The sequence below is a fragment of the Pseudomonas sp. WPR_5_2 genome, assembly GCF_003634475.1.
Taxonomy (GTDB): Bacteria; Pseudomonadota; Gammaproteobacteria; order Pseudomonadales; family Pseudomonadaceae; genus Aquipseudomonas; species Aquipseudomonas izuensis.
The window spans coordinates 1,602,346-1,659,548 of sequence record NZ_RBLA01000001.1; the positions used below are offsets into that span (position 1 = coordinate 1,602,346).

The window sequence follows — 57,203 nt, forward strand, 5'->3', positions numbered from 1 at the left end:
CACACCCTGGAAACACTGCACTGAATCGGCCAGCCCGCTTCCCATGAACGGCGAAGCGGGCGCTTTGCGAATACGCCCGAGAACAACTCTGTATGACCTCTGCAAATCCATCAGCCAAGCAAGCCCTTGACGCCACCCCATCCGAGCAGCTGGAGCGTTTTCTCGGATCGTTTACCGAAACGGCGGTGGTATTACGTTACCTCGATTTGCTGGCCGAACGCACCCAGGCCCTGGAACAGCGCATCGGACTCAACGAGCTGCATCAGTTGCGTCGGGAAAACAAGCATCTACGCGAACAAGTGAAGAAAAGGACCACCGCGAGCATGGACTTGCTGACGCTTTACTTGCCCATCATCTATCACAACTTCTGGAACACTGTGCGACCTGACGAGCTGGCCATGCTTGCCGGCAGCACCCAAGTTCCGATGATTCCATCGCCTTACCATGAACCGGACGGGGCATTGGTCACTTCCATGAAGCAGAGGTTCTTGCAACTGACTGAGGAAGCCCGGGCCAGCGTCATAGCGTTCTGTCACCAAATGCCCTACCAACTGACAGTTCGCCGTTCCATGCAGTCGTTTCTGGAGACCTCTGTGTGAACGAAGATCAATCACTACCCGCACCTCCCCTGCTGCAAGGCAATGTCCGCTCAACCCTGTTGGCCCTGCTGGAATCTGACGATCAGGTGCAACAGGCGGTCCGCCAACTCTTCGCCCTGCCACCATCGCCTGACACTCGGGAGCCTGCGGCTGTCATTGAGCATCAGTCATTCGGCCCGGAGCGCGAACTGCTCGACTGGATCAATACGGACCCAGCCCTCAAGAACGCCTGGCTGAGCGTTGACGAACCTGTCGAGCGCCAGTTGGTACGACTGATCGCCACAGCCTCGCAGTGGGATCGGCTGCTGCTGCTTTGGGATCGACTGGCCGCACGCTGCAAGAACGAACAACGTGGCGCGTCATCGTCAGAGCAGAAAATCCTGAGCCGTAGCCTGGAGCTGCACAACCTGGTCTGGCAGGAGCATCAGGCCAGTCTGCAAACCGTGCAAACCGGCACATCCTTCGACCCTCTGTCCCACGAACGCGGCACGCTGCTCGGCGACGCAGTGAGCGAGCAATGGCTGCCCGGACTGCGTAATGCCGCCGGACAGTTACAGCGCAAGCCACTGGTCTGCACCTGAGCAGCTCAGCCAATACCGCTATTTTGAAGACTAAGGACACCTGGAATGGGCACCCTCGAAAAGATCATCCCCGACTCTCTGTACAAACGATACATCACAACGCTCACCCAAATCATTGCTGAAACTTTGGCCAAACATCCGTTCTGGTGGGTCCAGGACAGTGCCTCCAGCCACAAGAGCATGATCTATGAGTGCAGGAGCGGGCGGCTGTGGGATGCCGCGCCAGATACCAAGGCCACGCTGGACGTTGCTACTGGCCAAGGCAAGGCAGCCAATTCGAAAGTCGGCGGATTATCGGATTGGCGCCTGCCTGCCAGACAGGAAATCACGTCATTTGCCAAGATTGCTGCAAACCCTTTACACAAGGGCGCCAACCACCGTTTGCTGGAAAAAGCCGACTGGCTTACCCGGGACGGCATTATCGACCTTGATAATTGCAGCCCTGGTTCATCCCGTGAGGGTTGTCTGTTGGTTTGCAATGACACTCTGGCAGGAAAAAGTAAAGTCGAGGTCATCAGCATCGCGCTTCAGCGAGGCTGGCAAATTCGCGACTGCACAGACCAGGAAAAACCGTTGGACCTCAGTATGCTGCACGAAAGACCTGATCTTCAGGCGGCGTATCAAGATATTGATTTCATCTCCACTGGCTTGCCCAAGCTGGAAGCAACCCAGTTCACCGACCCCAACAAGGGATTGTGGGAGTTCTGGGGCATGGATGAATCGCTCCTGGCTGAGCAAGGTGTACGTGCTCGAAATCCTGCGCAGGATGTGCAGGATTGCAATGTAGCCATCGATTTTGGAACCAGCAGTACCGTGGTGGCCTACGACGACAACGACCAACACAAGCTATTGCGGGTCGGTGTGGGCAGCTACTGGGAGCAGGAGCGCCCCGAGCACTATGAAAACCCTACCCTGCTTGAATTCATTAATTTCCCCGGTTTGCTCGAAGCCTGGCAGAGCGAGACCTTTCGCCCTGGCGTCTCCTGGGACCATGTGCGCTGTTCCCACGCCGCCTTGCAGACGTTCCGAGACAACAAGGGCAATCCACGCGTCGTGGCCAGCACCCTGGCCAAAATCAAGCATTGGGCCTTGCGCGAGAGCACGACGCCGCGCGTGCGGTTGAGCGATCGTCAGGAGCCTGAGGGTGTCGAGCACGAACTGGCACCGCTGACCCTGCGCAATCCGGTGCGTGGCCAGGCAATGAGCGTAACCCCGCAAGATCCGTTTGATCCGATCGAGCTATATGCCTGGTTTCTTGGCCTGAACATCAATTGGCGCGGTCGTGGCCTGTTCCTGCGGTACTACATGACCTTCCCCGTCGGTTACCCACGCGAGGTCAAGGATAAGATCCTCGCCTCGTTCCGGCGCGGCCTGCTGCGTAGTCTTCCCGCCTCTTTGGTCGGGGAGTCGATCTTCAACAAATTTACCGTTGAAGAGCGCGCTTCAGAACCTGCCGCTTATGCCGCCGGCGTCATGTCCTGCCTGGGCATCACGCCTACCCGCGAGGGCGTTGCCTACGCCGTGTTCGATTTTGGCGGTGGTACAACCGATTTCGATTTTGGCTACTACCGTCTGCCAACCCCCGAGGAAGAAGACGAAGGCAAGGAAGAAGTTTTCGAACACTTCGGCGCAGCCGGGGACAAATTCCTCGGCGGCGAAAACCTGCTGGAGAATCTGGCGTACCTGGTGTTCCGCCACAACCTCGATGCCTGCCGTAAACATCGCATCGCCTTCACCCGTCCGCTGGATGCCGACGACTTTGCCGGCAGTGAAATGTTTCTCGAACAGACCCAGGCAGCGTCAACCAATACGATCATGCTGATGGCACGGCTGCGTCCATTGTGGGAAAACGGAGAACTGGAAAGCGCTTCGGGCATCGAATCCCTGAACCTGCTGAACCGCGACGGACAGAATGATGTGCCCTGCGAACTCGTCATTCCGCTCAATGAGCTCAACGCCTATCTGGAACAGCGCATCGAACAGGGTGTGTGCAATTTCCTGGCTGCTTTTGAAAAAGCCTTCGCCAAACAGAAACCCGGTCACGTTCAGGTATTACTGGCCGGTAACGCCAGTCGATCACACTGGGTCCTGGACACCTTCAAGGCACTTGAAGCAGGCCGTCATGCCGAGACGTATGCCAGCGAATCACAGACACGCGTCTGCGGCTATGCCAATCAGTTGTTCCGCGACCAAAGCCTGTCGCTGACCGTCCATGAGCCTTTACCCGCCTGCGAGCAAACGCCGTTCACTCCGACCGCCAAGACCGGTGTCGCACTGGGCCTATTGCGCCTGTGCCCGGGCAGTGTGGTCAAAGTGATCAACCGTTCGCAAGAGCAATCCGGCGACGAAGCGCCCTTTGCACACTATGTGGGTCGTATACGCCAGGGGCACTTTCAGGTCGTCGTTGCCCAAGGCAGTGACTATGAAAAGTGGCACGAACTCGGCGCCCCGAGCGAGGGCGTGTTCAACCTCTATCACTCCCAGTCGCCACAGGCGCATACCGGTGCGTTGAAACAGGGCGAACCTGGCTTGTTCAAGAAACGCCTGGACTTGTTTGGCCATCTTCAAGGTCAACGGGTGTTTGCTCGCATCGTCGGTCCTTCCGTGATCGAAATCTGCACAGCCGCATCGCATCAGGCCATCGAAGACGAGGCGTTCGAAAACAGCTCTTTCCTGGATCTGGATAAGTGAATCCCCCTATGACAACACGTCAAACCAAGGCTAAACCACAGCCGAAAACCGGGAAGTTACGGGCGAGTCAATCGTCTGCGGCAAAGGCTGCTGAACTGCAGGCCCGGACCGCATTGGAAGAGGCACGGCACAGCCAGCTCTGCCAGTTGCTCGAATATACCCTGCACAATCACTGCGATGATTACCTCAGGCAGCTGGCGACAACGGCAGTGCAAGTGAAAACGGTTGCCGAAATCGCAACGATGCAAGCGCAACTGCTTCAAAAGAAAGACACTCAGAAAAAAACTCGCGAGGCGAAAAAAACAGCCGAAAGCATCTTGAGTCGTCCCCCGCAATGGAACCGATTTCTCAAGCAGGTTTATGGCATTGAATGAGATCCGACGTGCCGCTGGCACTGCCCAATCAAGGCGAATACAAGAGAACGTCCATGCAAGACATCGTTAGCCGTCTTGAACAGCAGCTGTCCGACGACATCAGGCGCATTCATCTACCGGACAGCAACTCCGCCGCCCGCCATGCTGCCCGGCGGCTCAACGCCGTGGCCGAGCATGCCCCGGCTTTTCTCGCCGTTCTGGCCGAGCCCTGGCTCGATGGTCCCGTGAGTGAACGCACACAGCAATTGCTGTCCGACTGCGCGCGCATTCATCTCTATGCCCGCGTCCTGGATGATGCACTCGATGAAGACCTGGCCGTGTGCCGACAGAACCTGCTTCGAGCCCAGCCGATATTCTGGCAAGCGGTGCAACGCATCGGGGCGAACGTTTCAGCCACCGTCGCCAGCGAAGCCGAACAGTTGATTCACCAGACCGTGTCGGCGGTGCAAAACGATGACCTGTGGCGTGATCCGCGATACTGGGGCCCGAAGAATCACCACCTGTTGCTGGTGCCGTTACTGCTGTCGGAAAACAGTGCGACGTACCAAGCCTGCCGCGCCGGGCTGTCGAACCTGATAGCCCTGGTGCAAGCCGGCGATGAGTGGAAACAAGGTGTACTGGCTAACGCTCCATTGCGCGACCATTTGCTCGATTTCGTGAAGCAATGCCTGGACCCCGAACAGTTGGCCATCCTTAGCCGCCTGGGCTGGCAAGGTGCGGCCGAACGCATCGTCTGGAATGCTGATCAATTGATCGGCGTGCTCTCCGACCCCTCCTGTGTATCAATGCCATGACTCTCAATACAACGCCTCGAAACATCGGCTTCACCCGCTCGCTGGCTGTGCAGCAGCACCTGCTGTCCTTCAGCGCGAGCATGATGAGCAGTACCTCTGTGCAAGACGGCGTCCTTACCGCCAGGTTCGTCGGTGAGTTTTCCGCCGGCAAGACGCGTCTGCTGCGAGAGCTGTTCGGCGATCAGATTCCGCCGGCACTGTTCCCGATCAGCTCCCTTGAACGCCAAACCCGTTTGCCACTGGAGATCACCTACGGCGACTCGCCAGCGCTGACCTTGATCCAGCGTGAGCATGATTACTCAGAGGCCACCCCCCTCGAAGCCTTTGCCCATTTTCCCGAACGCAACGAGCTCATTCACCTGGACCCGAGCCAACACCGGTTGCGCCTGACGATCAATGAGTCGCGACTGATCCTGCCCAATGGCGATGGTTACAGCGACGACAAGAGCCCCAAGCGCCTGTTCCTGATCGATACGCCCGGCTGGAACTCCGGTGATGACCAGATCGCGGAACAGAGCGCGGCATCGCTGATGACCGGTCACCACAATCTGGCGATAGTCTATGTGAGTCAGGCAGCCAGGCTCGATGGCGCGACCAATGCCGATCACCTGAAGGATTTCATGTCGGCCCTGGCCGAAGCCGATGACGACGCCAGGTTTTTAGGCCGGGCCAAGCTGCTGATGGTGATTACCGCCTGTCCGGACAAGGATGCGGCTCACCTCGAAAAACGTGCGCAGGATCTGGCCTACCGGTTATGGGGGGAGCTTGATCGTGCAGCGGACGAGTTGGAACTGGATATTCTCTGCGTCGACTTCCAGGAGCTGCCCACCGGCGATCTGCAAAACTTTCGTGATCGATTCTGGCACTGCCTGCTCGCACCGCTCGGGCACTCGACACCCTCCATCAATGCAAACCCATGGGCCGCGGCCCTCAAGCGCTGGCCCGCCGGTTGGGATATAAACCCACAGTTACTCGAATCCGCTCGACTTCTGGAGCGCGGCAAGAATCTGCTCGACAAGGCACGCGTCGGTGAAGAGTTCGTGGCGGGCATGAATATGTACCGGCTAATGGGGTTCAAGTCCGCAGAGCTTCGCGAAAAGGTTCTCAAGACCTGGCTTCGACAGTTGGCAACCGACACTGCAACGCTCAAAGACTGGACCGTGCCCTCCCTTCCGGAGGGACATCCATTGGAACAATGGTGGCTGCATTATTGGCAGGTAGAGCTGGAACAGTTGATCAGCCCGGTGCGTAACTTCTTCGCAAACGCACAGCGTACGATCAATCGACTCACACCCGATATCGAGGACTTGCAGCAATATCTGGATCAGCAACTCGCTGCACAGCATGACGTGGCTACATCGGCCCTTACCGGCAGCTTCGCCTGCCTGATTCAAAGCCTGCCGGCGCTGTGCACGGAACATGGCGTCGAAAACCGCATTGCCACTCTGCTGTCCTTGTCGTTGCTGCAATGCCGCTATGAAGACTATTACTTCCATCACCGGGCAGAATTTGCCGCCACGAATTGAGGCCTTCGAGAGTAGAACTGCGATCCTGACGGCCAATCTGATTGCCCCGGACATCAATGCCGAACATCTGGACCTGCTGCAGCAAGCTCTGCTCGAGGACCTGAAGCTGCACTGTCGGTAGCGGTCGGCGAACAAAAATCGCGTGCATGAACTCACGCTCACTCCGCGGGGTTGGGTCCAGCGCGGGCAGATCACCTATCTGGTCGCCTGCGCCGAGACCTTCGATGACGTGCGACTGTACCCGTTGTTGATGCTCTGCCTGGAGAGCTAATGCACACTGCCCAAGCCCTGGGCCTCGAGGATCATGCGGTCGAGCATAGCGAGCATGTCGTCGACATCAATTTCATGGAAACGGCCATTCGCCTCCTGTTCGAGAATCATGGCGGCGAACTCCTCGCTGTACTCGACCTCCTCAGCTTCAACCTGCGCAGGTGGCGGACTATCCGCATGATTGTCAGTTTCATCGTTACACATCGCGTACCTCTCACTTGGATAGGACTTCAGCCGAACGGTCGCAACAGCTTGGCCTTGAAAATTTCCAGTCCCGTAGCAGGCCGGACATCCAGGTCGACGTGCTGGCATGAAGGACAAGCCGAAAACCAATCTTTGCCCTCACGCAGCGCATCGCTGGGCGGCACCGTTGTGGTACGCCAGTGGCATTGGGGGCAGGTGAAGGTGAAAGGATGGGGTGGCCAGGGCATTGGGATGACACCAGTTGGTGGTAGGGAAAAAGGGAGTGGTCGGCGCTGCCGGACTTTGTCAGGCCGAATCAGCGGCGCGTTTGGCCAGTTCCTGTTTCATTTCCATGTATTCACGGAAAAACTCATAGCCCTTCTTGGCGACGACGATGACGCCAACAATGGCGAACAGATTTTTCATGGCACGACCTCTTGAGGTTAACGGGTTTTTCAGCGATTCGGATCTGTGTAGCCATCGCTCGGTTTGCTGATGAGGCGAGCATGAGGAGTCAACGCGACGGGGAATGTCGTGATCGAGCAGGCAGCCTTCAAACCGCTCAAACCTGTCACGCCTGTTTCCTTACGCCGCTGGAGTCCATGCTTGCAACAACACCAGCTTTCTTTGCAACTGCTCGACATGCGCCTTTTCGGCTCTGAGGGCCGAACGCAGCTCACGGTTTTCCATTTCCCATATCCTTGCCTGATGGGTTGCAGTCTTGCACTCGTGAATCATCTGTCCGATGTCATGCAGCTTCAGGTACTGGACCAGCAGCACCAACGCGATGACACCCATCGCTAGCAAAGCGCCTGTCGAAATAACATCCGACATTGTCATGTCCACATCCTTTCGTGAGTTCGATTGATCTCGAAGACAATCAAATAATATGTAGACTTACACGACAGGTCCATAATGTTGACTTATACAGGTAAAGTTTTCGTACCAATAGAAACTGATGATCGAACGCTCTGTATCGGCATTTTCAGTCTTGAACACACCCACTGCCTTGATTTCAATGGGCGCCGGTGGCGGGCAATGACAAACGCTGGTCCGTGGGCAGAGCTGGTTTGAAAAACACAACGAAAGACATGACAAAAAAGATTACATATACACACAAAAGACATCACCCGAATAGGTGTCGGCAGTCACCCGAAAGCATGACTGCCCTCCCTAGAATCGCCCTAAGCAGTCCCGGGCACCTGGGGCGCGCCATCATTGACAGCCTTGCACAGCATGTTGACGAGGGCCATTTCAGCCGGCGTTTTGCAACGGATAGCCGTCAAGGCAGGACTTGCGACGATACAGGCCAGCGATTTGGCACGACTGACTGCGACGTTCAGCCGGTTCTTTGAGTAGAGAAACCCGATGTCGCGGGGCAGATAGTCTTCGTTTGACGTCGCCATCGAGACGATCACAATCTCCGCCTCCTGACCCTGAAACTTGTCCACCGTACCGACCCGGGCACCCTCCGGGAGCAGACGCTTTATCAACTGAACCTGGAGGTTGTACGGCGCAACAACAAGAATGTTGTCCTTGCCGATCACCTGTTGCTCACCCTTTTTGTTCTGAAATGACTGCCCCAGGAAGTACTGATAGAGATCACGCACCACAGTCGCCTCCTCCTCGGAACGCTGGCTGTTGCCGTCATGAATGACCGGGCAAAACATCAGGCCGCTGTCGGGGATTTCAGGGTGCTGACCATCGAGCATCAGGACTTGTCGCTCATTGCCAGCAGCTGCCGACAGTTGTCCCTCATAGACAGCTTCAGACACGAATGAACAAACGGCCGGATGCATACGCCAACTCTGGGCAAGGAAGACTCCACGATCAGCCGGGATGGTCGCGGCACCATCAAGCAGATAGTCGAGAATCGAGTCACCGGAGCGACCCGGATGAGCACCCTTGATCGGTTGCGAAAGCTGCATTTGATCGCCCATCAGGACGATGTTGCGTGCCGACATACCCATCGCGATCAGGTTCGCCACACTCACCTGCCCTGCCTCGTCGATAAACAGGTAATCCAGCTCGTCGGTAAAGGTTTCATCGGCAAACAGCCAGGCCGTTCCGGCGATCAGCGAAACCTGATCATTCCAGGCGGCGAGGAATTGCTTTTTGTTTTCGATGGACCGGATGCAGCGCCCGTCAAACTCCGACTCGGTGTCCTTGGAGCACTTTTTCAGCCCGTTGAACTGCAAACCCGCCTCATCTGCCCGGGTTTCAATGGCCGACAACAGATTGTTGATCGCGTGATGGGAGTTGGAGGTTATGCCAATGCGCTTTCCGGTGCGTAGCAAATCGACGATCACATGCGATCCGGTATAGGTTTTCCCGGCCCCCGGCGGTCCCTGAATGAACAACGTACTGTCAGTAAGATTGCGAACGGTTTGCTTGATGGCATCGAGCGGCGGCAACTGCGCGGCCAGCAGGTCATCTCCTGGATTGACGCCAACCACGGAGGGCGCTCGACGATGCAGAAAATCGTCCAGCGCCTTGAACCCGCCGCCTCCCGTCATGACGCTATCGGCATAACGAAACAGAGCATCGCGCATTACCGATGAGTCAATCGGGCCACCCGGTCCCATATCAAAAACAGCGCCTGAAGCTGGCTCTTGTGTGGCCTTGAAGGTCGCCAGCCGGTTCTCGACATCAAGCTGGTGCAGATTGATACGACCCAGCGTTTCGATCACGACGCCTTCGGAGCCGGTACGAAGCTTGGTCTCTTGTTCGGGAAAGTGATACTGGTAGAGGAAGGATCGTTTCTCGGGTACAGGTGGCTGATGGGTACGCTCGAGACCCGCCAGACTTTCGATGTCATCCATGAGCTCGTCACGTGACATATCCTGGCGCTGAAACATGTCCCACCAGACCGGCTTATCGGCACGCCGATGAAAATCCAGCAACTGGAAAACCATCTCTTTGGCGCGGGTATTCTCATCCCACTGCGCCTCATCTTCCGGGAGTTGCCCCAGTAACGCCTGGCGATAGCGCTGCAGGCGGTGCTCGATTTCGTTAACGCCAACGGCAACGGGCGCTTCAGCCGTATCCGCATCGGCAATACTCTTGCGTCCTGCCGTCGTCGGACGAATGTGCAGCAACCAGTTGCGCAGCAGGAACGTCGAGCGCACATCGTCTTCGTTATAACGCTCGATCTTCTCCAGATATTCTGAATCCCGGGTTTGTTTCCAGCGCTCATAAAACACGATGCTGGCGCCCGCACTGGTGACTTCACCATCGCGCTTGGGCATGTAGAAATGTTCGATGTACTTGATCGAGTAACTGGGCTCGGAGACCCGAATAGCCTCCCGCACCACCTTGTACAGATCGATCAACTTGCCGTTGCGCAACAGCCAGTCGACTTGCGCCTCGCGTGTGCCATGCTGGGTCATCAGGCGCTTGATGGCGGTCTCTTCATAACTGGCGTAGTGGTAGATATGCGCGCCCGGGAAACGCTGCAGATGAGCCATCAGAAAATCAATGAAACGTTCGAACGCCAGTTTTTCCTCTGCTCGCGAATGCGCCCAGAAAGCTTCGAAACGCCGCTCTCCGGCTTCGTCGATATACAGACCGAACAGATACTCAAGGCCGCCCTCCTCCAGCGGATCCCCTTCCATATCGAAGAATAGATCGCCCTCGACCGGCTCAGGCATACGGGCAAACCCGCGATTGAAGGCTGTCGCGGGCAGTAGCTCATACAGCGGTTTTTCGCTTGAACGCCCTTGAAACTGCAAACGTGCCTGATGTCGCAACTTATCCAGGGCATCATGGGAAAGCTTGGGCACCCGTAGCTCAGCTTCGCTCTGCGCCAGTTGCGTCAATGTGGTCACACCAACTGATCGCAGCTTGTTGATCTGGGTCTTGCTGATGTTGGCGACAAAGGTCAGATGATCATCGTCAATGCGTTGCTGTTTGCAGCGCTCGCGCCAGGAGCAGAAGCCGCAATGGGCGCAGGGTTCCGGGTAGGTTGACGCGGCCGGAGTGTTATCTACGAAGGCTTCGAAACGTTGCACGACCTGCTCGAAGTAATCCGCGTAATCAGCGACGCGAAATGAATGCTCAGTCATTGCCGAATCACCCAACACCACGTGCATGTGCTGCGCAGCCATGCCCTGGATAGGGATCAGCATTCGCGAGTAAAGCGCCATCTGCACAATGAACTTGGCTTTCGGACTTTTCGCCAGCTTGGTGTCGATAACCTCATAGCTGTAGTCGCCCAATGTGGAAGGAACGGCAACCTTGCGCAAAAAATCAGCGTGACCGATGTAGTTACCTTCCTGCAGCGCGCCTTGAAAAATCAGGTCGACACCCGCCTGCATGGCTTTGATCGTTTGTTCAACTTTTTCCGCGAAGCTTTTTTCCCCACCTTCGGCGATATCGACCACATCACCATGCACTTGGCGCAAATGGTTGAGGTACGCGGCCTCATGCTCAAGGCCTTTTTGCTGAATCAGCCGGTTTTCATCACTCTCGACCACTTTCTCCATAGGAGAGACGAGGTGCTGAAGGTCCAGCGAGGTCAGGTGCTGGCACTCGAGAAAGTTGCAGATATCGGAGGCGGAGTAGAGACGAGTGCCACTTTTCAGCTGCATGGTGATGTCCTTTTCAGAATGATGTGCGGTCGATCAGAGCTCGAGCTCTGTGGCAAAAAAACGGTCAAACAGCTCAGTGGGTTGAAAGGTGTCGTCCAGCAAGCCGAAGTGTTTACCGACGCCTCGGCCGACATTCATCAGCGTATTGGCGGAGTGCTTCTTACCGGCGAATCCACAGTCGATCAAATACGCAACTCGCTCATCGGCACTCATCCCCATGCGATAGAGTTGGCCGGTGAGATAAACGTCGACCAGGCATACGCTTTCCCGCTCATCCCCGACAGTGAACGTGTCGAGAACCTCGACACAGCGCACCGCGCACAAACCACGCTCACCACCAGCAACGATCTGCTCCAGTGCCGTCATTGGCCGCTGGAACAGATCGAACTCACCGCTGGCGAAGGGGAAGCAATAACCTGCGGCAGACTCGGTTGTTAATGGCTTTTTGTTGGGGCGGGCCGGTTTCGCCACCAGCCAGCGAACAAACTCGTTCTTGTTGTCAGCAGCCCCACTGTTTTTGAACGCGAGGTAGTCCTGCAGAACCTGGGTAAAAGGATGCCCGGTCGGTACCCAGCCACGACCACTGATCGACTCGCGCTCATCGTCTGCATCGTCTTGCACATCGTCGCTCAAGGAGCTACTTGCAGAACGCGGCGTCGATTTGAACGCCTCTGGCACACCAAAACACCGCAAGTCATAACCCAGCATGAACAAGCTGGCCTCAAACGCATGGCAACGCGCAGGCAATGTCCCTTGGTCTGCAAACCAGCCTGGACGCTCTTCCAGCACCGCTCGAATGATCCAGCCCAGGCGCACCTGCCACTTGGCCCAGTCCTCGTAGGCGTTCGCTCCAAACTGAGGGGCGGAAATACAATCTTTAAAATCTCCGGGATTTCGCAACTGACTGCCACGCGCAGCTCCCGACGGGAAGGCCAGCAACGGTTTTCCCTTCTGGGTGCACTGTTGGCGGAACAAGGAGTACAACATGGCGATCGCAGCGCCTACGCGGCTGTCATAGATGGGTGACCCCGACGTATCGAACAAGGCGTGAATTTTGGTCAGACCGGCATCGAAACGCTCAACGCTGCTGGCATCGAGATCGTTCAGGTCGTTGTTGCCGTCGAGCGACATGCGCCCGGCCATCCGCTGAAGATAGCTCGTCAGCTCGCCTTTTGCGGCCAGCCGGTGCAAGAACGCAATGGCACCACGTACGCCACCCCAACGAAGAATCTGCAAACAGGCTTGTAGCGTGTGTTGGTCATTACCCGCGTTGACCGCACTGGTCAGCCACTCGCGCAATTGTCCGAGGGAGCGCCGGGTTTCGACCCATGTTTGTGAATCCACCGTTCCGTGGTCGCTGTCTTGCCAGTTTGCCTTCCAGTGATAGTGCTGAATGACTTGCTCGAAACCCTGCACTTCGGCCGTTAAACCGCCGGGCACGAACTTACTGGATTTGAAGTTCAGCTTGAAGGTGAGCTGCGGCAAATGCTCCACCAGCCACGCGACAAAAGACTCGACTTCAGGTTGTGCCAGGAACTGGTCGCGCTTCATGCAGGTCGCCTTGTGGGTAGTGTCGAATGGCCACACCCTAAGTAAAAGAACAGGCTACGTCCACGGTGATTACCCATACAGGTAAACAAATGGAGCAGGTTTTGTCGGCTGAGGTCGTCGCGTTGGCATCACACCAGCATTTTGCCTCCTGATATGTAATGTTCTTAGACAGACCTAATACGTTTACGCACCGCCCAATACCTCAAGAATCGGCGGCCCAGGGACTATCAAGCGCTCAATGTGTCGCGTGTACAAAGTCTGCTCAACTGGCTTTGGCAGTCGACATTATGTCGCTGGATTGAAATCGAAGGCGCAGCCAAGCAGCGGGCGCCGCTTGGCTTTTTGATGGGTCTAGGCTTGAGTTGCCATGGTCGGAAGCGCGAGAACTCGCCCCAAGTAGCTGTCCAGCTTGCTGCTCACTTCAATACTGCGACTCTTGAAAAACGAAATTGCGTTATCAAGTTTCTCTGCAAGCTTGTCTCGATGCATGCCCTTCTTTGCCACGGCGTACACCACGTTCAAGATAGGTAATATTTGAAAGATTGTTTCTGTCAGGTTATCGGTCCAATCCCATTTCAACAGATCTGCTGCGATGATTTCACGGTCATAATCTCGCAACGTTTCACGATGGAACTGTTGGGCGCCAAATAGCACGCCCAATCCATTAAAAATAACCTGCGCCTCGCGGGTGACACCGACCATCCAACTCTTTAACTCCACCGCCATCTCTTTGGAGTTTGAAGCTGCAAACTCGGCCACCTTGGTGTGTACTTTAGAGTAATTGCTGAAAAATCCGGCTTCCTGATCATATAGTCTCAGAACTTTTTCTTTCCAATGATCAGCCCGAATATTGCAGCGCCTGAGAAACTGCGCTCGTATCTTGCCAATCAGGTTGGCCTTCACACTGGCCATGATGGCCTGTAGCAAAGCAGCATCCCCGAACGCCGTGGTCTCTCGACCATTCCTGAGCTTTTGCCCCAGGTTACTGACATCAACGATCGCGCCACATTTTGGCACCTTGCTCTGCAAATAATTACGAACGTCTCGTCTCTCGCTATCGGAAGCGATATCCGATTTTGTAAGGGCGAACACTACGTTAAACCCTTGCTCGATCAGCGGGTTGATGACTGCCTTGAACTCGTAATCCTCGACACGCGCGCCCTTGGCGCTGATGCAGTAGATGACTGTATGGAACCAATCGGTGATCTGTCCTTGATCCTCACGCTCATGTGCTTCCTTAATGATCAGTTCGCGCCAGGCTTCGGCTTTGTCAGCTTCGATGCCCCAACTGTCATGCACCACCATCTTGAAATCATTCAGAACAATCGGTGGGTATGGGTAAATTCCACAACCTTTTGCGTCAGCCGCCTTAGGCGTGACAGGTCGACCCGCACCCGCTTCGGCGATTTTTTTACCCCAAAGGTAATTCAGCAACGAAGACTTCCCGCACCCTGACTTACCCAAGATAAGAACGTTAATCTGAGACACGGCGTCAGCCCCCTTTCATCTTCGCTTTGATCAGCTCGGAAATCAGATTGCTGTCAAAGTATTCTGCAATGTCCTTGACTACGCCATTCAGATCATCCTCCACTACGCGCTCACACACTTCAGTCACGGCGTAACCTACTGCACCAGTAATGGCCGATGCGATCGAAGCATTAATGGCAGCACCTACGACACTTCCGCCCCCGGGAAGAAACTTGATGAGATTGCCTGCCAGACTGCGACCCAATTGCGCGATCAGCTGTGAAAAAATGCCACCGGCCGTAAGGGATTTAATGCTTGGCATGTTCCAGATAGAAGCCAGCCGCGCGATCATGGTGATTTGGTTGCCGACCAGGAGCGGAGCATCGGAGAAAGGGATCGGACTTGCCGCAATAGTCGCGGCACTCGCCACGTGCTGAGCAATGACCGTGTAGGACTGTTTGCGTTTGAGCTCAATTCCGCTCCTTGTAGAGCTGATAAAACCTTCCTTGAGCGATTCGTCCAGATGGTTGTGTGCCCATGTAATCAAAGGCTCCACGGTCAACCCCACCGAGGCATCGGTTGAGAACTCAAAGACTGTAACCTTGGGGCATTTGTCTTTGACCACGGCGATAAGAGTCTGGCTATCGTCCTCGGAAACTTGATCGACCTGCGTCATGATTACCGCAACTGGAATCTTGCTGGCGACAATCTCATTAATCGTTTTGATATCGATATCAAAAACGCGGTGGTTAGCGACACTGATGCAGTACCAGGCCAAGTGGACCTGATCATCCAGTTGTGGTGCTCTCGTTTTGACGAAGTCAACGACCTGTTCCTTGTATCGCTTCTGCGCCTCTTCGCCAGACTCATAACCTTCACTATCGAATATGCGAATCAGCTCATTTTCGTATTTTTCGATTCCTTTGGTTACAGGACTTCCAGCACCTACGCCCGCAAGCGCTTCACCAAACGTCGCATTCACCAAAGAGCTCTTACCTGCACCCGTCCCGCCTAAAACGAGAATGTTGGGCTTCTTGATTTTGTTGCGAGCATTTTTGAATTCGTTAGCGAACTTCTCGCTGAAATCTACATCATCCTTAAAACCGCTCATGCAAACACTCCTATGAAATAGCTTTGCCTACTGTATCGCCCAAAAAAATAGAAAGTTGAGCTCCGCATAAAAACAATCTTGATGACGCCGGGGAGGTTGAAAATGCCGTCCAATTTTTCTTGGAAAACACCCTGCAGTGGATCTTCTGAAAGAGGTCCGGGCTTTATGGGCATGGCCGTTCTCCAAAATTCAGATACGCACTTAATGGCTTGGCCCATTCAGCTCCCGGGGTATGCCCGCTCGATCAGTTCATCGAACTCCCCGCCATGACCACAGTAATCCCGAGGTATCCGTTCAATATCCTCAGCCACCTGCTCGATCACCCCACGTAACTCCAATCGCTTGTACCACCGCGAGGGGATCGCCGCTGCGCCATGCTGGATACCCAGCAGATGGCCAGCGATCAGCCCGGTGCTGTTACTGTCCCCATTGTGATTCACCGCATTGATGATGCCCTCTTCCAGGGTGTCGGCCGAAAGCGCACACCAAAGACCAATGGCCAAGGCTTCCTCCGCCAACCACCCGCCACCGAACTCGGCGATTCGCTGGGGTGTAGGGCGATAGCCTTCATAGAAGAAAAACAACACGCGTTCGAGCAGGCTGCGCGTTTGCTCCATACCCGCTTTTTGACCATGCCGGGCCAGGCTTGAAGTCACCGCATTTTCCAGACTGGGCCGGTGATCAATCAGGCGCTGGAGGATGTCAGCCAACAGACCCGCCGCAAGATAGCCGGTGGGATGTCCGTGAGTCAGGCGGGCGGATTGAGCCGCGTACTCGAAGGCGTTGGCGAAAAATGCACATGGCGCCACTCGCATTAACGCTCCGCTGCCCTTGCTGTTGTTTTCGGCATTTGCTCCCAGGTGCGAGCTGGCCTTGAGTGCGCTCAGGCTGGTGGCGCCAGGAGCACGGCGCGACCACAGCTCCGGCTCGGTGATCAACCAGCCATCGACGCTCACCGACATTGCCGATGGGTAGCCCTGGGTCATCAGCCAGCGCAGCAGTGAATGGTGAATGACACTGGGTACATGGCAAACCACACCAGAGCTGCCCCGCACAAAGGCACGCAACAGGCCTTCGGCGGTGAATAGCATCATCTGCGTATCGCCGGTAATGGCACCGGTAACGCCACGGACCGGGGTGAAATCGACAACCCCCTGAGGGCCGTATTTGGCCTCGATAGCAGGCCACTCGAGGAATTCCACCGAAGCGCCCAAAGCGTCGCCCACAGCGCCGCCAAGCAAGCATCCTTTGATTCCTTCCAGTCGGTTCATGTCCTTTCCCCTCACGCAACCGGCACCATCGCCAGCACAATTTCCAGCTTTCTCTGCAACTGTTCCACGTGCGCTTTTTCCGCCCGCAAGGCCGAGCGCAACTCTCGGTTTTCCATTTCCCGGATGCGCGCCCAACGGGCCGCCTTCCGATTGCCAAGCAGCAGGTGCCAGATTTCGCGCAACCGCAGGTACTGCATCAACAGCACCATAAAGATCAGCCCGATCGTCAGCAACGCACCTGTCGAGACCACGTCCGACATACTCATGTCCACTTCCTTCCGTGAGTTCAATTCATCTCTAAGACAGGCACACGATATGTCGCGTTAAATTACAGGTATAGAATGTAGACTTATACAGGTAAAGTATCCGCACACATGGAGGGGCTATGAAACGCAAACAATCTATCGAGCAGGTTCGCTGGGACCTGGCGCTTCGCTATCGTCTGATCGAGACCATTGCCTGGTGGGAAGGCCGGCTGACCACGGTGCACCTGATCCAGAGTTTCGGGATCAGTCGCCAGCAGGCGTCCAAGGACATCAACACCTACATCACTGAACATGCGCCCCGAAACTTGGCATATGACAAACAACTCAAGGGCTACGTGCCGAGCAAGCACTTCAAGCCGTTGTTCATCGACGACAGTGCCAGCGCCTATCTGCACCTGCTCTATCAGAACAACGAGCGGGCTCCGCACATCGAAGGCCTGGCCCTGGCCTATGCCCACACCAAGGTGCTGGAAGTTCCGGACCGAACGATTCGCCCAGAAATCCTGCGGCCCTTGCTCAAAGCCTGTCGAGAGAACATGCGCCTTGAAGTTGAATACGTGTCACTGGCCAACCCCGCCCCGGAAGGTCGGCTCATCGCACCACACACCCTGGTCTATTCCGGTATGCGTTGGCACGTACGAGCCTATTGCGAGAAGAACAATCAATACCGTGACTTCGTGCTGAGTCGATTGCGCGGCCAGCCTGAAGTGGATGGCAAATCCGAGAACGGGATTGATGGGGACGAAGTCTGGAATAACGAGGTAACGGTGATCATCGAGCCCGACTCGCGACTGACAGCCGCACAGAAGGCAATCATCGAAGCCGATTTCGGGATGCAGAACGGCCAACTGCTGATCCCTACGCGTCGGGCACTGGTGAAATATGTATTACAGCGTTATCAGATCGACCCGACAAAAATGGAGCCCCGGCCTGAAGCGCAGCAGATTGTGGTCAGGAACCTCACTGAGTTGGAGCCCTGGCTGTACAACTGATTTGAGCTGATGGGACTTTTTTGATGCAAAAGCAGTAATTGGCTGACCTGCGGCGATCGAATCCACTCATGCACGAGATTGACGTTGAGAGCGTTGGCTTAGAGCATTACCGAGCTATCGGAAGCCGTCGGCTGAACGACCTCGCAACGGGTATAGGGTTGGCATGGGTGATTGACAACCGTTGAGCAACAAAAAAGGGCTTACCTGCAAATGCACGCAAGCCCTTAGTTTTATGTGGATAACCGGATCTTGGGTCGAACCGGCAGGTTCAAGGAACGAGAGACTTTAAGGCTGGAGGCTACAGATCACTCTCGCGCTGCGACTGAACTTATTTCTTCCGCGAATAATTTGAACGTCTATCTGTAGGATTTGCATGACGGGGGTATTCACCCCCATGTTTACCCCTATGTGCGTTCGCAGCGGATTTGGCACCGGCCAGGACATTGTAAGAAATCCCGAGCTGACCGCTAGAAGCGCCGGCTGACGGATCTTTCGTAGGTCCAGCGGCATTCAATCGGTACCAACTACCTACAAAATGGTTTGTCATCAAAACAACAAGAAGTCAGTGAATTTGCGGTCTGTTTGGCACTTCGGTTTGGGCCCAAAACGTCGAATTTGGAGGTATGAGTCAGGCTCTCGGACGCGATGGTTTGATTCCAATTCGGCCGCTGGGCCTTGTGATCAAACGGGCTTCAGGAGGCCCACAGTCCGTCAGCAATCAATTCAAATTGATACGCCCTCCCCGCGCTCTGTTCCGTTTCCCTACCACACAATCGGAAGTCCGGCCTAAAGGTGCTTTCGCAGCTTCCGTTTGTCTTCAAAAGCACGGCCCGCGTGACGTACAGCCGGCATCGCGGATTCTGGATGGTGCCCTTTGAGAACGAAGAATCAGAACTGAGCTACCTGGGTTTAGCGCCGCGGAGCGGGTGAGGAAAATCGCCCCAATCGCCCGGAAACAGGGCGTGTGGCAAGGGTATCTGACATGCGGAAAAGCTGAGAAAAAAGAGAAGTATCAGACTAGATTGGTGCCAAAAGCAGCGCAAAAAAGAGCCAAAAGCGGCGTGAATTTATGTGAGTTCACAGCGAATTAGGCACGATCCAGGAGCTTGCAAGAAATCCCGAGCTAACCGCTAGAAGCGCCGGCTGACGGATCTTTCGTAGGTCCAGCGGCATTCAATCGGTGCCAACTACCTGCAAAATGGTTTGTGACCAAAACGGCAAGAAGTCAGGTGAATTGGTGGTCTGTTTGGCACTGCGGTTTGGGCCCAAAACGTCGAATTTGGAGGTATGAGTCAGGCTCTCGGACGCGAGGGTTTGATTCCAAATCGGCCGCTGGGTCTTGTGATCAAAGGGTCTTCAGGAGGCCCACAGTCCGTCAGCAATCAATTCAAATTGATACGCCCTCCCCGCGCTCTGTTCCGTTTCCCTAGCACACAATCGGAAGTCTGGCCTAAAGGTGCTTTCGCAGCTTCCGTTTGTCTTCAAAGGCACGGCCCGCGTGACGTACAGCCGGCATCGCGGATTCTGGATGGTGCCCTTTGAGAACGAAGAATCGGAACTGAGCTACCTGGGTTTAGCGCCGCGGAGCGGGTGAGGAAAATCGCCCCAATCGCCCGGAAACAGGGCGTGTGGCAAGGGTATCTGACATGCGAAAACGCTGAGAAAGGAAGAGAAATATAGGACTGGGTTGGTGCCAAAGGCAGCGCGAAAAAGGGCCAAAAGCGGCGTGAACTCACACGAAATCACCGGGTAGTTTTGCGCCAGTTTTGCGCGGGTTTTGCGCAGGCACAAAAAAGCCGATCTATCTGATCGGCTTAAGTGTCTGATTTTACTCAGTAATAATGGTCGGGACGGAGTGATTCGAACACTCGACCCCTAGCACCCCATGCTAGTGCGCTACCGGACTGCGCTACGCCCCGACTAGGCGTGTTACCTGTTCCTCTTCTCGAGGAACGCTCAAGAATATATCGCAAGCTTTTGAAAACTGGAAGTATTTAAAAGCAGAATTTATTTCTTGAGGACCACCAGAACATCCTCGAGCTCAGCGATCATCTGGCGAATCATTTGCTTGTATTGCGTGGTGTCGTCTTTGGCTTCATCACCGGACAAGCGCAGGCGTGCGCCGCCGATGGTGAACCCTTGATCGTAAAGGAGCGCGCGGATCTGCCGGATCATCAGCACGTCCTGGCGCTGATAATACCGGCGGTTTCCGCGGCGTTTGACGGGGTTGAGTTGAGGAAACTCCTGCTCCCAGTAGCGCAGCACGTGCGGTTTAACCGCACACAGCTCGCTGACTTCACCAATGGTGAAGTAGCGTTTGCCTGGGATGACGGGAAGCTCGTCGTTATGACTTGGTTCCAGCATAAGCCTCAACTCGGGCCTTCAACTTCTGCCCTGGACGAAAGGTGACCACACGGCGAGCCGTGATCGGGATTTCTTCACCCGTTTTCGGGTTGCGGCCAGGCCGCTGGCGTTTGTCCCGAAGGTCGAAATTGCCAAAACCGGACAATTTGACCTGCTCGTTGTCTTCAAGAGCGTGCCTGATTTCCTCGAAAAACAGTTCGACCAATTCCTTGGCTTCCCGCTTGTTCAGGCCCAGCTCTTCATACAGACGTTCCGCCATCTCAGCTTTCGTCAAAGCCCCCATACGTCACTTCCTTAACGTGGCGTCCAACCTTTGTTCGAGCGAGGTGAGGATGTTTTGCGTCGTGGAATTCACCTCATCGTCATTAAGAGTGCGCGATGGATGCTGCCAGGTCAAGCCGACTGCGAGGCTTTTTCTATCAGGATCAATGCCTTTACCCTGATACACGTCAAATAGCCTGAGGTCTGTCAGCCATTCGCCTGCATTTTCACGGATTACGTCCAGTACTGCCGCGGCTGCGACGTCTTTGTGCGCAATCAAAGCCAGGTCACGACGTACTTCAGGAAAGCGCGATAACTCCTGGAATTTCGGCATTTTGCCGCTAGCCACTTCCGCCAGAACCAGCTCGAAAACGAACACCGGACGATCCAGACCCAGAGTTTTCGACAGTTCCGGGTGGATGGCGCCGACGAAACCGACCAATCGGCCCTCACGTTCGATGCGTGCGGTTTGACCCGGGTGCAACGCTGGGTGCTTGCCCGGCACGAAAGTGAATGCATCCAGTGCACCGGCGAAGCCCAACACCGCTTCCACGTCAGCCTTGACGTCGAAGAAGTCGACGACATCGCGACCTTGCGCCCAGCCTTCCGGCAGACGGCTACCGCAAACCACACCTGCCAGCATCGGCTCTTGCTTCAAGCCTTCGAGCTGACCGACGAAACGCAAACCGCTTTCGAACAAACGAACGCGATCCTGCTGACGGTTCAGGTTGTGCTGAAGTGCCTTGACCAGGCCTGGCCACAGCGACGAACGCATGGCAGCCATGTCGTTGGAAATCGGATTGGCGAGCAGCAGCGGTTCAACACCCGGATTAAACAGTTCGAACTGTTTCGGATCGATGAAGCTGTAGGTGATCGCTTCCTGATAACCACGGGCAACCAGCAGACGACGCAGTTCAGGCAGATCGCTACGTGCTTCGGCCTTGGCTTGCGGCGCCAGGCGCGCTTGCGGGTAACGAACCGGCAGACGGTTGTAACCGTACAGACGGGCCAGTTCTTCGATCAGGTCGACTTCCAGGCTGATATCGAAGCGATGGCTTGGTACTTCTACGCGCCACTGCCCTGCTCCATCCGCGGAAATTTTCAGGCCCAAAGCACTGAGCAGACGCTCGACTTCAGCCGAGTCCATTTCCATGCCCAGCATTTGGGTGATGCGCTGGGCACGCAGAGTGACTGGTGCGATCGACGGCAGGTGCTGCTCGCTGACGGTTTCGATGATCGGGCCGGCTTCGCCACCGGTGATGTCCAGCAGCAGGCCTGTGGCGCGCTCCATGGCTTCACGGGCCAGTTGCCAGTCCACGCCGCGCTCGTAGCGGTGCGAAGCATCGGTGTGCAGGCCATAGGAACGGGCCTTGCCAGCGACGGCAATCTGATCGAAAAACGCGCTTTCCAGGAAGATGTCACGCGTGGTCGCGGTGTTGACGCCGCTGTGCTCGCCGCCCATAACGCCGGCGATTGCCAAGGCACGGGTGTGGTCGGCAATCACCAGCGTATCGCTACGCAAGCTGACTTCCTGGCCGTCGAGCAGCACCAGCTTCTCGCCTTCTTCGGCCATGCGCACGCGAATGCCGCCATTGATTTCGGCGAGATCGAAGGCGTGCAGCGGTTGACCCAGCTCCAGCATCACGTAGTTGGTGATGTCGACAGCCGCGTCGATGCTACGCACGTCGGCACGACGCAGACGCTCGACCATCCACAGCGGCGTTGGCCGGGACAGGTCGACGTTACGGATCACACGACCCAGGTAACGTGGGCAGGCAGCAGGGGCCAGCACTTCAACCAGACGCACTTCATCGTGCACGGCCGGAACGCAAGCGACCACCGGACGAGTCACTGGAGCCGCATACAGTGCGCCCACTTCACGAGCCAGACCCGCGAGGGACAGACAGTCGCCGCGGTTCGGGGTCAGGTCGACCTCGATGCTGGCATCGTCCAGGTTCAGGTACTCACGAATGTCCTGACCCACTGGCGCATCGGCCGGCAGCTCCATCAGGCCATCGTTGCCCTCACCCACCTGCAGTTCGGCTTGCGAGCACAGCATGCCGTTGGACTCGACGCCACGCAGCTTGGCTTTCTTGATCTTGAAGTCGCCCGGCAGCTCGGCACCGATGGTGGCGAACGGGATCTTCAGGCCTGGGCGCACGTTGGGTGCGCCGCAAACAACCTGGAAAGTTTCCGAACCATTGCTGACCTGGCAAACGCGCAGCTTGTCGGCGTCCGGGTGCTGTTCGGTGCTCAGCACCTCGCCCACGATCACACCACTGAAAACACCGGCGGCCGGCGTTACGCTATCGACCTCAAGACCGGCCATCGACAGACGAGCAACCAGCTCGTCGCGACTTACCTGCGGGCTTACCCAGCCACGCAGCCATTGTTCACTGAATTTCATCCTGCTCTCCTAAGAATTCGTTACGACTAGCGAAATTGCGCGAGGAACCGCAAGTCGTTGTCGAAGAACAGACGCAAGTCGTTCACGCCGTAACGCAGCATGGCCAGACGCTCAACGCCCATGCCGAAGGCAAAGCCCGAAAACTCTTCCGGGTCGATCCCGGACATGCGCAGCACGTTCGGGTGAACCATGCCGCAACCCATGACCTCCAGCCAGCCTGTCTGCTTGCAGACACGGCAGCCTTTACCGCTGCACATCACGCATTCCATGTCGACTTCAGCGGATGGCTCGGTGAACGGGAAGTACGAAGGACGGAAGCGCACTGCCAGTTCTTTTTCAAAGAACACGCGCAGGAACTCTTCGATGGTCCCCTTCAGGTCGGCGAAGTTGATGTCGCGGTCGACCAGCAGGCCTTCGACCTGGTGGAACATCGGCGAGTGGGTGATATCGGAGTCGCTGCGATACACACGGCCTGGGCAGACGATGCGGATCGGCGGCTGTTTCGATTCCATGGTGCGAACCTGTACCGGCGAGGTATGGGTGCGCAACAACATGTTGGCATTGAAATAGAAGGTGTCATGCATCGACCGGGCCGGGTGATGGCCTGGGATGTTGAGCGCCTCGAAGTTGTGGTAGTCGTCTTCGACCTCAGGGCCTTCGGCGATGCCGTAGCCGATGTGGGTGAAGAACTGCTCGATACGTTCCAGAGTCCGGGTAACCGGATGCAGACCGCCTGAGGTCTGGCCGCGGCCAGGCAGGGTCACGTCAATGGATTCGGCGGCGAGCTTGGCTGCGAGATCAGCCTCCTCGAACAACGCCTTGCGCGCATTGAGAACCTCTGTGACACGCTCCTTGGCGACGTTGATCAGCGCGCCGACTTGCGGACGCTCTTCTGCCGGCAAATTCCCCAGGGTCTTCATCACCTGAGTCAATTCACCTTTTTTGCCAAGGTAGTGAACCCGGATTTGCTCCAGGGCATTGATATCTTCAGCGCTTTGCACAGCCTCTAGAGCTTGAGAGACGAGCGCGTCCAGGTTTTCCATGTACAGACTCCAGATACAAAATAGGGGAAGAGCTTGAAGGCTCTTCCCCTATTTATGACGTTTAACACCTGACCCCACAGAGGTGAGGCCGGGTGACTGTCGGGGGTACTTAAGCCAAGGTGGCTTTAGCTTTCTCGACAATCGCAGCAAACGCCGCTTTTTCGTTCACTGCCAGATCAGCCAGAACCTTACGGTCGATCTCGATGGACGCTTTTTTCAGGCCGGCGATGAAACGGCTGTAGGACAGACCGTTGATACGAGCACCAGCGTTGATACGAGCGATCCACAGAGCGCGGAACTGACGTTTTTTCTGACGACGGTCACGGTAGGCGTATTGGCCTGCCTTGATTACCGCTTGCTTGGCAACACGGAATACGCGGGAGCGTGCGCCGTAGTAGCCTTTAGCAAGTTTCAGAATTTTTTTGTGACGCTTACGGGCAATGACGCCACGCTTTACACGAGCCATGAGTTACTTCCTCTATTCTTGACTAAAATTAACGAAGGCGCAGCATGCGCTCGACTTTTGCCACGTCAGACGGATGCAGCAAGCTGCTACCGCGCAGTTGACGCTTACGCTTGGTCGACATTTTGGTCAGGATGTGGCTCTTGAAAGCGTGCTTGTGCTTGATACCGTTAGCAGTTTTCAGAAACCGCTTAGCAGCACCACTTTTGGTCTTCATTTTTGGCATGTTCGGATACTCCGCATTCAGTTGATAAACATAATCAGAAGGCCTGCCGTGCCCTGTTGATTACTTCTTCTTTTTCGGGGCGATGACCATGATCAGCTGGCGTCCTTCCATCTTAGGATGCTGTTCGACCGAACCGTACTCGAGCAAGTCACCTTCAACTCGCTTGAGGAGTTCCATCCCCAGCTCCTGGTGGGCCATCTCACGGCCGCGGAATCGCAAGGATACCTTGGCCCTGTCCCCGTCACTCAGGAAACGTACCAGGTTGCGCAGTTTTACCTGGTAATCCCCTTCCTCCGTCCCTGGACGAAACTTGATTTCTTTTACCTGAATCTGCTTCTGGTTCTTCTTCGCCGCAGCAATCTGCTTCTTCTTTTCGAAGATCGATTTGCCGTAGTCCATCACCCGGCAAACAGGCGGGACAGCGTCGGCGGAGATTTCTACCAGATCAAGCTTGGCTTCTTCAGCAATACGAAGCGCTTCATCAATCGAGACGATGCCAATCTGCTCGCCGTCAGCGCCAATTAACCGAACCTCGCGTGCCGAGATATTCTCGTTGATCGGGGCTTTCGGTGCAGCTCGTTTATCTTGTCTCATTTCACGCTTAATAATAATTACTCCGAATCTTGGCGACCACGCCGGGAAACCGCTTGCGCGAGGAACTCGGCGAACTGGGCGACGGGCATCGAGCCCAGGTCAGCACCTTCACGAGTACGCACAGCGACAGTCTGCATCTCGACTTCCTTATCTCCAATAACCAAGAGATAGGGAACCTTGAGCAAGGTATGCTCGCGGATTTTAAAGCCGATCTTTTCATTTCTCAAGTCAGACTTGGCACGAAACCCGCTTTCGTTGAGAGTTTTTTCCACTTCGGCGACAAAATCTGCCTGTTTATCAGTGATATTCATCACCACTGCCTGGGTCGGCGCCAGCCACGCAGGGAATGCACCCTCGTAGTGCTCGATCAGAATTCCGACGAAACGCTCGAAGGAACCCAGGATCGCCCGGTGCAACATCACCGGATGCTTGCGGCTGTTGTCTTCGGAGACGTATTCGGCGCCCAGACGGACAGGCAGGTTAAAATCGAGCTGCAGGGTACCACACTGCCAGACACGGCCGAGGCAATCTTTCAGCGAGAACTCGATCTTCGGACCATAGAACGCGCCCTCACCCGGCTGCAGATCGTACGGCAGACCCGCGCTATCAAGGGCTGCAGCCAGTGCCGCTTCTGCGCGATCCCACAACTCATCGGAACCGACGCGTTTTTCCGGACGAGTGGAGAGCTTCATTTCGACGTCTTTAAAGCCGAAATCGGCGTAGACGTCCATGGTCAGCTTGATGAACGCAGCGGATTCAGCCTGCATCTGTTCTTCGGTGCAGAAGATGTGGGCGTCATCCTGAGTGAACGCACGCACACGCATGATGCCGTGCAATGCGCCCGATGGCTCGTTACGGTGGCAGGCACCGAACTCGGCCAGACGCATCGGCAACTCGCGGTAGCTCTTCAGGCCTTGATTGAACACCTGCACGTGGCAAGGGCAGTTCATCGGCTTGATGGCGTAGTCGCGGTTTTCCGACTGGGTGGTGAACATGTTGTCGGCGTAGTTGGCCCAGTGCCCGGATTTCTCCCACAGGCTGCGGTCAACGACCTGAGGCGTCTTGATTTCCAGGTAGCCGTTGTCGCGCTGCACCTTGCGCATGTACTGCTCGAGCACCTGGTACAGGGTCCAGCCGTTCGGGTGCCAGAACACCATGCCCGGAGACTCTTCCTGGGTGTGGAACAGGCCCAGGCGCTTGCCGATCTTGCGGTGATCGCGCTTCTCGGCTTCTTCGATGCGCTGGATATAGGCAGCCAGCTGCTTCTTGTCGGCCCACGCCGTGCCATAAACGCGCTGCAATTGCTCGTTTTTGGCATCGCCACGCCAGTAGGCGCCGGACAACTTGGTCAACTTGAAGGATTTGAGGAAGCGGGTGTTCGGCACGTGCGGACCGCGGCACATGTCGACGTATTCTTCGTGATAGTACAGACCCATGGCCTGCTCGTTCGGCATGTCCTCGACCAGGCGCAACTTGTAGTCTTCACCGCGGGCCTTGAACACTTCGATCACTTCGGCGCGCGGAGTGACTTTCTTGATCACGTCGTAATCTTTCTCGATCAGCTGCTGCATGCGCTGTTCGATGGCAGCCAGGTCGTCCGGGGTGAAAGGACGCTCAAAGGCGATGTCGTAATAGAAACCTTCGTCGATGACCGGACCGATGACCATTTTGGCGGTCGGGTACAACTGCTTGACCGCGTGCCCCACCAGGTGGGCGCAAGAGTGGCGAATGATCTCCAGCCCCTCTTCATCCTTTGGCGTGATGATTTGCAGCGAAGCGTCGCTGTCGATGATGTCGCTGGCATCAGCCAGCTTGCCATTGACCTTTCCGGCCACGGTGGCCTTGGCCAGGCCAGCACCAATGGATGCGGCGACCTCGGCGATGGAAACCGGGTGATCGAATGAACGTTGACTGCCGTCGGGAAGAGTAATAGTTGGCATGGCGCCTCCTCTCCTAGTGGTGACCCCTACCAAAGGTCACGTGGGTTGGGATGAGCCAGTACAAGATCCGGTCCAGGCCATTCAATGACGAACGCCTGCCTTACAGCGGCAGGAGCCTTGCGGCCAACCGGAAAACCGAACCAGAGTGACTGGGATTCAAATCAGGGTTATTCGCGCGCTCACCGCGACCGGGACTGAAGGTCAACCGATGCCTGTAAACACGCGAGCCAAGCATGCTAACACAGATGAACGGTCGTCGCGGGATACAGCTTTTCCAACGGGGTAAATCAATCGTTTTTATGCCAGAGTGCTGAACTTGAAGCCCGGTCTACCCCTCAGATAACTACACATTGACCCACAAGGAGTATCCCAGCATGCGTCTGAATCGTTTGTTCGCTGTAGTCGCACCCATCGCCCTGCTGTTGCCTTTAGCCGCCCACGCTGACTGGCCAAAGGGCGAACGCGAGAAATACATGGCGCAATGCGTACCTGCGGCCGCACAAACTATCGGTGAGGCCGCGGCAAAAGCCCATTGCGCTTGTGGCGCCGACGCACTCAAATCGTACCCGGCCAGCGACCTGAAATCCCTGATGGAGAACAAAGCCAGCGCGGAACTGCAGCAACAGGCTTTGACCCAGATTTCCAAGTGCAAGGCCACCAACCCGGCGAAAAAATAAGCCTGGCAAGGCGGTAAAAAAGCGCTTTCAGCTGATGAATGGCCTCTGAAAATCGCTTTTTCCTACGATTTATGCAGGTTTTACAGCTTTTTTTATCACCTTTACTTTCGACTGAAAGCCTTTAAAACCGGGGCTTTCAGCCATATCAGGCAACAAAGAATGTGCGACTGTAGGGCAAACAGCACCCGCGGGGGGCTCCCAAAGCGAACATTTCGACTATGATACCCCGGTGTGCCCAGTTGGCCTGAGCAGCACAGTACTACTGAAAATATATGTTTCTTGGAGATACACCATGTCTAATCGCCAAACCGGCACCGTTAAATGGTTCAACGATGAAAAAGGCTTCGGCTTCATCACTCCTCAAGGTGGCGGTGACGACCTGTTCGTACACTTCAAAGCTATCGAAAGCGACGGTTTCAAAAGCCTGAAAGAAGGCCAAACCGTTTCCTTCGTGGCTGAGAAAGGCCAAAAGGGTATGCAAGCTGCTCAAGTTCGCCCAGAGTAATATCCAGGCGCACTAAAAAAACCCCGTCCATGTGACGGGGTTTTTTGTGGGCAATGCAAAAGCCTGAACGATCAGCCGCAGTTGACGCGGGTGACGATCCGATTGGCATCGGTATTGAGGTTCAGACGGTCTGAGCGGTACTCCATCGTCACCATGTCGGTAGGCAGGAGGAACCGCGCATTCTGCGCGCCGGCCCGTGTACGCGCCTGCTCCAGCAATTCAGGTGAAGCCTGTTTGCCAATGGTGAATTCGGCCGCTTTGGCCTCGCAACGGCTGTAACCTGTGTCAGTCGTCGTTACAGGGTCAGTTGCCGACTCGGTGGTGGCAGTGCTGCAGCCGGCCAGCATGGCAACGGCCAACAAAGTACCCAATGACGCGAGCTTCCAAGGCATGAAGCCTCCTATTTTCGAGAGTTAAGCTGAGATCGTGCGACCGCCATTCCGGCGTTTGGTTTCACGGGAAGACTGACGATCTGCCCTTTGACTACGGACAAACGGCGAGTTTGCCTGAGCACTACCCTGCACTTCACCCTTCAATCGTGACTGAATATTAATAACGCTCAATAGACGTCGATGTAATCAAAGGCCGGTTTCGGCCAGTTCTGTTTCAGCGCATTGAAAATCTGCATCACCCAGACCTCGTCGCTGGCTGCGACACGCCCGACATAACCTGAACCCTTGGCCCAGGTTTCCAGTCGGAACAGCAATCCGTCGATATCGGTGCCGCCCACGACCCCCGAAGAAATATAGGCGATGCCGCCCTTGGTCACACGCAATTGCGTGTGCTCATCGTCGCTGGCTGATGCCAGCAGCTGACGCACGGCGTCAAGGGTCAAGCCGTCAGGGGTGTTCAGATCGATCTGCACAGCACAGTCCTTGAAAAGTCATCAAGGACCCAGTGTCGCATAGCCCTCTACTCATTCCTAAGTCGGAGTGCCAAAAGCGCCGCAAAATGGTTAACTCGACACTTCGACTTTTCCGACTGCACGAGCGCCATCATGACCACCGTAAGCATCGACGCCAACATCACTGTCAAGTGGCCACAAGGCCACAGCTCTTACAGTCCGGGCAGTCCGGAAGAGCTGGCAATCATCGGTATCGATCTATTGGTCAAAGGACTGGGAACCGAAGCAGCCCAGCAATTTATCGCGCAAATTTTCGAAAAATACGAAATCAATCACTTGGGTGCACCCCATACCGGCAAGGCGTAAAAAACCGCCGGCAGGCACCTGCAGTCCGAGGGCTACTTCAGGCGCGCAAGGCGCTCGGTCAGCAAATCGAAGAAGCCCTGGGCATCGCCATTTTCAACCCAGAAGGCATTTTTCGGCGCCTTGAGACTGTCGTACCAATCGACGATGGTCTGGCCAAGGGTTGGACCTTCGCGACTATCAATCACGACGTTCACTTCACGACCACTGAATAGCTGCGGCCTGAGCAGATAGGCAATAACCGTTGCGTCATGCACCGGGCCACCCGGAATGCCGTAGTGCTCCATATCAGCCTTGATGTATTCATTCAGAATGTCGACCACCCGCTTGCTCGCATTGTTGTTCAATGCCGCAATCTGCTGCAGACGCGTGTCGCTGGTGAGGATCTTGTGGGTCACGTCCAGCGGCAGGTAAGTCAGTTTCACACTACTCTTGAGCACCACCTCGGCTGCCTGAGGATCGGCGAACAGGTTGAACTCTGCCACGGGCGTAATGTTGCCGCCGTTGAAGTGCGCGCCGCCCATGATCACCACTTCCTTGATGCCCCGGACGATTTCCGGCTCCTGGATCAGTGCCAGGGCCAGGTTGGTCTGTGGTCCGAGTATGGCAATGGTGATGCTATGGGACTTGGCCGCCATCAGGGTGTCGATCAGGTACTGGATCGCATTGCCCTCGGCCAGGCCTTTCTTCGGCTCATAGACAGTGATGCCCGATAGCCCTTCCTTGCCATGGATGTCCTCGGCATAGATGGGTTTGCGCATCAGCGGCTTCTTCGCTCCTGCATAAACCGGTACGTCCTCGCGCCCAGCCCACTCACGAGCCAGCCTTGCGTTACGCGAGGTCTTGTCCAGGCGTACGTTGCCGGCGACGGTGGTCAATGCGCGGATGCTCAACTCCTGCGGCGATGCCAGTGCAAACAGCAGGGCAATCACATCGTCCGCACCGGGGTCGGTGTCGATGATCAAGTCGATCTTTTCCGCCGCGTGGGCGCCGTTTGCGGTAATCAGGGACAAAAGCAGCAGACTCCGAAGCAGATGAGGCAGTTTCCGGGCATAACGATACAGGGCGCACTCCTTGTGCAGGGTAGAGCATAAAAACCTGTCAGAACGTCACCCCGGCGACCAAAACGATGTTGCAGTACGGCTGGCATTCGCCGGTCCGAACAATCGCCCGGGCCTGTCGGCTAAGGACCTTCAATTGCTCATGACTGAGCAGATCACGCTGCCCGAGGGCACCCTCGCCGCTCAGTTCATCCAGGGCAGCCAGTGCCGACGGCCTTTTCTCCAGGATTTCCCGGGCCAGCACATGGCTTTCAACCTGCATCTCGCTGAGAACAACTTTCAGGGTGCCGATGAAATCCGGAATACCGTGGGTCAAGGCCAGGTCGATCAACTCGACACCGGGCGGTACCGGCAGACCCGCATCGCCGATCACCACGGTGTCGCCATGCCCCAGGGATGCGATCAGCCTCGACAGTGCAACGTTGAGCAAGGGTGTCTTTTTCATGGTGTCTTGAACGCCTGCACTTCGGACAGAGTGGGAATCGAGGGTTGCGCGCCGGCTCGGGTGACCGACAACGCTGCGGCAACCTGGCCGAAACGGATCGCTTCGGCTTCGCCTTTACCGCCCGCCAGCGCAGCGGCAAAACCACCGACGAACGTATCGCCGGCCGCCGTGGTGTCAACTGCCTTCACGGTCGGCGCAGGGAAATGCTCGATGCGCCGGCCATCGGCCAGTAGCGAGCCCTGGGCACCGAGGGTGATGATCACCTTGCCGGCGCCCAACTCGATCAGGCGGCTGGCGGCGGCTTGCGCGGTTTGCCGAGAGTCCACCGGCAAACCGCTCAGCGTCGACGCTTCGCTCTCGTTAGGAATCAGGTAATCGATGTTCTCATACCAATTTGCAGGCAACGGGCGACTGGCCGGTGCCGGATTGAGGATCACGATCTTGCCCAGTTCCCGACTGCGCTTGAGCGCGTGGCCTACCGTGGCATCCGGCACTTCCAGCTGACAAATAATCACATCGGCGGCCTGCAGGACCGAATCGAAGCAGCCGACCACTGCCGGCGTCAGTGCGCCGTTGGCACCCGCGACGATCACGATCGCGTTCTGGCTGTTGTCATCGACCACAATCAACGCCACACCACTGGAATCGTCCACGGTGCTGACCGCCTGACAATCGACCTGCTCGGCCAACAGGGCCGCGCGAAGCTCTTCACCATAGGCATCGCGCCCCACGCAGCCGACCATCGACACCTGAGCCCCCAATCGCGCGGCGGCCACGGCCTGATTCGCACCCTTGCCGCCGCAGACCTTGGTAAACGAATGGCCGATCAACGTTTCACCACCCTGCGGCAGCCTCGGGGCCCGGGTCACCAGGTCCATGTTCAGGCTGCCTATAACCACTACTTTTGCTGGCATTCATCACTACTCGTTTAATCAGTTTTAGCGGTATTCGGCAAACACACCGGCCAGTGGCGCGGTCGATTCACGCATAACAATGCTTGGCGTCACGATCCGCTGTTCAGTCGCCAGATCCGGCGTGGCGATCCTGCGCAGCAGCACTTCAGCGGCCATTTCGCCAAGCTGCAGGATCGACTGCCCCACCGTGGTCAACGCCGGATAGACATAACGACTCATCTGGATATCGTCGAAGCCGATTACCGACAGCTGCGTCGGTACGCGCACATTGCGCTCGGCGGCAGCTCGCAGCACGCCGATACCGATCATGTCGTTGGCGGCGAAGATGGCGCTGGGCGGGTTGCGCTCCAGCAGGATCGCGGCAGCGTTGTAGCCACCGGTGCTGGTGAAGTCACTTTCCAGCATGCGCTCGCCGCGCACTTCGATGCCCGCGTCTTTCAGTGCCCGGCGGAAACCGGCCAGACGCATCTGCGCCACGCGGGTCGTTGCCGGACCGCTGATGGTGGCGATATCACGGTGCCCCAATTCCAGCAGGTGCCGGGTTGCCAGGTAGGCACCGTATTCGTGATCGATGCGCACCAGGTCCGCATCGACGCCTTCCAGCCCGCGGTCGACAATCACCATCGGCGTGCGTACGCCCGACAAGCCCTGCGCCAACCCGCTATCACCACCCGCCGACGCGACGATCAGCCCGTCGATGCGTTTTTCCAGCAGCATCCGCAGGTAATTGCGTTGCTTATCCGGGTTATCGTCAGAGTTGCAGAGGATTACGCAATAACCATTGCGCTCGCAGCAATCCTCGATGCCCCGGGCCAGCTCGGCGAAGTACGGGTTAAGACTGTTGGGCACCAGCAAACCGATGGTCGCCGTGGTTTTGGCCTTGAGGGACCGGGCCACGGCGCTGGGTACATAGTCCAGGGTTTTGATCGCCGCCTCGACCTTGATCCGCACCTCTTCGCTGACCGGCCGGGTCTTGTTCACCACGTGGGAAACCGTTGTGTAGGAAATCCCCGCGAGTGCTGCTACATCCTTGATCGTTGCCATGGTTCAGGTCCGCCGGCTTGCGCGTTGACTGCGATAGGTATCGAGCACCACCGCGACCACGATCACCGCGCCGGTGATGATGCGCTTGGTGGGTTCGGTTGCGCCGATCTGCGCCAGGCCGGCCGCCAATACGGAAATGATCAACACGCCAAAGAACGTGCTGATCACCGAACCACGCCCCCCCATCAAGCTGGTGCCACCGATCACCACCGCGGCGATCACTTGCAGCTCCAGACCGGAGCCCGCATTCGGGTCCGCCGCTTCCAGGCGCGAAATCTGAAACAGCGCGGCGATCCCGGCCAACAACCCCATCAGGCTGAACACCAGGATTTTGTAGGGCTTGGGATTGATCCCCGCCAGCCGCACCGCTTCTTCGTTGGTGCCGATGCCGATCAGGTAGCGACCGAACACGGTACGGGTCAACACGGCCTGGGCGATGAAGATGATCAGCAACGCAATGATAAAGGACGGCGAAATGCCGAAGGCGATCGGATTGGAAAACCAGGCGAAGGCATCGCCGATGTACGCCGTGCGCGAACCGGTCATCTGGTACGCCACGCCGCGGGCCATCTCCAGCACGCCGAGGGAAACGATGAACGACGGTATGCGCCACGCCACGGTGATCGAACCCGTGAGGGTTCCGGCCAGCGCAGCCACCACCATGCCGAGCAATGCCGCGGGCAGGACATTCCAGCCCCAGCCGAGAATCGCCACACTGACTGTCGACGCAGCGAGCGCCAGCACCGACCCCACCGACAGATCGATGCCGCCGATAATCAACACGAAGGTCATGCCGACCGCCAGGACCATCAGGTCAGGAATCTGGTTGGCCAAGGTGCTGAAGGTGTCGTAAGACAGAAAATGGCTGCTCAGGATCGAGAACAGCACCACCATCGCCAGCAAGGCACCGGCCAGGCCCAGATAAGTGCCTAGGCCAAAAAAATTGCCGCTGGGTTTGCCGGCTAAAGAAGCGGTTTTCATGGAAGATCCCTAGGCGCTGCTTCGTTGAGCAGCGCATCACGTTTTTGGTAGCCGGCAAATGCAGCGGCAAGCAAATCATCCTGGGTCCAGCTGTCGCGCTCGAACGTGTCGATCAGACGGCCCGCCGACAGCACGCCGATCCGGTCGCAGATCAACATCAATTCACGCAGGTCGCTGGACACCACCACCAGTGCCTTGCCCTGGCGGGTCAATTCGCCGAGTAGCGCATAAATGTCGAACTTGGCACCGACGTCGATGCCCCGGGTCGGCTCGTCGAACAGCAGCACCGAGCAATCGCGTTCAAGCCAACGACCGATTACCACTTTCTGCTGGTTGCCGCCTGACAATTCGGACACCAACTGTGTCGGACCGGAACTGCGAATGTGCATGGCGTCGATCTGACGCTGGGCCAGGGAGGTCTCGTCGCCGTTGTTGACGAAGCCGCCGCTGGAGATACCGGGCATATTGCCCAGCGCGATGTTGGCGCTGATCGACTGCGTCAACAGCAGGCCTTCACCCTTGCGGTCCTCGGTGATCAGGGCGATGCCATGACCGACCGCATCCACGGGAGAACGGATGCTGACGACCTGAGCCGGCGAGCCCAGCGCCACCGTGCCGCTGTCCGCGGTATCGGCGCCGAAGATCAGGCGCAGCAATTCGGTGCGCCCTGCCCCGATCAGGCCGGAAATGCCGAAGATCTCGCCGGCGCGTACCTCGAACGACACATCACGAACCTTATCGGCACGGGTCAGGCCCTGAACCGTCAACGCCGGAGCCCCGATGTTGCGCGGCCCCATGTCGATGTGTTCACCCAGTTCTCGGCCCACCATCAAAGTGACCAATTGCTCGCTGTTGTAATTGGCCATCGGCTCGACGCACACCAGATGGCCATCGCGCAGCACTGCAATGCGCTGGGCGACCCGGGCCAGTTCTTCGAGGCGATGGGAGATATAGATGATCGACACACCACGCGCCTGCAGACGGGTGATCTGCTCGAACAGCATCTCGACCTCCCGGGCCGTGAGCATCGCGGTCGGTTCGTCGAGGATCAGCACGTGGCAATCGCCGATCAGGTTGCGGGCGATCTCGACCATTTGCTGGTGGCCGATGCCGAGTTCGCCGACAAGCGTGTCCGGATCGATCGCGTCGAGCCCGACCTGAGCCATGGCTTCGATCGCGGCCTTGCGCAATTGCTTGCGATTGATCCAGCCGCCGTTGCTGGGCAGGTTATGGAGAAAGAGGTTTTCCGCCACCGACAGGGTGGGCAGCAGATTGAGTTCCTGCATGACCATGCGGATGCCCAGGTCTTCCGCCTGAGTGCGGCTGCCAGGACGATAATCCTGCCCCTGAAATTGCATCTGGCCAGTGGTCGGCGCGACCAGTCCACCCATGATTTTCGACAGCGTGCTTTTGCCTGCGCCGTTTTCACCGGTCAGCGCCAGCACTTCACCGCGCATGAGCGTCAGGTCGATGCCGGTCAGCACCGGTTGGGCGTAGGTCTTGCCGATACCGCTGACCGACAGGACAGCGTTCGGGGCGCGAACAGACATAAAAACTCTCCATGTGCCCGCCCGGGCGGACGAGCACTGCTGTGTCGCCAGAGGATTACTTTGTAACCAGCTCTACCGGTGTCTCGATCACACCGTTGGCGCTGTCGACTTTCTCGCCCTTGATCATTTTCAACGCGGTCTCGATACCGAATATCGCTTGTTTGGCCGCGAACTGATCGGCAGTGGCCAGCACACGACCGTCCTTGAGCATCGGCTTGATGGCATTGATATTGTCGTAGCCGACTACTTGCACTTTGCCGGCCTTGCCCGCGGCGCGCACGGCAGACACTGCACCGACCGCCATGCTGTCATTACCGGCCAGCAGGGCCTTGATTTGCGGGTATTCGCTGAGCATGGCGGAGGCAACCTGGTTGCCCTTGTTGATCTCCCAGTCACCGGACTGCACGGACACCACCTTGATCTGCGCAGCCTCCATCGCATCCTTGAAACCCGCGGTGCGGGCCTGGGCGTTGGTGGTGGTGGACACGCCTTCGATAATGCCGACTTCATCACCGGCCTTGAGCTGCTTGGCCAGGTACTCACCCACCAGTCGCGCCCCTTTGCGGTTATCCGGACCTACGAACGGAACGCTGATGTTTTTGCTTTTCACCACCGCCGGGTCAAGCTGATTGTCGATGTTGATCACGGTGATACCGGCATCGACCGCTTTCTTGATCACCGGCACCATGGCCTTGGAATCAGCTGGCGCGATGACCAGCGCATCGACTTTTGAAACGATCATCTGCTCGACAATACGGATCTGGTTGGCGGTGTCCGTTTCGTCCTTGATACCGTTGGAGATCAGCTCGAATTCGCTGGAGTGGTCTTTCTGGTAGGCCTTGGCACCGTCTTCCATGGTCAGGAAGAATTCGTTGGCCAGGGATTTCATAACCAGTGCGACTTTAGGCTTGGCGGGTGTTTCGGCAAAAGCCGAAGAGACAGGTAACGCGGCGGCAGCGGCGGCCAGCATAGCGACAGCAAGAAGACGTCCAGCGAATGGCAGCTTCATGGGTTCACTCCGATCTTATGATTATTGTGAGCAACGCTTGCGCCGACGTAAGCTACGTGGCGCTATCGATGGATTTTGTCCACCGTCATGGCCGCGCAAACGTTTGCGTTGATCGAACTATGCGAACCTTGTCAAAATTTGTCAACGACCGGAAATGCCCTTTACAGGCTCGAAGCCTGGATAAAAACCGACTGTTTTTTATCATGCCGTCGTACTGATCACGCTTCCCGTACTCGCGGATTTGGTCAATTCCTTTACCAGGGCGGCAGTCACTTGCAACAGGGCGGCCGATGTATCGGCAATCTGGCCCTGAATCGCCATCACTGCCGTCGACTTGGCGTCCGGTGTTGGAAACGCCGCGGCTTGCGTGGCCGCCAATTGCTGCTGCTGTTCGCGCAGTTGCTGTTGCAGCTCCTGCATGCGTTTGAGCAGCGTCTTCACCGCAATGCTTTGACTGTCACCGCTTTCGGATTCAGAACCGTGAACATCACCGGGGCTAACCGCCTTTTTCTCACCCCCCTCCACCTCAGTCGACGATTCGACGGGCGCCGGTGATTTCCCACCGATGTTGATCACGAATGCACTTGGAAAACCGACAGTCAACGACATATGAACTCCATGAATAAAAAATTCCTCAGGAAGAAGATCGACCTGTGCACGGGTTTCTTTAGCTCTGTTTCACCAGCCGTCAGAAAGACCTGTTCAACAGCCATCCTTTTCGGTGAGCCGAACACAAAAACGCCAGACGGTCGGATAACCGGACATCCCAAGCGTCCGCACTTCGCATGACTCGTTTAAATATTTAAACAAATCAATAGGTTAAAGGTTTTTCTCCATGCAACACATGACTGGTACAGATCCTGCTCTTCTCCAGCACCCCAAGCGTTCAGATTCGCCGGGGCACATCTAGATGAACCTGCATCAGCACCGTCACGACTAGAGAGAAAAATAATGACATCTGCTATCAAGACTTTTGTTCCGGGCGCCTTGGCCCTCCTGCTACTCCTGCCGACAGCCCTTCAGGCAAAAGAAGTCGAAACCCAACAGAAACTGGCGAACGTGGTGATTCTGGCCACCGGCGGCACCATTGCCGGCGCCGGTGCCAGCACGGCCAACAGCGCCACCTATCAAGCGGCAAAAGTCGGCGTCGACAAATTGATCGCCGGCGTTCCGGAACTGAGCCAATTGGCTAACGTTCGCGGCGAACAGGTCATGCAGATCGCATCCGAGAGCATCACCAACGACAACCTGCTGCAATTGGGTCACCGCGTGGCCGAACTGGCCGACAGCGCAGATGTCGACGGTATCGTGATTACCCACGGCACCGACACCCTGGAAGAAACCGCCTACTTCTTGAACCTGGTGGAAAAAACCGACAAGCCGATCATCGTCGTTGGCTCCATGCGCCCCGGCACCGCCATGTCTGCCGACGGCATGCTCAACCTCTACAACGCAGTGGCCGTGGCCAGCAGCAAAGAGGCACGCGGCAAAGGCGTGCTCGTGACCATGAACGATGAAATCCAGTCAGGTCGTGACGTCAGCAAAATGGTCAACATCAAGACCGAGGCATTCAAAAGCGCCTGGGGTCCGCTCGGAATGGTGGTGGAAGGCAAATCCTACTGGTTCCGCTTGCCAGCCAAGCGCCACACCATGGATTCGGAATTCGACATCAAGACCATCAAGAGCCTGCCTGACGTTGAAATCGCCTACTCCTATGGCAACGTTGGCGACACCGCCTATAAGGCACTGGCTCAGTCGGGAGCCAAAGCTATCATCCATGCCGGCACCGGCAATGGCTCTGTGTCCTCGCGGGTCGTTCCAAGCCTGCAAGCCCTGCGCAAGGACGGCGTGCAAATCATTCGTTCTTCCCACGTCAACGCCGGTGGCTTCGTACTGCGCAACGCCGAGCAGCCTGACGACAAGTACGACTGGGTCGTGGCGCACGACCTGAATCCGCAAAAAGCACGCATCCTGGCCATGGTTGCCCTGACCAAGACCAACGACAGTAAAGAGTTGCAAAGGATGTTCTGGGAGTATTGATTCGCCCTCGCCCGAACGATTTCGGTCGGGCACTGATTTCACCACTCGCCAGCCTTGGCGAGTGGCTCTCACCTCCCCCCGATAAAAAATCTCCCTTCGCCCTACGCCAAAACGAAAAAACGGCTGTCAGAAGATTTTCTTGAGTTTTAAGCAGTTGCGAAAATGCCTACAGTTAAATACTGTATGCACGTACAGCTTAATAAGGAAAATTCCGTGGACACCACTTCCGCTTCACCTGACGCCTATGTCCGCATGGGCTTGCGCGTTCAGAAAATCATCAACTCCCCCACTGCTCAAAAAGCCAAGGCAGCCCTGATTTTCCGTCTTCCGGACGAGCCCGTGGATGAGTGGGAGCGCTTGCTCGAAGAAATCGACGAGAACGACAACGTCACCCTCGCCTATCGCGACGATGGTGGCGTGCAGATTTTCTGGGTTGTGCCGAAGGAAGATTGAGTCAATGAGTGTCCGCTGTTTTGCTTTGCTGTTTCTGTTGTTCGCCATGGGCGCCCAGGCCGATGCGCCACGCACTTTCGACGAAGCCAAGAAAGTGGCCTGGAAGCTGTACGCACCACAATCCACCGAGTTTTATTGCGGCTGTAAATACACCGGCAACCGGGTGAACCTCGCGGCCTGTGGATATGTGCCGCGCAAAAATGCCAAGCGCGCTGCCCGCATCGAGTGGGAGCACATTGTTCCCGCCTGGCAGATTGGTCATCAGCGCCAATGCTGGCAAGAAGGCGGACGCAAGAATTGCACGCGGTACGATTCTGTCTATCAGAAGGCCGAGGCCGATCTGCATAACCTGGTGCCCAGCATCGGTGAAGTGAATGGCGATCGCAGCAACTTCAGTTTCGGCTGGCTGCCGGAGCAATCGGGTCAATATGGTTCGTGCCTGACTCAGGTCGACTTCAAGGCGAAGAAGGTCATGCCTCGCCCATCCGTTCGCGGCATGATCGCCCGGACTTATTTCTACATGAGCAAGCAGTACGGATTGCGCCTGTCGAAACAGGATCGCCAACTGTATGAAGCCTGGGACAAAACCTATCCGGTTCAGGCCTGGGAACGTCAACGCAACCAGAGCGTGGCGTGCGTCATGGGACGCGGCAACGAGTTTGTCGGACCGGTCGACATGAAAGCCTGCGGTTAAACGCCCATTAAAAACACAAAGGCCTCGGGTTCAACCCCGAGGCCTTTGTGTTTCCAGTGGGCTCGACCATCAACAAGTCCACTTGCACTGCCCTGGTTTGACTGCCCTGGCTTGATCGCGAAACAGCCATTGCGTTGTTACTGAGCGACCGGTCGCTCCAGCACCAGCAGCTCTATGTTCTTCTGCTTCGCCCGGGTGATGGCCGCGCTGACCTCCGCCTGCTTGGCCTCGGCCTCGGCTTTTGAATTGAACGGCCCCATCAGCACTCGGACCTTGCCATTCTCCCGGACGACATTGGTCATGAAATTGTGCTCGATCAACCAGCCACTGATGTCGCTGACTGCCTGGGATGATTCACCCCGCACTTCCAGGTCCCATTGCGGCGCTGATGCCTGCGCAGGTGCGGCGATCGTTGCCGGCTGCGGCTTCGGTGCGTCAGCGCGCTTGCCTTCACCACATCCCGCCAGCGCCAGTACCGCCATTACCAAAACCATTTTGCGCACAGCGTTGCCCTCTGAATGCTTAAAGCGAAGATTTTAACACTCATGATTACGTCCCGAGTGCCGCAAAATGGGCGCAAAACAACGAGAATGATGGTTGCGGCCTCTGTATAGTTACGCCTTGGGAATTAATGCTGCATCTGCACGTCAGAAAGAGGCACCCAAACCGTGAGACTTCGCACTAATCTATACATACCACCGACCTCTGCACTGTCCGAATCAGGTGCCCCATAAAGCAATCAAGGAGAAGACCATGCTGATACTCACCCGCAAAGTCGGTGAAAGCATAAACATTGGCGATGACATTACGATCACCATTCTGGGCGTAAGCGGTCAGCAAGTCCGGATCGGCATCAACGCCCCGAAAGACGTTGCGGTGCACCGCGAAGAGATCTATCAGCGCATTCAGGCTGGCCTGACCGCCCCGGACAAGCCACAAACTCCCTGAATTCTGATGCAGTCAGTAGCCAGCCCGTTCACCCCGGAATGACGGCTGGCTAAAGATTCAAGCGCCGATGCACCCGACCACCCCCGACTAGCCAAACGTCACGCCGCGTGCCATGCCAGTGGCCGCGATCACCATCAGCAACAGCAGCAACGCCTCGACATGACTGATGCGCGCAAACAGCGTCGCGCGCCCGGTATCGATTCCCGCGCCACGCGCCAGCGCCACCCGCCACTTGATCAAGGTCACCATCGGCGTCACTTCAAGCAGCAGGATAAGAACGAAGAGCGTCATCTTGAGGTGGAACAACGGCTGATGCAGGTAGTAATCCGTACCTTTCTCGTACCCGCCAAAGGCTCGCATCCCACCGGTAACCAGCAGAATGAGCGCAGAAATCCCCCACAGGTTATCCGCGATCAACACGCTGCGAGCCTCCCCCGTGCCGACTGCCAGACGCCGAAAATTCGTACCGCGAACCAGAACGGCCCAGAACCCAAGCGCAAACGCCAAAAGATGCACTGCCGCAAGAAACCAGTGAGTCAGCATCGAGAAACTCCTGTCAGGACGTCGTTGAATCAACCTGTCAGTAGTAGCCCATGTCCCATGGGTTTGCACCCACCTCGCACTTTGCCATTCACGGGTTGACGCTCCGTCGACGCGCTCCCGGAGGCTGCGGAAAACATAACGTTGCAGACCGGCTAGACTTCAACACTCCAGTGCCTCAGAGCCCTGCAGACACTACCCCCAACAGCTGTCATTCCCACCGAATTGAACTGAGTACACGACATCATGTGTGAATCATGCGATTCAAACTCTGCTTCAAAAATGAATGATCGTCGCCATTTTCTTCGGGTTGCCGGGCTAGGAGCCGGTGCCCTGCTACTTGCCGGTATCCTGCCCGACCGGGTCATTCAGGCAGCAGAAAAAACCTCAGCGCCGCCAAAACCTAAAAACGTGATCAACCCGGATGAAGCCTTGAAACGGTTGATGAAGGGAAATGAGCGATATATCAGTGGCAACTCCAAGAAACACGACTTCAAGAGCGAACGTGAAGCGTTGGTCTCCGGCCAGAATCCGTTCGTGGCAGTACTGAGCTGCTCCGACTCCCGTATCGCACCCGAGTACGCTTTCGATACCGCACGAGGTGATCTATTCGCCATACGCGTCGCTGGTAATTTCGTTACAGATGAAGGTCTGGCCAGTCTTGAATACGGCGTTGCCGTGCTGGGTGCGCCACTCATTCTGGTATTGGGGCATGAGAGCTGCGGCGCCATCGAGGCCGGTATAAAAGCCGTAAAAGAGCACACCGTGTTCCCTGGGCAAATCCAGAAACTGACTGACGCACTCAAACCCTCTATCGAGACAGTCATCAACCAGCCCGGAGACCTGGTGGAAAACGCAACCGTTCAGAATGTCAAAAACACGGTCGACCGCCTCAAGAAGGCCACGCCTCTGCTGACCGACGCGCTCGGTAACGGCAAACTGAAAATAGTCGGGGGCATCTATCGACTGGCGACCGGCAAAGTCGAACTGATTGCCTGACTCGACACAGCATCGGTGAGGCGTATCAGATGTGAAGAGCCCAGCGCGATGGCTGGGCTCTGGTTATTTTCTGTTTTCCATCATTTTGTCAGCGAGGGCTTTGGCCCTCTCGATCAACAGGTTCTGCCTGTCTTCGTGAGTAGCGCCGCCGACAACCGGTGCTGTCAGATTGCTTTCGGCAATCAACGCCGCGCAGAAGTATTGATCCCAGACGGTTTTAGATTCGGATGACTGCTTGTTCATTTGGTCGGAGATCATGTTCGACTCCTTTAGATGAGGTAGTACTGCCCATTCTACGCCTGAATGGCGGTGTGACTGTGGCGGCATGACCTGTCAGGACAGTGACTGGTTATCGGGTTACAAAATCCACTTCAGAAGAACATGAGACGCGATCCACGAGGACGACTTGACCACCATCCATTGAAGCAGAAGGCAAATGGACAAATAAGTCGCATAGAACTTGATCATCCCTCGCCCCCCCCCCCATATCGGTCTCCCGCACAAAAGCCAGCGAAGCACTTGGTCACGTGTTCAGGTTGGATGCCATTCGGTGCGATCAGTTCAATATCAAAACGAATTGGTTTTCATTCGATCAAACTCATTTCGATCCGTCGCTCGCAAATGATAATATTTATCATATGAAATCAGCACCGGGACGCATGCGTGATGAGGGAGCGTTACGAGATCCATTTTGTGGCCAATGGGTTCAAGAAGGTCGTCATCGTCGAGCGCTCGAACATGAGCGACCTCGAGGCCTGGAAAGCAGCCCTGCTCCATCAGGGAGAGTGCGCAGGAGCCACTATCAATATCCGGTTCATCGCTGACGCCATGGAAAGAGCTGCGGATCGTGACATTCGAAAAGTGCGCTGGAACAAAGCCAGCCACACCATCGCCTGGAGCGAACGCGCGAAATTGGCAAGGAATACGGTAGGGTTGAAAATTATTGAGTAGGTCTGGAGAGTCGCTTCAAATGGGGAGGTAAGCCGTGTTTCGCAAAAGCTTTGCAAATCGCAGACAACAAAAAAGGGCCCACCTTTCGGTGAGCCCTTCTAGACCGCCCAGCAGAGCGGATTTTGTTTGGTAGGCGCGATTGGACTCGAACCAACGACCCCCACCATGTCAAGGTGGTGCTCTAACCAACTGAGCTACGTGCCTGCTGTGAGGCGGCATTCTACGGAATTCCGGAGGGGTGTCAACACCTTTTTTCGAGCTAACCCTATGAATATGCAAAATATTTAATTTTTCGGCTGCAAAGAAGATTTTCCGGTGGCTGGCGGTGGTTTTTTAACTCGGGTAGGATCGACACACTCGTAAAATATATTAAACAGAGGCAGCAGGATGGCGAACACCCCCTACCCAGAGTCCTACTACGCCGCATCGGCCAATGCGGTGCCGCCGCGCCCGGCTCTGCAGGATGATGTTGAGACTGATGTCTGTGTGATCGGCGCCGGTTACACCGGACTGTCGGCGGCGCTGTTTCTGCTGGAGAGTGGTTTCCGGGTAACGGTGCTGGAAGCGGCCAAGGTGGGTTTCGGCGCGTCGGGACGTAACGGCGGCCAGATCGTGAACAGCTACAGCCGCGATATTGATGTGATCGAGCGCAGTGTCGGTCCCAAGCAGGCTCAGTTGCTGGGGCAAATGGCGTTCGAGGGCGGGCGGATCATTCGTGAGCGGGTCGCCAGGTACAACATCCAGTGCGACTTGAAGGACGGTGGTGTGTTCGCCGCCATCACCCCTAAACAGATGGGCCACCTGGAATCCCAGAAGCGCCTGTGGGAGCGCTTCGGTCACACGCAACTCGAACTGATGGACCAGCGACGCATCCGTGAAGTGGTGGCCTGCGATCAATACGTCGGCGGCATGCTGGATATGAGTGGCGGGCACATCCACCCGCTCAATCTGGCGCTGGGCGAAGCGGCTGCCGTGGAGTCGCTGGGCGGCACCCTTTACGAGCAATCACCGGCCGTGCGCATCGAGCGTGGTGCGAATCCTGTGGTGCATACGCCGCAAGGTAAGGTCCGGGCAAAATTTATCATCGTGGCGGGCAACGCGTACCTGGGCAATCTGGTGCCGGAACTGGCCGCCAAGTCGATGCCATGTGGCACTCAAGTCATTACCACGGAGCCCTTGGGCGATGCATTGGCGAAAAGCCTGCTGCCTCAGGACTACTGCGTCGAGGACTGCAACTACCTGCTCGACTACTACCGCCTGAGTGGTGACAAGCGCCTGATTTTCGGCGGCGGCGTGGTGTATGGCGCGCGGGATCCGGCGAACATCGAGGCAATCATTCGGCCGAAGATGCTCAAGGCCTTCCCGCAGCTTAAAGATGTGAAGATCGACTACGCCTGGACCGGCAACTTCCTGCTGACCCTGTCGCGCCTGCCGCAGGTCGGACGCCTGGGTGACAACATCTATTATTCCCAGGGTTGCAGCGGCCACGGCGTGACCTACACGCACCTGGCAGGCAAGGTCCTGGCTGAAGCGCTACGTGGCCAGGCCGAGCGTTTCGACGCGTTTGCAGACCTGCCGCACTACCCCTTCCCTGGCGGTCAATTGCTACGCACACCGTTTGCGGCATTGGGCGCCTGGTATTACGGATTGCGTGACAAGTTTGGCTACTAAGTAACACTGCAAAACTGTGTGCGAGCGAGCCTGCTCGCGAAGACGGTGTGTCAGACATATCAATGCTGACTGACACGACCTCTTCGCGAGCAGGCTCGCTCCCACAGTGGTATTGGGGTTAGAGCCGATCCCGCGCGATACCGCTGCGAATCCGCAGGATATCGGCCAGCACCGCCAAGGCAATTTCCGCCGGTGTCTTACTGCCCAGGTTCAAACCGATTGGCGCATGAATCCGCGCCAGTTCGACATCCCCCAGACCACCAATTCGCCGCAAGCGCTCGAAGCGCTTCTGCGAAGTCTGCAGGGAGCCCATCACTCCGATGTAAAACGCCTCGGTTCGCACCGCTTCCATCATTGCCAGGTCATCGATGCGCGGGTCGTGGGTCAGGGCGACCACTGCCGTATCGCTGTGGCAGCCACCGTCGGCGATGAACACCGACGGCAGTTGACGGCGGATCTCCACGTTGTCCAGCACCACGCCTTGCAGCACCTCGTCACGCGGATCACACAAAATCACCTCGAACCCCAGGCCCACGGCAAATTCCGCGCAAGCCTGCGCCACGCTGGAGTACCCGGCCAACAGCAAACGCTGTGCCGCGCCGACGCGCAGTCGAACCCGGTCGATCTCGCGCTCGACACGCGCGCCCTGTTCGCGATCATCGAACAGACTACGTGCGCCGCTAACCAGGTCGACTTCGCGGATCAACCGACGCCGACCCAACAGTGCCGACTCCAGCTCGCGCAAATGCGACTGCACGTCGCAATCAGGCTCAAGCTTCTCGACCAACACATCCAGCACGCCGCCGCAGGGCAGGCTGACCCGCGAGCGCGGGTCATCGCCTTCGCCGTAGCGCACGACGCTGACCGCTTGCTCGAATGCACCTTCGGCGACGCGTTCGAGAAAGTCTTCCTCGACACAGCCGCCGGACAGCGAACCGATCCACTGTCCATCGGCACTCACCGCCAGCAACGAACCCGGCGCACGGGGTGCCGAGCCGTAGGTGGCGAGGACAGTACACAGCCAGACTCGGTGCCCGCCCGCCGACCACTCCAGCGCCCGGCGCACCACTTGCAGATCCAGATGCTGCATGTCAGTGCGCCTTGTGCTCGAGCGGCGGCGCATCTGCGCGCAGCGTCTGCACCTCGTTGACCGCCAGATCACCCGTCTGACCGCCCCACCCTTGACGCAGGTAGTTCAACAAATCAGTAAGCTGCTCGTGGCTGAGTTTTTCGGCGAAGCCCGGCATTGGCTGCATGTGTTCGAACCCGGCAAACTTCTGTTCGCCGATGCCATCGTCGATCACCCGCACAAGGTTACGCGGATCTTCCAGACGCAACGTAGTGTTGCCGCGCATGGCCACGGCGATGTGCGGCTTGCCTTCGCCACCGACCGCATGGCAACCGGCACAGACATTCAAATATTCCTGACGGCCGCGCTGGGCGCTTGCACTGAGCTTGTCCAACGGCATATCAGTCAGCACTTTCGCCGCCGGTGGCTGATCACCGAGCAGGAAGGTCGCCATGGCCGCCAAATCAGGATCATTCAGGCCCTGGGTACTGTTGTGGAATACCGGGAACATCTCGTTGAACATCGTGCCCTGGGCGCTCATGCCGTGCTTGAGGAACGAGCTCAGGTCCTGATGATTCCAGCCGCGAGCCGCCAGGTGAGTGGCCAGCAAGCTCGGCGCCAGATAACCGTTGAGCAGGCCGCCCGTCATGCGTTTGTCTTGCTGCATCGCCCCCGGCAGCCCCCGTGGCGTGTGGCATTCGCCGCAGTGGCCAAGCACGTCGACCATGTATTGGCCACGCTTCCAGGCTTCGCTTTTGCCCTCGACCGGCGCCAGCCTCACGTCTTTGCCGTAGAGCATGTTCCAGCCCATCAGGCCCAGGCGAACGTTGAACGGGAAGCTCAGGCTGGTCACCGGCGCGGCACGTTCGATCGGCTCGACGGTTTTCAGGTAGGCGTGAATCGCGTCGGAGTCTTCACGGGGCATCAGGTGATACGAGGTATAAGGCATCGCCGGGTACAGGTTGGCACCATCGCGGCGCTTGCCCTCGGTCAGCGCGGCAAAGAACTCGTCATCGTTATACAAACCGATGCCATGCTCTTTGCTCGGGGTGATGTTGGTGCCGTAGATCGTGCCGAACGGCGAGACGATCGGCAAACCGCCCGCAAACGGCGCGCCGCCCGGTGCGGTGTGGCAGGCCATGCAATCGGCGGCACGGGCGAGGTATTCGCCGCGCTTGACCTGATCATCCGCCTGCGCCAGCAACACAGGCGCAGCCAGGCCGACCGCCAATGCAAGGCGGGTCAGTAGATGCTTCATGCTCAACCCTCCTTGACCAGGCCAAGATCCGTCAGCACGTTGCGCGTGGCACTGTAGTAGCGCACGTACCCGGTGCAGCGGCAGATGTGATGACCAAGGCTGTCCTCGATGACTTTTTCCAGCTGGCTTTTGACGATTGGCTGACGCTGCAGCCTTTCCACCAGCACCGTCGCGGCATTGACGAAACCTGGCGCGCAGTAGCTGCACTGGAAGGCGAACTCGTCGACGAAGCGCTGCTGGATCGGGTTCAGCTCGGTGACCTTGCCCTGTTCGTCACGGGTCGCGTGGCCTTCGATGGTCCGCACCTTCTTGCCTTCGAAATAGTGCGCGCCGGTGATGCAGGTACGCACTTCTTCGCTGGTGCCATCCGGGTTATCGACGATCACCACACAGGCGTGGCAGATACCCTGGCCGCAGCCCAGGCGCGAGCCGGTGAGGTTCTTGTATTCGTGCAGGTAATCGATCATCGGCAGGTCATCAGGGATGTCCACCGGGCCGACGGATTGACCGTTGAGGGTCAGTTGAAGCGGACGGTTAGCCATTGAGGGCCTCCTTGATACGTGCAGAAGTGATAGGCAGGTCGCGGACACGTTTGCCGATGGCATGGGCCACGGCGTTGCCGATGGCACCCACCACCGGGATCATCACCACCTCGGCGATGCCCTTGGACGGATCGCTCGGCGACAGCGGCGGCAGGATCTCCGCGGTCTGTTTCCAGACCGCCACGTGCCGCGCCATCGGCAAGCGGTAACGGTTGAAGTTCCAGTCACCCTCCCCCGGCCCACCTTCGTACAGCGGCATTTCCTCCATCAGCGCGTGGCCGATGCCCATGGCGATCCCGCCTTCGATCTGGCCCTTGACCAGTTCTTCCACCAGCACCCGACCGCACTCGACCCACGAGTGATGATTGAGCACTGTCACTTCCGCCGAACCCTTGTTCACTTTCAATTCCACCAGCGTTGCCACGGGGCTGTAGTAAGTCACCGCCGCGTTGTTCAACTGGGTCACCGGGTAAGCGATGTTCTGCCGATCCAGCAGATGGAAACCGGCGCTGCTCATCTGTGCCAGTTTCGCCTTCGGTGCACCGTCGCCGTACTTGACCGCCAGGCCATCGAGCGGCAAACGCTCACGCACGCCGTCGATGCTGTACTCGGCCTCGGCCCAGCTCCAGCGGTTGAAACCGTGCACGGTGGCGCCTGTGACCAGACCGCGCTCATGGGCACGCTTGGCCAGCATCGCAAACGGCAATGGCTCCATGCCGTTGGCGGTGAGTTTGCCGTCGACCCAATGAGCGTCTTCGCGTCGCACCACATAAGGGTTGGCCTGGCCGCCGTAAGGGCCTTGTCGCCAGATCTCCAGCGCCGCCGGCCATAGGCCGTGGTTGAACAGCACACGCGCCGCTTCACGGGTGGCGTGACTGAAGTAGTAGGCGGAGTTGGTCGCCGACGAGGCCGATGCGATCTTGCCGACCCAGCGCGGGTTGCGCAGGAAGCTGTCCTGCTCGGCCTGGCTCATGATGTAAGGGTTGCCGCCGGTGATCAGCTGCATTTCCTTCCAGTCGGTTTCACCGGTCTTCACTTCATGCGCAGGCAGACCGAGGAAATCGGCCACGACCATCGCTTGCGAAGTGGACATGCCGGTACCGATTTCGATGCCGATGTGACGCAGGTTGATACGCCCCTCGGCGGTGAATTCGATACTGGCCATCGGCGCTTCGGAACCGGTGCCGAAGTCTTTCTGGCAGATGGCAAAACCGACGCCATACCAGTGATCAGGGTCAGCCGCTTCGCGCTGCATCTTGATCAGGTCGCGTTTTTTCCAGACCTCGTGAGCAGCGGCCTTGTCGAGAATTTCATGCAAACGCAAAGCGCCCGCAGGAACCGCGCCCTGGGTGTTTTTCATGCCCGAACGCAGGGCGTTTTTGCGGCGCAGCTCAATGGCATCGATGCCCAGGCGTCCGGCGATTTCATCGACCATCATCTCGGTAGACGCCATGCTCTGCAGGGTGCCGTAGCCACGCATCGATCCGGCTTCTACGGCACGGGAATGGTAGGCGGTGACCTGCAGATCGTTCTGCGGCATGTAGTAGATCGACTGCGCCGCCGTGGCGCCAACCGCGGCCACAGACGGGCTGTAGTTGATCCGGCCGCCACCGTCGACGCTCATCTCGGCGCGGAAAATCTTGAAGCTGTGATCGGTCTTGTCCACCGCCAGCTGATAGCGGATGTCGAACGGATGACGCTTGATGCCGCTCTGGAACTGCTCGTAGCGGTCGTTGGCCAGACGCACAGGCACACCGGCACCGTACAAGGCCGCCAGCGCTGCGTAGTAGACGAAAATGTTGTGGTCTTTGGAGCCGTAACCGACCGTGTAACCGGGGTGCATGTTGAGGTTGGCCAGGCCGAAACGCGACGGCGCGATCATCTTCGCGGTCTCGGTCGCAGTTTCCAGCGGGCACTGGGTCGCCACCACAAAATGCAGGGTCTTGGTCGCCGGGTCGTACCAGCCGTTGCCGTTGTCCGGCTCCATTGCTGCTGGTTCGATCGATGGGGTCTTGTAGCGCTCGTCGAACACCAGCCAGTTGTCTGGCGGCGAGTCGATCTGCTGCTTCATGCGCTCAGCGTAGAACAGGCCGCGCTCGGTCAGGTTGCCGTGCAGGTTCGGCTGGGAATTCCACACCGGACGGCGGTTGCGCAGCATCGGGAACAGGATCGAATCCTTGAGGCTGGCGAATTCGTCTTCATCTGCCGAGGTCGCGCCGCCGACACGCACGTAGCGGAAGCTACCGTAGGGATCGCCTTCGTAGAACGGCACCTGAGCGCCGTAACGAATCGCTTTGTCGTTGAACTTGAGTTGGGCCTTGGCCTGGCGGAAACGCTCGAAGTCGTTCCAGATCAGGATCGCCACCGGGTGACCGATGAACATCGGCACCTTGCCAGCCGGCAACAGTGGATCGGGGGCGTGTTCTTCCGGAAAGACGATACCGTCCTTGACCAGGTCCTCGGCGGTGACGATCCGGTCCGGCTGCAACTCGGCGCCCAACCACGACAGGTCGTAGCCGTCGTAGATACGGTCAGCCTTGATGGTTTTGAGCAGCATGGCGTGGCCTTGCTGCTGCGGCCAGCCCGGCATGTCCTTGGCGCGGATGTCGCGGGCAAAGACCTTGCTGCCGCAGACCTTGGACAAGGCATCGTTACGGGCGCGCGCCTTGCCGTTGTTGCCAAGCCATTGCTCGGACGGCACGGTCACGCTGTTTTCCATCAAGGCGGCCAGCGCCTGGCTGCTCAGCGGTGTAAGCGTGACGCTCACACCCGCCACCAGCCCGCCCTGAAGGAACGAACGCCGGGATATTTCACGGTTGGACATGGATCATCCTCTGGACGGTTATGGGGTCCGCCCTTCTGGTTATGTACTGGAATTCTCGAGTCTTGCAGAAGCCCTTCTTGACGATTCAAGGGCTGAAATGACAGTGCAAAGCTGACTGAAGGGTTAAGTTTATAGATTTACGACCTTGCGGAAAACTAAAAACTGACCAAAAGATCAAAAAACTGCGACTTTTTGGCACAGTGCGCTGTGGATTTCGACAGACAACGAGAAAGGGATTCGCCCCGTCGCGCTTGCGCGCAAATATGGCTCTATCTGAGGATAGACATGCAGAGAGAACTGACAGGAAAAATACAGGAAGGGAAAAATCAAATTTCAGAAACAAAAAACCCCGGTCTTTCGACCAGGGTCTTTGCTATCGACTCGAAGTAGCACTGATGGCTAGCTTCGTAGCACCAAGGCGTTCAGTGGGCCTTGATGCAGATATGGCGCAGCGGACGGGACTCGAACCCGCGACCCCCGGCGTGACAGGCCGGTATTCTAACCGACTGAACTACCGCTGCGTATCGCTTTGGACTTTCGCCCAAGTAACTCGTCTGATTGAAAACTCAGTAGCTTTTCAATCTCGAACCAGGCGAGCCTGACTCGGAAAATATGGCGCAGCGGACGGGACTCGAACCCGCGACCCCCGGCGTGACAGGCCGGTATTCTAACCGACTGAACTACCGCTGCGCGTCGGTGGAGGCATTTCAGCCTACCTCTTGCTTTCGCAAGCTTCTCGGGAGTGGTGGGTGATGACGGGATCGAACCGCCGACATTCTGCTTGTAAGGCAGACGCTCTCCCAGCTGAGCTAATCACCCGTTTGCATCTCCGAGGCCGCGAAATTTACGCAGGTAACGAACCTAAGTCAATAGCAGGATTGAAGTTTTTCTGAAAAAGACAAAATTCTTTCAATCGGTACTGCATTGACCGCTTTCGCGAGCAGGCTCGCTCCCACAGTGGATCGCATTTCTAATGTGGGAGCGAGCCTGCTCGCGAAGACGACGGCTGATTCAACATCAATGCCTGAGTTTCAGCTCAATCTACTCGCTGTAGATCATCTTCTTGGTCATGCCACCGTCCACCACAAACTCCTGCCCTGTGACGAAACCGGCATTTTTTGACAGCAGCCAGGCCACCATCGCCGCCACGTCCTCGACCGTCCCTACCCTGCCCGCCGGATGCTGCGCATGATCGGCATCGGTCAGCGGCTCGGCACGGCGCACCGAAGGGTCGCGCGCATCGATCCAGCCCGGGCTGACCGCATTGACTCGAATTTCCGGCCCCAAGCTGATGGCCAAGGCATGGGTCAGGGCCAACAGGCCGCCCTTGCTTGCCGCATACGCCTCGGTATCGGGTTCCGATTGCCCGGCGCGGGTCGAGGCAAGATTGACGATCGCCCCGCTGTGGGCGCGCAGGTAGGGCGCGCAGTGCTTGGCCAACAGCATCGGCCCACTGAGATTGACCGCCAGCACCCGATTCCAGTAAGCCAGATCGAGACTTTCCAGAGTGGTGTTGTGCGGATCGGCAACCGCCGCATTGCACACCAGCGCATCCAGACGCCCGAATTGCCCCAGCACCTCGGCAACACCCAAGGCGACCTGCGCCTCATTGGAGACGTCCATGGCGATGAACCAGGCGTTGTCGCCGAGCACCTTCGCCACCTTCGACCCTCGCACCCGGTCCAGATCCGTCAGCACCACTTGCCAGCCTTCACTGATCAGCCAGGCGGTAATACCCAGACCAATGCCCCGCGCAGCGCCGGTCACCAGCGCTACACGACCATTGGAGGCGGTTGGCGTGGACAACTCGATCACAAGGCAGCCAACCCGCGCGCCAGGTCGGCTTGCAGGTCTGCCACGTCTTCCAGACCGACCGCGATGCGGATCAGGCTGTCACGAATCCCCGCGGCCTCACGCTCTTGCGGCGCAAGACGGCCGTGGGAGGTGGTGCTCGGGTGTGTGATGGTGGTTTTGCTGTCACCCAGATTGGCGGTGATCGAAATCAGTCGAGTTGCATCGATAAAGCGCCAGGCGCCCTCTTTGCCGCCCTTGACCTCAAAACTCACCACGGCGCCGAAGCCCTTCTGCTGACGCTGGGCCAATTCATGCTGCGGATGGCTCTTGAGGCCGGCGTAATGGACTTTCTCGATACCATCCTGCTGCTCCAGCCATTCAGCCAACTGTTGGGCGTTGGCGCAATGAGCCCTCATGCGCAGGTTCAGGGTTTCCAGGCCCTTGAGGAAGATCCAGGCGTTGAACGGGCTCAGGGTCGGCCCAGCGGTACGCAGGAAGCCCACCACTTCTTTCATCTGCTCGCTGCGACCCGCCACGACACCGCCCATGCAACGCCCCTGGCCGTCGATGAACTTGGTGGCCGAATGCACGACGATGTCCGCGCCCATTTTCAGTGGTTGCTGCAACGCCGGAGTGCAGAAGCAGTTGTCGACCACCAGCATCGCGCCTTTGGCGTGAGCGATTTTTGCCAGAGCCGCGATGTCCACCAACTCGGCCAGCGGATTGGACGGCGATTCGACGAACAGCAATTTGGTGTTGGCCTTGATCGCCGCATCCCAGCCGGACAAATCCGCCAGGGGCACGTAATCGACTTCGACGCCAAAACGCTTGAAGTACTTCTCGAACAGGCTGATGGTCGAGCCGAATACGCTGCGCGACACCAGCACATGATCGCCGGCGCTGCACAGGCTCATCACCACGGCCATGATCGCCGCCATGCCGGTGGCGGTAGCCACCGCTTGCTCGGCGCTTTCCAGGGCAGCAATGCGCTCTTCGAAGGCACGCACTGTCGGGTTGGTGTAACGCGAGTAGACGTTGCCCGGCACTTCCCCTGCAAAACGCGCGGCCGCGTCGGCGGCGGTGCGGAACACATAGCTGGAAGTGAAGAACATCGGATCACCGTGTTCGCCTTCCGGCGTGCGGTGCTGACCGGCACGTACCGCCAGGGTATCGAACGCTACGCCTTCGAGGTCGCTGTCCAACCGACCGGCATCCCAATCCTGACTCATGCTGTCACTCCTTCCCTATTCTCGTAAATTAAAAGCCAGATACAAAACCGGCCCCTCAGGGCCGGTAGAAACTCAGTTGTTGTACAGATCGATGATCGCACTGACCGCCTGGGTCTTGACCTTCGAGGCATCATTGCGTGCCTGTTCGATCTTGTTCAGGTAAGCCTCGTCGACGTCGCCGGTGACGTACTGGCCGTCGAACACCGCACAATCGAACTTCTCGATCTTGATCTTGCCGCCACCGACCGCTTCGATCAAGTCAGGCAGGTCCTGATAGATCAGCCAGTCTGCACCGATAAGGTCAGCCACGTCCTGGGTCGAACGGTTGTGCGCGATCAGCTCGTGAGCGCTCGGCATGTCGATGCCGTAGACGTTCGGGAAGCGTACGGCTGGCGCTGCGGAGCAGAAGTAAACGTTCTTGGCGCCCGCTTCCCGTGCCATCTGAATGATCTGCTTGCAGGTAGTACCACGAACGATGGAATCGTCCACCAGCATCACGTTCTTGCCGCGGAACTCCAGTTCGATGGCGTTGAGCTTCTGACGTACGGATTTTTTCCGTGCCGCCTGGCCCGGCATGATGAAGGTACGGCCGATGTAGCGGTTCTTCACGAAGCCTTCGCGGAATTTCACGCCCAGGTGGTTCGCCAGTTCCAGGGCCGCGGTGCGGCTGGTGTCCGGGATCGGAATGACCACGTCGATATCGTGATCAGGACGCTCGCGCAGGATCTTCTCGGCAAGCTTCTCACCCATGCGCAGACGGGCCTTGTACACCGACACGCCGTCGATGATCGAATCCGGACGCGCCAGGTAGACGTGTTCGAAGATGCACGGGGTCAGGGACGGGTTGGTCGCGCACTGACGGGTGTGCAGCTTACCGTCTTCAGTGATGTAGACCGCTTCGCCCGGTGCCAGGTCGCGAATCAGGGTGAAGCCGAGCACGTCCAGGGACACGCTCTCGGAGGCGATCATGTATTCGACGCCTTCGTCGGTGTGACGCTGGCCGAACACGATCGGGCGGATGCCATGCGGGTCGCGGAAACCGACGATGCCGTAGCCGGTCACCATCGCCACGACTGCGTAACCACCCACGCAACGGTTGTGCACGTCGGTGACGGCGGCGAAGACGTCTTCTTCGGTCGGCTGCAACTTGCCGCGCTGGGCCAATTCGTGTGCGAACACGTTGAGCAGCACTTCCGAATCGGAACTGGTGTTGACGTGGCGCAGGTCGGATTCGTAAATCTCCTTGGCCAGTTGTTCAACGTTGGTCAGGTTGCCGTTGTGCGCCAGGGTGATGCCGTAAGGCGAGTTGACGTAAAACGGTTGAGCTTCGGCCGAGGTCGAACTGCCCGCGGTCGGGTAGCGCACATGGCCGATACCCATATGGCCAACCAGACGCTGCATGTGACGCTGCTGGAACACGTCACGCACCAGGCCATTGTCCTTGCGCAGGAATAACCGGCCATCATGGCTGGTCACGATACCGGCAGCGTCCTGGCCGCGGTGCTGGAGCACGGTTAGCGCGTCATACAGCGCCTGATTGACGTTCGACTTACCGACGATACCGACGATGCCACACATGCGACGCAACCCCTACTTAATGGATCTGAACTGAACACAACTCACTGAGGCATTTTGGCCATCGGCAAGAGGTGCTCCTTGAACGGTATATCAGCGGGTACGCTGATTCCGCTGGCAAGCCACTGACTGCTCCACCCGAGAATCAGGTTTTTGGACCAGTCCGCGACCAATAGAAATTTTGGCACGAGCTGTGACTGTTGCCACCACTCGTCGTGTTGTACCGGCCCCAGGCTCAACAGCCCGACCGCCACGACCACCAGCAAGCCGCCACGCGCAGCGCCGAAAGCCATGCCGAGGAATCGATCGGTCCCGGATAGCCCGGTGACGCGTACCAACTCGCCGATCAGATAATTGATCATTGCGCCTACCACCAGGGTGGCGACAAACATGATGGCACAGCCCGTGATCACGCGAGCCGAAGGTGTCTGGATATATCCGCCGAGGTACTCGGACAATGAACCACCGAACATCCAGGCAACGACTCCTGCGATGATCCAGGTCACCAGCGACAGTGCTTCTTTGACAAAGCCGCGGCTCAGACTGATCAATGCGGAGATGGCGACGATTGCAACGATCGCCCAGTCAACCCAGGTAAATGGCACAGTGCAGCCTACAGACGGATAAGGCGGCGCATTTTAGCAGAGCCCATGCTTATCGGTAAGCTGCGATTGTCAGTGCATTTCAAATCAGGGCGATAGATTTAGCCGCGCTCTGGCTGAAAGCGCACCACAAACCCCTTGAGGTTCTGCTGGCGGTTCAACAAGTCACGCAGACGATCGGCCTCGGCACGCTCGATCAGCGGCCCGACAAACACCCGGTTCTTGCCATCGGCAGAGCGGATATAGGCGTTGTAACCCTGGCTGCGCAGGGTTTTCTGCAGTTTTTCCGCACTTTCACGATTGGACAGACTGGCCAGTTGCACCGACCAGCTGACCGACAGGCCATTGGCGTCAACGCGGCTTTGCGTGGTGTCGGGCTTGCCTGGCGCAGCCGTGATCGGCTGAGCAGGCGCTGTCGCCGGTTTAGCGGCCAGCGCCGGAACCGAAGCAGGCGCCGCTGGTTTGGCGGCTGGCGCCGGAGTGGGCACAGCCGGAGCAGTCGGTACTGCCGGCATGTCCTGAGCAATTTCGTCGTCGCTCGGCACCGGCTCCTGAGGCAAGGCTTGCGGCTCAGGCACCACCACCGGCTCGACCTGCACTTGCGGCATCGCAGGCGCTTGTGGCGCAGCAGGGACATCAACTGTCACCTGACGCTGCTCGTCCTGACGGGAAAACAGCATCGGCAGGAAAATCACGGCCAGCGCCACCAGAACCAGGGCGCCGACCATGCGCTGTTTATAGGCTTTATCCAGCAATGCCATCTGCCGCTTCCTCCGTGGAGCGCCGGGCCAGCCAATCCAGGGCCTCGGCGACACAATAAAATGATCCGAACAACAAAATTTCGTCATCGCCCGTCGCCAGCGCGCACTGCCCTTCCAGGGCGGCGGCCACGCTGCCATAAGACGTAACTGAAGCACCGCGCCTGTGCAACGATTCGTAAATTTCGCTAACCGGCCGCGCCCGCGGTGAATCCAGCGGGGCGACAGCCCAGTGCTCGACACTAGCACTCAATTCGTCAACAACACCATCCAGATCCTTGTCCGCCAGCAACCCGAACA

General features: G+C 57.5%; 57 protein-coding genes and 5 tRNA genes (2 of these 62 only partly in view). 19 read left to right on the plus strand and 43 right to left on the minus strand.

Annotation, left to right across the window (positions count from 1 at the left end):
- The 8 genes from BJ917_RS07085 to BJ917_RS32240 all read left to right on the plus strand — a co-directional run.
- Positions 1-24 carry the final stretch of a dynamin family protein gene (locus BJ917_RS07085; protein ID WP_121102804.1) on the plus strand. 2,229 nt of this gene lie to the left of the window's left edge, so 24 of the gene's 2,253 nt are visible here — the last part of the coding sequence; its start codon lies beyond the left edge, outside the window; the stop codon is at positions 22-24.
- Between the two features lie 68 nt (positions 25-92).
- Entirely contained in the window at positions 93-599 is a 507-nt protein-coding gene (locus BJ917_RS07090) for a hypothetical protein (protein WP_121102806.1), read from the plus strand.
- Positions 596-1,180 carry a hypothetical protein gene (locus BJ917_RS07095; protein ID WP_121102807.1) on the plus strand — a complete coding sequence of 195 codons (585 nt, stop codon included), beginning with the start codon at positions 596-598 and terminating at the stop codon, positions 1,178-1,180. Before BJ917_RS07090 ends, BJ917_RS07095 begins: the two co-directional genes overlap by 4 nt.
- A gap of 45 nt (positions 1,181-1,225) precedes the next feature.
- Positions 1,226-3,871 (plus strand): hypothetical protein, encoded by a 2,646-nt coding sequence (locus BJ917_RS07100; RefSeq protein WP_121102809.1) that lies wholly within the window; start codon positions 1,226-1,228, stop codon positions 3,869-3,871.
- Between the two features lie 8 nt (positions 3,872-3,879).
- Positions 3,880-4,245 (plus strand): hypothetical protein, encoded by a 366-nt coding sequence (locus tag BJ917_RS07105; protein WP_121102811.1) that lies wholly within the window; start codon positions 3,880-3,882, stop codon positions 4,243-4,245.
- Positions 4,246-4,298: 53 nt separating this feature from the next.
- Complete coding sequence (locus BJ917_RS07110; RefSeq protein ID WP_121102813.1) at positions 4,299-5,039, plus strand: hypothetical protein; 741 nt, start codon at positions 4,299-4,301, stop codon at positions 5,037-5,039.
- Entirely contained in the window at positions 5,036-6,565 is a 1,530-nt protein-coding gene (locus BJ917_RS07115) for a dynamin family protein (RefSeq protein WP_121102815.1), read from the plus strand. The genes BJ917_RS07110 and BJ917_RS07115 overlap by 4 nt, the downstream gene beginning before the upstream one ends.
- Before the next feature lie 142 nt (positions 6,566-6,707).
- On the plus strand, positions 6,708-6,836 hold the full coding sequence (locus BJ917_RS32240; RefSeq protein WP_256658519.1) for a hypothetical protein: 129 nt from the start codon (positions 6,708-6,710) through the stop codon (positions 6,834-6,836).
- A 767-nt stretch (positions 6,837-7,603) separates the two neighbouring features.
- Here the strand turns inward: BJ917_RS32240 and BJ917_RS07130 are convergent.
- The 7 genes from BJ917_RS07130 to BJ917_RS07165 form a co-directional block, all read right to left on the minus strand.
- Positions 7,604-7,858, minus strand: a complete 255-nt coding sequence (locus BJ917_RS07130; RefSeq protein WP_121102822.1) for a hypothetical protein — start codon at positions 7,856-7,858, stop codon at positions 7,604-7,606.
- Positions 7,859-8,202: 344 nt separating this feature from the next.
- A complete protein-coding gene (locus tag BJ917_RS07135; RefSeq protein ID WP_121102824.1) occupies positions 8,203-11,607 on the minus strand; it encodes a TM0106 family RecB-like putative nuclease in 3,405 nt (1,134 codons plus the stop codon).
- 33 nt (positions 11,608-11,640) lie between these two features.
- A complete protein-coding gene (locus BJ917_RS07140) occupies positions 11,641-13,158 on the minus strand; it encodes a hypothetical protein (RefSeq protein WP_121102826.1) in 1,518 nt (505 codons plus the stop codon).
- Between the two features lie 351 nt (positions 13,159-13,509).
- The gene (locus BJ917_RS07145) at positions 13,510-14,592 is read right to left on the minus strand and encodes a hypothetical protein (protein WP_372237687.1); all 1,083 of its coding nucleotides are present in this window, start codon (positions 14,590-14,592) and stop codon (positions 13,510-13,512) included.
- Between the two features lie 58 nt (positions 14,593-14,650).
- Entirely contained in the window at positions 14,651-15,736 is a 1,086-nt protein-coding gene (locus BJ917_RS07150; RefSeq protein WP_121102830.1) for a GTPase, read from the minus strand.
- A 218-nt stretch (positions 15,737-15,954) separates the two neighbouring features.
- The gene (locus BJ917_RS07160; protein ID WP_121102834.1) at positions 15,955-17,007 is read right to left on the minus strand and encodes an ADP-ribosylglycohydrolase family protein; all 1,053 of its coding nucleotides are present in this window, start codon (positions 17,005-17,007) and stop codon (positions 15,955-15,957) included.
- An 11-nt stretch (positions 17,008-17,018) separates the two neighbouring features.
- A complete protein-coding gene (locus BJ917_RS07165; protein WP_121102836.1) occupies positions 17,019-17,273 on the minus strand; it encodes a hypothetical protein in 255 nt (84 codons plus the stop codon).
- Between the two features lie 119 nt (positions 17,274-17,392).
- Between BJ917_RS07165 and BJ917_RS07170 the strand changes: the two genes are divergently transcribed.
- Positions 17,393-18,265 (plus strand): WYL domain-containing protein, encoded by an 873-nt coding sequence (locus BJ917_RS07170; RefSeq protein ID WP_121102838.1) that lies wholly within the window; start codon positions 17,393-17,395, stop codon positions 18,263-18,265.
- Between the two features lie 1,842 nt (positions 18,266-20,107).
- Here BJ917_RS07170 and BJ917_RS07175 read toward each other — a convergent pair.
- The 9 genes from BJ917_RS07175 to thrS all read right to left on the minus strand — a co-directional run bounded on the left by BJ917_RS07175 (position 20,108) and on the right by thrS (position 27,563).
- Positions 20,108-20,184: transfer RNA gene (locus BJ917_RS07175), tRNA-Pro, on the minus strand.
- An 88-nt stretch (positions 20,185-20,272) separates the two neighbouring features.
- Positions 20,273-20,629, minus strand: a complete 357-nt coding sequence (locus tag BJ917_RS07180; protein WP_003179985.1) for a MerR family transcriptional regulator — start codon at positions 20,627-20,629, stop codon at positions 20,273-20,275.
- Positions 20,610-20,912, minus strand: coding sequence for an integration host factor subunit alpha (ihfA, locus tag BJ917_RS07185; RefSeq protein ID WP_002553164.1), 303 nt, complete (start codon positions 20,910-20,912; stop codon positions 20,610-20,612). The genes BJ917_RS07180 and ihfA overlap by 20 nt, the downstream gene beginning before the upstream one ends.
- 3 nt (positions 20,913-20,915) lie before the next feature.
- Complete coding sequence (gene pheT / locus BJ917_RS07190; RefSeq protein WP_121102840.1) at positions 20,916-23,297, minus strand: phenylalanine--tRNA ligase subunit beta; 2,382 nt, start codon at positions 23,295-23,297, stop codon at positions 20,916-20,918.
- Positions 23,298-23,323: 26 nt separating this feature from the next.
- Positions 23,324-24,340, minus strand: a complete 1,017-nt coding sequence (gene pheS, locus BJ917_RS07195) for a phenylalanine--tRNA ligase subunit alpha (RefSeq protein ID WP_007940232.1) — start codon at positions 24,338-24,340, stop codon at positions 23,324-23,326.
- Between the two features lie 109 nt (positions 24,341-24,449).
- A complete protein-coding gene (rplT, locus tag BJ917_RS07200; RefSeq protein WP_007905879.1) occupies positions 24,450-24,806 on the minus strand; it encodes a 50S ribosomal protein L20 in 357 nt (118 codons plus the stop codon).
- 28 nt (positions 24,807-24,834) lie between these two features.
- Positions 24,835-25,029: a 50S ribosomal protein L35 gene (rpmI, locus tag BJ917_RS07205; protein ID WP_002553160.1), complete on the minus strand. Its 195-nt coding sequence runs from the start codon at positions 25,027-25,029 to the stop codon at positions 24,835-24,837.
- A gap of 60 nt (positions 25,030-25,089) precedes the next feature.
- Entirely contained in the window at positions 25,090-25,641 is a 552-nt protein-coding gene (gene infC / locus BJ917_RS07210; RefSeq protein ID WP_169843736.1) for a translation initiation factor IF-3, read from the minus strand.
- On the minus strand, positions 25,641-27,563 hold the full coding sequence (gene thrS / locus BJ917_RS07215) for a threonine--tRNA ligase (protein ID WP_121102842.1): 1,923 nt from the start codon (positions 27,561-27,563) through the stop codon (positions 25,641-25,643). Before thrS ends, infC begins: the two co-directional genes overlap by 1 nt.
- Before the next feature lie 374 nt (positions 27,564-27,937).
- Here thrS and BJ917_RS07220 point away from each other — a divergent pair, with 374 nt between their 5' ends.
- Entirely contained in the window at positions 27,938-28,240 is a 303-nt protein-coding gene (locus tag BJ917_RS07220) for a hypothetical protein (RefSeq protein ID WP_096512523.1), read from the plus strand.
- A 292-nt stretch (positions 28,241-28,532) separates the two neighbouring features.
- Entirely contained in the window at positions 28,533-28,745 is a 213-nt protein-coding gene (locus BJ917_RS07225) for a cold-shock protein (protein ID WP_003179963.1), read from the plus strand.
- A 71-nt stretch (positions 28,746-28,816) separates the two neighbouring features.
- Here the strand turns inward: BJ917_RS07225 and BJ917_RS07230 are convergent, their stop codons facing one another.
- Positions 28,817-29,137 carry an I78 family peptidase inhibitor gene (locus BJ917_RS07230; protein WP_096512524.1) on the minus strand — a complete coding sequence of 107 codons (321 nt, stop codon included), beginning with the start codon at positions 29,135-29,137 and terminating at the stop codon, positions 28,817-28,819.
- A gap of 167 nt (positions 29,138-29,304) precedes the next feature.
- On the minus strand, positions 29,305-29,610 hold the full coding sequence (locus BJ917_RS07235) for a hypothetical protein (protein ID WP_096512525.1): 306 nt from the start codon (positions 29,608-29,610) through the stop codon (positions 29,305-29,307).
- 132 nt (positions 29,611-29,742) lie between these two features.
- Here BJ917_RS07235 and BJ917_RS07240 point away from each other — a divergent pair, with 132 nt between their 5' ends.
- The gene (locus BJ917_RS07240) at positions 29,743-29,955 is read left to right on the plus strand and encodes a hypothetical protein (RefSeq protein ID WP_096512526.1); all 213 of its coding nucleotides are present in this window, start codon (positions 29,743-29,745) and stop codon (positions 29,953-29,955) included.
- Positions 29,956-29,987: 32 nt separating this feature from the next.
- Here BJ917_RS07240 and BJ917_RS07245 read toward each other — a convergent pair whose 3' ends face one another.
- The 8 genes from BJ917_RS07245 to BJ917_RS07280 form a co-directional block, all read right to left on the minus strand.
- A complete protein-coding gene (locus BJ917_RS07245; RefSeq protein ID WP_121102844.1) occupies positions 29,988-31,016 on the minus strand; it encodes a nucleoside hydrolase in 1,029 nt (342 codons plus the stop codon).
- Between the two features lie 37 nt (positions 31,017-31,053).
- Complete coding sequence (rbsD, locus tag BJ917_RS07250) at positions 31,054-31,458, minus strand: D-ribose pyranase (protein ID WP_096512528.1); 405 nt, start codon at positions 31,456-31,458, stop codon at positions 31,054-31,056.
- Positions 31,455-32,372 (minus strand): ribokinase, encoded by a 918-nt coding sequence (gene rbsK / locus BJ917_RS07255; protein WP_121102847.1) that lies wholly within the window; start codon positions 32,370-32,372, stop codon positions 31,455-31,457. The genes rbsD and rbsK overlap by 4 nt, the downstream gene beginning before the upstream one ends.
- Before the next feature lie 24 nt (positions 32,373-32,396).
- Positions 32,397-33,416, minus strand: a complete 1,020-nt coding sequence (locus BJ917_RS07260) for a LacI family DNA-binding transcriptional regulator (protein ID WP_096512530.1) — start codon at positions 33,414-33,416, stop codon at positions 32,397-32,399.
- A gap of 3 nt (positions 33,417-33,419) precedes the next feature.
- A complete protein-coding gene (locus tag BJ917_RS07265) occupies positions 33,420-34,397 on the minus strand; it encodes an ABC transporter permease (RefSeq protein WP_121102850.1) in 978 nt (325 codons plus the stop codon).
- Positions 34,394-35,947, minus strand: coding sequence for a sugar ABC transporter ATP-binding protein (locus BJ917_RS07270; RefSeq protein ID WP_096512532.1), 1,554 nt, complete (start codon positions 35,945-35,947; stop codon positions 34,394-34,396). The genes BJ917_RS07265 and BJ917_RS07270 overlap by 4 nt, the downstream gene beginning before the upstream one ends.
- A gap of 55 nt (positions 35,948-36,002) precedes the next feature.
- Positions 36,003-36,956 carry a sugar ABC transporter substrate-binding protein gene (locus BJ917_RS07275; protein ID WP_096512533.1) on the minus strand — a complete coding sequence of 318 codons (954 nt, stop codon included), beginning with the start codon at positions 36,954-36,956 and terminating at the stop codon, positions 36,003-36,005.
- 201 nt (positions 36,957-37,157) lie between these two features.
- On the minus strand, positions 37,158-37,565 hold the full coding sequence (locus BJ917_RS07280) for a hypothetical protein (RefSeq protein WP_121102852.1): 408 nt from the start codon (positions 37,563-37,565) through the stop codon (positions 37,158-37,160).
- 342 nt (positions 37,566-37,907) lie between these two features.
- Here BJ917_RS07280 and BJ917_RS07285 point away from each other — a divergent pair, with 342 nt between their 5' ends.
- From BJ917_RS07285 to BJ917_RS07295, 3 genes are all read left to right on the plus strand, one after another.
- Positions 37,908-38,996 carry an asparaginase gene (locus BJ917_RS07285; RefSeq protein ID WP_121102854.1) on the plus strand — a complete coding sequence of 363 codons (1,089 nt, stop codon included), beginning with the start codon at positions 37,908-37,910 and terminating at the stop codon, positions 38,994-38,996.
- Between the two features lie 162 nt (positions 38,997-39,158).
- Positions 39,159-39,449, plus strand: coding sequence for a DUF1654 domain-containing protein (locus BJ917_RS07290; RefSeq protein ID WP_121102856.1), 291 nt, complete (start codon positions 39,159-39,161; stop codon positions 39,447-39,449).
- Between the two features lie 4 nt (positions 39,450-39,453).
- Positions 39,454-40,143: an endonuclease gene (locus BJ917_RS07295; protein WP_121102858.1), complete on the plus strand. Its 690-nt coding sequence runs from the start codon at positions 39,454-39,456 to the stop codon at positions 40,141-40,143.
- A gap of 137 nt (positions 40,144-40,280) precedes the next feature.
- Here BJ917_RS07295 and BJ917_RS07300 read toward each other — a convergent pair whose 3' ends face one another.
- Positions 40,281-40,646 (minus strand): penicillin-binding protein activator LpoB, encoded by a 366-nt coding sequence (locus BJ917_RS07300; protein ID WP_096512538.1) that lies wholly within the window; start codon positions 40,644-40,646, stop codon positions 40,281-40,283.
- A gap of 250 nt (positions 40,647-40,896) precedes the next feature.
- Here BJ917_RS07300 and csrA point away from each other — a divergent pair, with 250 nt between their 5' ends.
- Positions 40,897-41,091: a carbon storage regulator CsrA gene (gene csrA, locus BJ917_RS07305; protein WP_007938114.1), complete on the plus strand. Its 195-nt coding sequence runs from the start codon at positions 40,897-40,899 to the stop codon at positions 41,089-41,091.
- A gap of 87 nt (positions 41,092-41,178) precedes the next feature.
- Here the strand turns inward: csrA and BJ917_RS07310 are convergent, their stop codons facing one another.
- Positions 41,179-41,634, minus strand: coding sequence for a DUF2214 family protein (locus tag BJ917_RS07310; RefSeq protein ID WP_121102860.1), 456 nt, complete (start codon positions 41,632-41,634; stop codon positions 41,179-41,181).
- 243 nt (positions 41,635-41,877) lie between these two features.
- Between BJ917_RS07310 and BJ917_RS07315 the strand changes: the two genes are divergently transcribed.
- Positions 41,878-42,630 (plus strand): carbonic anhydrase, encoded by a 753-nt coding sequence (locus BJ917_RS07315; protein WP_096512540.1) that lies wholly within the window; start codon positions 41,878-41,880, stop codon positions 42,628-42,630.
- A gap of 63 nt (positions 42,631-42,693) precedes the next feature.
- On the opposite strand, the gene BJ917_RS07320 is transcribed toward BJ917_RS07315, so the two are convergent.
- Positions 42,694-42,888 carry a hypothetical protein gene (locus tag BJ917_RS07320; protein WP_096512541.1) on the minus strand — a complete coding sequence of 65 codons (195 nt, stop codon included), beginning with the start codon at positions 42,886-42,888 and terminating at the stop codon, positions 42,694-42,696.
- A 408-nt stretch (positions 42,889-43,296) separates the two neighbouring features.
- Between BJ917_RS07320 and BJ917_RS07325 the strand changes: the two genes are divergently transcribed.
- Positions 43,297-43,581, plus strand: coding sequence for a hypothetical protein (locus BJ917_RS07325; protein WP_096512542.1), 285 nt, complete (start codon positions 43,297-43,299; stop codon positions 43,579-43,581).
- A gap of 127 nt (positions 43,582-43,708) precedes the next feature.
- On the opposite strand, the gene BJ917_RS07330 is transcribed toward BJ917_RS07325, so the two are convergent.
- A tRNA-Val gene (locus tag BJ917_RS07330) sits at positions 43,709-43,785 on the minus strand.
- 183 nt (positions 43,786-43,968) lie between these two features.
- Here BJ917_RS07330 and BJ917_RS07335 point away from each other — a divergent pair.
- Complete coding sequence (locus tag BJ917_RS07335; protein ID WP_121102862.1) at positions 43,969-45,252, plus strand: FAD-binding oxidoreductase; 1,284 nt, start codon at positions 43,969-43,971, stop codon at positions 45,250-45,252.
- 118 nt (positions 45,253-45,370) lie between these two features.
- On the opposite strand, the gene BJ917_RS07340 is transcribed toward BJ917_RS07335, so the two are convergent.
- From BJ917_RS07340 to folC, 13 genes are all read right to left on the minus strand, one after another.
- Entirely contained in the window at positions 45,371-46,342 is a 972-nt protein-coding gene (locus BJ917_RS07340) for an XdhC family protein (protein ID WP_121102864.1), read from the minus strand.
- Between the two features lies 1 nt (position 46,343).
- Entirely contained in the window at positions 46,344-47,579 is a 1,236-nt protein-coding gene (locus BJ917_RS07345; RefSeq protein WP_121102866.1) for a cytochrome c, read from the minus strand.
- 2 nt (positions 47,580-47,581) lie between these two features.
- Entirely contained in the window at positions 47,582-48,121 is a 540-nt protein-coding gene (locus BJ917_RS07350) for a (2Fe-2S)-binding protein (protein ID WP_121102868.1), read from the minus strand.
- Complete coding sequence (locus BJ917_RS07355) at positions 48,114-50,945, minus strand: xanthine dehydrogenase family protein molybdopterin-binding subunit (RefSeq protein ID WP_121102870.1); 2,832 nt, start codon at positions 50,943-50,945, stop codon at positions 48,114-48,116. The genes BJ917_RS07350 and BJ917_RS07355 overlap by 8 nt, the downstream gene beginning before the upstream one ends.
- A 444-nt stretch (positions 50,946-51,389) precedes the next feature.
- Positions 51,390-51,466, minus strand: a tRNA-Asp gene (locus BJ917_RS07360).
- A gap of 92 nt (positions 51,467-51,558) precedes the next feature.
- Positions 51,559-51,635 (minus strand) — tRNA-Asp (locus BJ917_RS07365).
- Between the two features lie 53 nt (positions 51,636-51,688).
- Positions 51,689-51,764 (minus strand) — tRNA-Val (locus tag BJ917_RS07370).
- A 222-nt stretch (positions 51,765-51,986) separates the two neighbouring features.
- Entirely contained in the window at positions 51,987-52,760 is a 774-nt protein-coding gene (locus BJ917_RS07380; RefSeq protein ID WP_096512548.1) for an SDR family oxidoreductase, read from the minus strand.
- The gene (locus tag BJ917_RS07385) at positions 52,757-53,968 is read right to left on the minus strand and encodes an O-succinylhomoserine sulfhydrylase (protein WP_096512549.1); all 1,212 of its coding nucleotides are present in this window, start codon (positions 53,966-53,968) and stop codon (positions 52,757-52,759) included. Before BJ917_RS07385 ends, BJ917_RS07380 begins: the two co-directional genes overlap by 4 nt.
- A gap of 72 nt (positions 53,969-54,040) precedes the next feature.
- Positions 54,041-55,546: an amidophosphoribosyltransferase gene (gene purF / locus BJ917_RS07390; RefSeq protein WP_095193313.1), complete on the minus strand. Its 1,506-nt coding sequence runs from the start codon at positions 55,544-55,546 to the stop codon at positions 54,041-54,043.
- Between the two features lie 41 nt (positions 55,547-55,587).
- Positions 55,588-56,148, minus strand: coding sequence for a CvpA family protein (locus tag BJ917_RS07395; protein WP_121102875.1), 561 nt, complete (start codon positions 56,146-56,148; stop codon positions 55,588-55,590).
- Positions 56,149-56,246: 98 nt separating this feature from the next.
- On the minus strand, positions 56,247-56,906 hold the full coding sequence (locus BJ917_RS07400; protein ID WP_121102877.1) for an SPOR domain-containing protein: 660 nt from the start codon (positions 56,904-56,906) through the stop codon (positions 56,247-56,249).
- Positions 56,890-57,203, minus strand: the 3' end of a protein-coding gene (gene folC / locus BJ917_RS07405; protein WP_096512552.1) for a bifunctional tetrahydrofolate synthase/dihydrofolate synthase. Its footprint extends 994 nt past the window's final position; the window shows 314 of its 1,308 coding nt (coding positions 995-1,308); its start codon lies beyond the right edge, outside the window — the gene reads right to left on this strand; its stop codon occupies positions 56,890-56,892. The genes BJ917_RS07400 and folC overlap by 17 nt, the downstream gene beginning before the upstream one ends.

Bases quoted from the DNA above. Each gene is read 5' to 3' on its own strand.
- BJ917_RS07090 (WP_121102806.1), top strand. From the start codon at position 93: ATGACCTCTGCAAATCCATCAGCCAAGCAAGCCCTTGACGCCACCCCA.
- BJ917_RS07100 (WP_121102809.1), top strand. From the start codon at position 1,226: ATGGGCACCCTCGAAAAGATCATCCCCGACTCTCTGTACAAACGATAC.
- BJ917_RS07105 (WP_121102811.1), top strand. From the start codon at position 3,880: ATGACAACACGTCAAACCAAGGCTAAACCACAGCCGAAAACCGGGAAG.
- BJ917_RS07110 (WP_121102813.1), top strand. From the start codon at position 4,299: ATGCAAGACATCGTTAGCCGTCTTGAACAGCAGCTGTCCGACGACATC.
- BJ917_RS07115 (WP_121102815.1), top strand. From the start codon at position 5,036: ATGACTCTCAATACAACGCCTCGAAACATCGGCTTCACCCGCTCGCTG.
- BJ917_RS07130 (WP_121102822.1), bottom strand. From the start codon at position 7,858: ATGACAATGTCGGATGTTATTTCGACAGGCGCTTTGCTAGCGATGGGT.
- BJ917_RS07135 (WP_121102824.1), bottom strand. From the start codon at position 11,607: ATGCAGCTGAAAAGTGGCACTCGTCTCTACTCCGCCTCCGATATCTGC.
- BJ917_RS07140 (WP_121102826.1), bottom strand. From the start codon at position 13,158: ATGAAGCGCGACCAGTTCCTGGCACAACCTGAAGTCGAGTCTTTTGTC.
- BJ917_RS07150 (WP_121102830.1), bottom strand. From the start codon at position 15,736: ATGAGCGGTTTTAAGGATGATGTAGATTTCAGCGAGAAGTTCGCTAAC.
- BJ917_RS07160 (WP_121102834.1), bottom strand. From the start codon at position 17,007: ATGAACCGACTGGAAGGAATCAAAGGATGCTTGCTTGGCGGCGCTGTG.
- BJ917_RS07165 (WP_121102836.1), bottom strand. From the start codon at position 17,273: ATGAGTATGTCGGACGTGGTCTCGACAGGTGCGTTGCTGACGATCGGG.
- BJ917_RS07170 (WP_121102838.1), top strand. From the start codon at position 17,393: ATGAAACGCAAACAATCTATCGAGCAGGTTCGCTGGGACCTGGCGCTT.
- BJ917_RS07180 (WP_003179985.1), bottom strand. From the start codon at position 20,629: ATGCTGGAACCAAGTCATAACGACGAGCTTCCCGTCATCCCAGGCAAA.
- ihfA (WP_002553164.1), bottom strand. From the start codon at position 20,912: ATGGGGGCTTTGACGAAAGCTGAGATGGCGGAACGTCTGTATGAAGAG.
- pheT (WP_121102840.1), bottom strand. From the start codon at position 23,297: ATGAAATTCAGTGAACAATGGCTGCGTGGCTGGGTAAGCCCGCAGGTA.
- pheS (WP_007940232.1), bottom strand. From the start codon at position 24,340: ATGGAAAACCTGGACGCGCTCGTCTCTCAAGCTCTAGAGGCTGTGCAA.
- rplT (WP_007905879.1), bottom strand. From the start codon at position 24,806: ATGGCTCGTGTAAAGCGTGGCGTCATTGCCCGTAAGCGTCACAAAAAA.
- rpmI (WP_002553160.1), bottom strand. From the start codon at position 25,029: ATGCCAAAAATGAAGACCAAAAGTGGTGCTGCTAAGCGGTTTCTGAAA.
- thrS (WP_121102842.1), bottom strand. From the start codon at position 27,563: ATGCCAACTATTACTCTTCCCGACGGCAGTCAACGTTCATTCGATCAC.
- BJ917_RS07220 (WP_096512523.1), top strand. From the start codon at position 27,938: ATGCGTCTGAATCGTTTGTTCGCTGTAGTCGCACCCATCGCCCTGCTG.
- BJ917_RS07225 (WP_003179963.1), top strand. From the start codon at position 28,533: ATGTCTAATCGCCAAACCGGCACCGTTAAATGGTTCAACGATGAAAAA.
- BJ917_RS07230 (WP_096512524.1), bottom strand. From the start codon at position 29,137: ATGCCTTGGAAGCTCGCGTCATTGGGTACTTTGTTGGCCGTTGCCATG.
- BJ917_RS07240 (WP_096512526.1), top strand. From the start codon at position 29,743: ATGACCACCGTAAGCATCGACGCCAACATCACTGTCAAGTGGCCACAA.
- rbsD (WP_096512528.1), bottom strand. From the start codon at position 31,458: ATGAAAAAGACACCCTTGCTCAACGTTGCACTGTCGAGGCTGATCGCA.
- rbsK (WP_121102847.1), bottom strand. From the start codon at position 32,372: ATGCCAGCAAAAGTAGTGGTTATAGGCAGCCTGAACATGGACCTGGTG.
- BJ917_RS07260 (WP_096512530.1), bottom strand. From the start codon at position 33,416: ATGGCAACGATCAAGGATGTAGCAGCACTCGCGGGGATTTCCTACACA.
- BJ917_RS07265 (WP_121102850.1), bottom strand. From the start codon at position 34,397: ATGAAAACCGCTTCTTTAGCCGGCAAACCCAGCGGCAATTTTTTTGGC.
- BJ917_RS07270 (WP_096512532.1), bottom strand. From the start codon at position 35,947: ATGTCTGTTCGCGCCCCGAACGCTGTCCTGTCGGTCAGCGGTATCGGC.
- BJ917_RS07275 (WP_096512533.1), bottom strand. From the start codon at position 36,956: ATGAAGCTGCCATTCGCTGGACGTCTTCTTGCTGTCGCTATGCTGGCC.
- BJ917_RS07280 (WP_121102852.1), bottom strand. From the start codon at position 37,565: ATGTCGTTGACTGTCGGTTTTCCAAGTGCATTCGTGATCAACATCGGT.
- BJ917_RS07285 (WP_121102854.1), top strand. From the start codon at position 37,908: ATGACATCTGCTATCAAGACTTTTGTTCCGGGCGCCTTGGCCCTCCTG.
- BJ917_RS07290 (WP_121102856.1), top strand. From the start codon at position 39,159: ATGCCTACAGTTAAATACTGTATGCACGTACAGCTTAATAAGGAAAAT.
- BJ917_RS07295 (WP_121102858.1), top strand. From the start codon at position 39,454: ATGAGTGTCCGCTGTTTTGCTTTGCTGTTTCTGTTGTTCGCCATGGGC.
- csrA (WP_007938114.1), top strand. From the start codon at position 40,897: ATGCTGATACTCACCCGCAAAGTCGGTGAAAGCATAAACATTGGCGAT.
- BJ917_RS07310 (WP_121102860.1), bottom strand. From the start codon at position 41,634: ATGCTGACTCACTGGTTTCTTGCGGCAGTGCATCTTTTGGCGTTTGCG.
- BJ917_RS07315 (WP_096512540.1), top strand. From the start codon at position 41,878: ATGTGTGAATCATGCGATTCAAACTCTGCTTCAAAAATGAATGATCGT.
- BJ917_RS07320 (WP_096512541.1), bottom strand. From the start codon at position 42,888: ATGATCTCCGACCAAATGAACAAGCAGTCATCCGAATCTAAAACCGTC.
- BJ917_RS07325 (WP_096512542.1), top strand. From the start codon at position 43,297: ATGAGGGAGCGTTACGAGATCCATTTTGTGGCCAATGGGTTCAAGAAG.
- BJ917_RS07335 (WP_121102862.1), top strand. From the start codon at position 43,969: ATGGCGAACACCCCCTACCCAGAGTCCTACTACGCCGCATCGGCCAAT.
- BJ917_RS07340 (WP_121102864.1), bottom strand. From the start codon at position 46,342: ATGCAGCATCTGGATCTGCAAGTGGTGCGCCGGGCGCTGGAGTGGTCG.
- BJ917_RS07345 (WP_121102866.1), bottom strand. From the start codon at position 47,579: ATGAAGCATCTACTGACCCGCCTTGCATTGGCGGTCGGCCTGGCTGCG.
- BJ917_RS07350 (WP_121102868.1), bottom strand. From the start codon at position 48,121: ATGGCTAACCGTCCGCTTCAACTGACCCTCAACGGTCAATCCGTCGGC.
- BJ917_RS07355 (WP_121102870.1), bottom strand. From the start codon at position 50,945: ATGTCCAACCGTGAAATATCCCGGCGTTCGTTCCTTCAGGGCGGGCTG.
- BJ917_RS07385 (WP_096512549.1), bottom strand. From the start codon at position 53,968: ATGAGTCAGGATTGGGATGCCGGTCGGTTGGACAGCGACCTCGAAGGC.
- purF (WP_095193313.1), bottom strand. From the start codon at position 55,546: ATGTGTGGCATCGTCGGTATCGTCGGTAAGTCGAACGTCAATCAGGCG.
- BJ917_RS07400 (WP_121102877.1), bottom strand. From the start codon at position 56,906: ATGGCATTGCTGGATAAAGCCTATAAACAGCGCATGGTCGGCGCCCTG.